Genomic DNA, 56,025 nt, shown 5'->3' with positions numbered 1-56,025 from the left:
AGGCGCGCGAGACGAGCGGTCCGGGCCGAGCGGGTGAAGATCAGGACGTCTCGCGAGCCCGACGGGACGCGGCCGTCAGCCCTGCGCGGGGGCCGGCTCCATGCGCCGGTCGATCCAGCCCAGGAGGGCCGCGAGCCCCAGGAAGACCACGGCCACGATGCCCGTGTTGACCAACGCCTGCGGGTACCCGATCTGGGTCACGTCCATGAACGGGTAGGGGTACCAGCGGGAGAACGCTCCCTGGACGAAGATGTAGACGATCCACGCGAGCGGAGCCACGACGGACCACCACACGGTCGCGGTGTCGATGCGCGGGCGCGGGCCCACGACGAGCCAGCCCACGACCGCGAGCAGCGGCCCTGCCTGGTGCATGAGGAGGTTCGTGAAGAAGCCGGCGACGCTCAGCTCGTTGAGCCCCGCGAGCACGGTGTTGTAGACGATCCCGGTCACGGCGATGCACAGCAGCGCGTCGAGCCGCGCGACGCGGAACACCTTCCCGTCGCGCAGCGGGTCCACGAGGAGCAGCGCGCACGTGACCCCGACGAGGATGTTCGACAGGATGGTGAAGTAGCTGAAGAAGTGGACGACGAGGTCCACGGTGGTGTCGCCCGGGAGCGGCCCGCGCCCGAGCGTGCCGAAGAGCTCCCAGACGACGCCGACGAGCGCCATGGCTGCGACGACGCCGTGCCACCAGCGGGCAGCCGTCAGGCCTCGCCATCCGGTGCTCGACGGCGAGGCGACCCGCGCCGTGCTCACGTGAGCCGGCCGACGTACGCCATGGCCTGGCGCAGGAGCGTGCCCTGCCCACCGTGCATCTCGAGCTGCACCTGGTCGCTGCACGCCTGCTCGGGCGTGAGCCACGCCAGCTCGAGCGCCTGCTGCTGGGGCTGGCAGTCTCCCGAGACCGGGACGACGTACGCGAGCGAGACCGCGTGCTGACGCGGGTCGTGGTAGCCCGTGATGCCGGGTGTCGGGAGGTACTCGGCGACCGTGAACGGCTGGGGGGAGGCCGGGACGTGGGGGAGGGCCACCGGGCCCAGGTCCTTCTCGATGTGCCGCAGCAGCGCGTCGCGGATCCGCTCGTGGTACATCACGCGCCCCGACACCAGGGCCCGTGTCATCTGGCCCTCGGGCGTCACGCGCAGGAGCAGGCCCACCGCGACGACGTCGCCCGAGTCGTCGACCCGGACCGGGATGGCGTCGACGTAGACGAGGGGAAGGTGCGACCGTGCGGCCGCGAGGTCCTCGGCGCTCAGCCACCCGGCCGGCTGGGGGAGCTCACGGGAGAAGTCGTCGGGCGGGAAGTCCGCGGTGTCCGTCACCCGACTGTTCTACCACCCGCGCCCGTCCCGTGCGCTGGACCGCGGGCGACGGGACCCCGACGGGAGGGGCGCCGCGGCGTCTCGTCGAGCGAGCACCGCGACGCCCCTCCGCCCGGGGCCTCAGTCCTCCGCGGAACCGGGAACGGGCTCGGCGAGCCGGGCGATGAGCTCGACGAGCAGGCGCTCGCTCACCGCGGGCGGCAGCGCCTCGACGAGCGCCAGGAGCGGGGCCATGGGCCCCGTGCCGGGCTCGGGTGCGTCGCCTCCGCGCGTGTCGGCGCCCCCCAGCACCGTGCGCTGCACGAGCTCCCAGGCCGTGGCCGAGTCGAGCGACCCGAGCGCGGCGACCGCGTCGGTGGGTTCGACGCCCGGGGCGAGGGTCGCGAGCAGCCCAGCGAGGACCTGCTGGGGGTCGGGCCGCGGCACACCGCGCACGGCTTCCGCGGCGTCGAGGAGCGCGGCTCCCAGCCCGCCGACGACGCCAGCCGTCACCGGGGTCACCGTGAAGTGCGTCGTGTGCGGCAGCCGCGAGCCGTCGGGCTGCGTGAAGCCCGGCTGGGGCTGGAGCACGAACCCGCTCGCGCGCACCGCGTCCGACCACACGTGCGGGTCGATCCGGCGGTCGGCAGGGACGGACTCGTCGGTCGCGACCGCCACGAGCGGCCCCACCGGGAGCCCGACGACCCGCAGGCCCTCGATCGACCCGAGCACCTCGTGCAGGGCGGACGTGGCTCCCGCGCAGCGGGCCGTCACGGCCTGGTAGCCGGGCACGCCGAGCGCCTGCGTCACGGCCCAGGCCGCAGCGAGCGGCCCCGCCGACTTGGAGCCCATGATCGTCGAGTTCACCACGGGGTAGCCGGGCCAGCGCGTCGTCGCGAACAGCTGGTGGCGCTGGCGGTCGCGGTCGCGTGTCAGGAGGACCGAGGTGCCCTTGGGGGCGTACCCGTACTTGTGGACGTCGGCCGAGATCGACGTGACGCCCGGGACGCGGAAGTCGAAGACCGGGACCTGGGCTGCGGCGTCGGGCCAGAAGGGCAGGACCCAGCCGCCCACGCACGCGTCCACGTGGACCGGCACGCCCAGGGCGCTCGCGGCCGCCGCGACCTCCTCGACAGGGTCCACGACCCCGTGCGGGTAGGAGGGCGCCGAGACCACGACGAGCGCGACGTCGCGTCCGTCGCCCACGGCCTCGGCCAGGGCGGCCGGGTCGGCGCGGCACGACGCGGGGTCGACGGGGACCAGCACGAGCTCGAGCCCCAGGTAGGCCGCGGCCTTGTGGAACGCGGCGTGCACGGTCGTGGGTGCGACGACGCGCAGCGCGAAGCCGAGCGTCGCGAGCGTGCGCGGCGACCCGTCGGCCTGTGCCGGCTGGGCGGCGAGGAACGCGTCGCGCGCGGTCTTGACCGCCAGCAGGCAGCTCTCGGTCCCGCCGGACGTCACGGTCCCGACGACGCCGCTCGCGTCCTGCGCGCCCGTCCCGTGCAGCATGTCGCGCGCGAAGGACACGAGCTCGCGCTCCATGACCGCGACCGACGAGAAGGTCGTGGGGTCCAGGGCGTTGAGCGGCTGGACCGCGCGGATCGCGTCGCCGGCGAGAGCGTCGAGCTCGGCCAGGTCCGGGTCGTAGACGTACGAGAGCACGCGGCCCCCGTGCGTGGGGGCGTCGGCCGCACGCAGTGCTGCGAGGCGGTCGAGGATGCCCTCGGCCCTCAGGACGGGCGGGGCGGGCAGGGGGGTGTCGTCAAGGGCGCTCATGCGCGGCGGACTCCTCGGTGGGCACGTCGATGTCGCCCCTGCGCAGTCGATAGCGTACGAGGGCGACGAGGCTCAGCGCGACAAGAACCGCCGGGACCAGCGAGAACGAGAGCGCGATGCCGTCGATCGCGGCGCTGGACTGCTCGGGCGTGACGCCCGCGCTCGAGGACTGGTAGCCCGTGACCCACTGCACGAGGCTCAGCAGGCCGGCGCCGAACGCCATGCCCGTCGTCTCGCCCGCGGTCCACACGCCGCTGAACGCCCCACCACGGTCGGCGACACCAGGTGTGGTGCGCGCGTCGTGCGCGATCACGTCGGGGAGCATCGCGAGCGGCAGGGCCTGCATGCCCGCGTAGCCGACGCCCGCGAGGGCCGTGGGCAGGTAGACCCAGGCGCCCGGGGCCCACGCGAGGGGCACCATGCACAGCGTCGCGAGCGCGAACAGCGCGCTCGCCAGGACGAAGCTGCGCTCCTTGCCGACGCGGCGCGCGAGCCGGTTCCAGAGCGGCATGACGAGCAGCGCGGGGGCGATGAGCGCCGCGAACAGCAGGCTCACCGCGAGGTCCGACTCCAGGACGTACGTCGCGACGTAGTTCGCGGCCGCGAGCATGAGGCCCGTCGCGAGCGCCTGGAGGAAGAACGCGGTCAGCAGCACGCGGAACGGCTGGCTCCGGCGCAGGGTCGAGACCGCCTCGGCGACCGCGATCCGGAAGGCCCCGAGCGCCGAGACCGCCGCTGCCGGGGCTGCGGCCTGCGCGCCCGGGGGGAGCGGCGCCGTCGGGCCTGCTGCGCGTGCGCCCCGCGGGGCCACGCGCGACGCGACGAACATGCCTGCCCCGATGACCAGGCCCGCGACCACGCCGAGCGTCAGGTACCCGGACAGCGAGCTCGTCTCGCCGCGCAGCACCGGGCCCCCGGCCCCGAAGAGCAGGATCGCGAACGCGAGCGTCGCCACGCGCCAGCTGATGAGGCGCGTGCGCTCGTCGTACGTCGGGGCGATCTCCGCGGGCAGCGCGATGTACGGGACCTGGAACATCGAGAACGCGGTGGCCGCGAGCAGGAACGCGACCAGCACCCAGATCGAGGCGGCCACGGTCGAGGCCCCCGCCGGCACGGCGAACGTCAGCGCGAAGAACACCGGGATCGCGACCGCGCCGATCGTCATGAAGCGCCGCCTGGACCCGGTGCGCACTAGGTCGCGGTCGCTGCCGTACCCGATGAACGGGTCGATCACGACGTCCCAGACCTTGGCGCCGGTGACGACCAGGCCCGCGACCGCGGCCGGGACGGCGAGCGCGTCGGTCAGGTAGTACAGGAGCATGAGGCCGGGCAGCGTGCCGAACCCACCCGTGCCGACCGAACCGATGGCGTATCCCGCGATCGTGCGCGGCCTGAGGCGTTCCACGCGCCACAGCCTAGACGTGACCTCGCTCACGGCCGTGCAGGCTGGGCTGACGGGGAGGGTCCGAGCCGGCAGCACGCGCGGACTCCCGCCCGCCGCGCCGGGAATACCCGGCCGCGGCAGGTTGCTGCACCTGGTGAACCCCTCAGGAAGGACCTTCATGGCAACCCAGGAACTCACCGGCGCCACGTTCGAGCAGACCATCAAGGACAACGACATCGTCCTGGTGGACTTCTGGGCGTCGTGGTGCGGCCCGTGCCGCCAGTTCGCCCCGGTGTTCGAGGCCTCCTCGGAGACCCACCCGGACGTCGTGCACGGCAAGATCGACACCGAGGCCGAGCAGGGCCTCGCGGCCGCGGCGAACATCACCTCGATCCCGACGCTCATGGCGTTCCGCGAGGGCGTGCTCGTCTTCTCGCAGCCCGGCGCGCTCCCCGCACCCGCTCTCGAGCAGGTCGTCGAGGCGGTCAAGGGCCTCGACATGGACGACGTCCGCGCCCAGATCGCCCAGGCGCAGGCCGCCGGGTCGAACGGTCAGGCGGACGCCTGACGCTCCGGCGCACGCAGCTCGACGAAGGACCCCGGCTCCGGCCGGGGTCCTTCGTCGTCCCGGGGTCAGGCGCTCAGGCCGCGGGCCCGACGGGCGTCGGGCTCGGCAGGGCGTGCCGCGCGGCCTCCTGCGCGTCCAGGTCGCGGCGGCGCCGGACTGCGCGGTCGCGGACGGCTCCCGACGGCTCGGGGAGCTCCGCGGCGAGGCGCTCGAGGCGCCGGAGCCAGCGCTCGCGTCGCGCCGGCGAGACCTGGGCGACGCGCGCGTGGTTGACCCACCGGACCCGCCGCACGCCGAGCTGGCCGAAGACCCCGCGGGCGACGACCCGCTGGACCGGCGCGCCGAACCACGTGCGGTAGAGCGGGCCGGGGGTCGTCATGGTCGTCACGAGCGTGACCCCCGAGAGCCCGAGCAGGCCCTGGAGAGCCCCGACCCTGTTCTCGGTGTAGGCGAACCCGGGCACGAGGACCTTGTCGAAGAAGCCCTTGAGACGCGCGGGCATGACCTCCCACCAGACCGGGTGGACGAGGACGAGGTGGTCGGCCGCGGCCAGCCGCTCCTGGTACTCCGCGGCCCGTGGATCCACGGTCCGTCCCTCGCGCCATGCGCCCAGGTCCGCGCGCCGGACCACGGGATCGAAGTCGTCGAGGTCGAGGTCGATCACGTCGACCTCGTGCCCGGCCGTCGTGGCGCCGCGGATCGCGGCTGCGGCGAGCGCCCGGCTGTAGCTGCCCTCGTAGGGGTGGTCGATCACGAGCAGGACGCGCATCAGAGTCTCCTTAACGTCGTTCAATCTAACAGCGTTAGAGTTGCTGAACATCGTTAAGGTGTCAAGGTGTGGTGGTCCGGACGTGCCGGGCGCGCGAGGAGGTGGAGCGGTGGCCGAGCGGCTCGACCGGCAACGGGTGGTGCGGGCGGCGCTCGCGCTGCTCGACGAGGTCGGCCTCGACGGGCTGACGCTGCGCCGGCTCGCCCAGGACCTCGACGTCAAGGCGCCCGCGCTCTACTGGCACTTCGCGGGCAAGCGCGACCTGCTCGACGAGATGGCGGCCACCATGCTGCGCGACCTCGTCGAGGGCGCGGCCTGGGACGAGGCGGTGGCTGCGGGGGCGCCCTGGCAGGAGTGCGTGCGCGAGTCCGCGACCGCCCTGCGCGAGATGCTGCTCTCGCACCGCGACGGGGCGCGGGTCTTCAGCGGGACCTTCGTCACCGACGAGTCGCTGCGCGGCGCGGTCGAGGTGCCCATGGGCATCCTCACGGCGGCGGGGTTCGGGCCCGACGGCGCCGCGCGCGCCTGGGGGACGCTGCTCGCCTTCGTCCTGGGCTTCGTCGTGGAGGAGCAGGCCGCCGACCGGCGCGAGCTCGACCGCTCGCAGGCGGCGGCGTTCGAGGAGCGGTTCGTGTTCGGGGTCGACGTGATCGTGGCGGGGCTCGCGACGCGGCTCGGGTGACGGCCGGTGCCGAGGCGCTCGTCGGCGGCCCCGTCCCGCCCGGCCTCGGGCGGCCGGATCGCACGCCGGCGGACGATCCGGTCGCTGCGCTGGCGACCCGCGGGGGCGCGGAGGATCGTGGAGGGGAGCGCGGGCGCGACGGGGCGCCCGCCCGACGATGACGGAGGACGTCATGAGCGGCTCGGTAGCGCGCATCACCCAGATCAGTGCACGGTCCGACGTGAGCTTCGACGACGCGGTCAAGACCGGGATCGAGCGGGCGAGCGAGACCCTGCGCAACCTCACGGGCGCGTGGGTCAAGGAGCAGAAGGTCGAGGTCAGGGACGGGAAGATCGTGGCCTGGCAGGTGGCGCTCGAGGTCACGTTCGTCCTCGACTGAACCCGGTCCTCGAACGGGGGGCCGATCGCCGCGCCCGGGCGTGCCGACTTGACCGGCGGGCCCGGGTGCGGCTATTTGACCCTGCGCCTGGGATTCCGTAATCTTGAACGTCGGTGCGCTCGGTGCGCACTGGTCCCGTGTGCCCATGGACAGGTCGCACTCGCACGCACAGGTGTGTTGAGTCCTGCCAAGACGGCCAGACATGGCGAGCACGCCAAGACTAGAAGAGATGAGCAACAACGTGGTGTACGCGATCGTCAAGGCCGGTGGCCGCCAGGAGAAGGTGTCCGTCGGCGATATCGTCGTCGTCGACCGTCTGTCGGCTGGTGCCGGACAGTCCGTCGAGCTTCCTGCGATCCTGCTGGTGGACGGGGAGAAGGTGACCCACGACGCTGCGGCGCTCGCGAAGGTCAAGGTCACTGCTGAGGTCGTCCGGGACGAAAAGGGCCCGAAGATCACGATCCTCAAGTACAAGAACAAGACCGGCTACCGCAAGCGCCAGGGTCACCGTCAGCAGCTGACCCGCCTCAAGGTCACCGGCATCAAGTGACTTCCCTCGGTGGCTCGTGAGAGCCGCCGCAGGTGATCCCACCCCCTCTTCTTCCAGCACGAAAGCAGGTTCGACATGGCACACAAGAAGGGCGCGAGCTCCTCGCGCAACGGTCGTGACTCCAACGCCCAGCGCCTCGGCGTGAAGCGCTTCGGTGGCCAGGTCGTCAGCGCCGGCGAGATCATCGTCCGCCAGCGCGGCACCCACTTCCACCCGGGCAACAACGTCGGTCGCGGTGGCGACGACACGCTGTTCGCCCTGACCGCCGGCGCCGTCCAGTTCGGTACGCGCCGTGGCCGCAAGGTCGTCGACATCGTCTCTGCCGAGGCCTGATCCACGACGCTGCACATGCTTGACAGGAGGGGCGCACCGACGCGGTGCGCCCCTCCTGGTGTTCTTCCCCCCGCTCGAGAGGACCCTTTCCATGGCCACGTTCGTCGACCGCGTCGTTCTGCACGCCTCCGGCGGTGACGGCGGAAACGGCTGCGCCTCCATCCGTCGGGAGAAGTTCAAGCCGCTCGCCGGCCCCGACGGCGGCAAGGGTGGGGACGGTGGGAGCGTGCGGATCGTCGTCGACACGCAGACCACGACGCTCCTCGAGTTCCACCACTCGCCGCACCGGCACGCCGCGTCCGGGACCCAGGGCAAGGGCGACTACCGGGAAGGTGCCAACGGTGAGGACCTGATCCTGCGCGTGCCCGACGGCACCGTGGTCAAGGACCGTCAGGGGAACGTGCTGGCCGACCTCATCGGCGAGGGCGCCGAGTACGTCGCCGCTGCGGGCGGTCGCGGCGGCCTGGGCAACCACGGCCTCGCCTCCCCGCGCCGCAAGGCCCCGGGCTTCGCTCTCCTGGGCGAGCCCGGCGAGGAGGTCGACTTCGTCCTCGAGCTCAAGTCGATCGCGGACGTCGCGCTCGTCGGCTTCCCGAGCGCGGGCAAGTCCTCGCTCGTCGCCGCGATCTCGGCCGCACGACCCAAGATCGCCGACTACCCGTTCACGACACTCGTCCCGAACCTCGGCGTGGTCCAGGCCGGCGACGTGCGCTTCACGGTCGCCGACGTCCCGGGCCTCATCCCCGGTGCGAGCGAGGGCAAGGGGCTCGGGCTCGAGTTCCTGCGCCACATCGAGCGCACGGCCGTGATCGTGCACGTGCTCGACTGCGCGACGCTCGAGCCGGGCCGCGACCCCATCTCCGACCTCGAGGCCCTCGAGGCCGAGCTGGCCGCCTACTCGGGCGACCTCGACGGTTCGGGCGTCGTGGGCGGACTGCCGCTCAACGAGCGCCCGCGCCTCGTCGTGCTCAACAAGATCGACGTGCCCGAGGCGCGCGAGCTCGCCGACCTGGTCCGCCCCGACCTCGAGGCCCGCGGCCTGCAGGTCTTCGAGATCTCGGCCGCGAGCCACGAGGGCCTGCGCCAGCTGACCTACGCGCTCGCCGGGCTCGTCGACACGGCGCGCCGCGAGACCCCCGCGCCCGCTCCGGTGCGCACGATCCTGCGCCCCAAGGCCGTCGACGACGCCGGGTTCACGGTCACCCGCAAGAACGCGGGCGACGGCACGTTCTACTTCGAGGTCCGCGGTGCCAAGCCCGAGCGGTGGGTCCGTCAGACCGACTTCGCGAACGAGGAGGCCGTCGGCTACCTCGCGGACCGTCTCGCCCGCCTGGGCGTCGAGGAGAAGCTCTTCAAGGCCGGGGCGGTCGCCGGCGACGAGGTGCGGATCGGGTCCGAGAAGAACGCCGTGGTCTTCGACTGGGAGCCCACGCTCATCACCGGCTCCGAGCACCTCGGCGGACCCCGCGGCACCGACCTGCGCTTCGACGACCACTCGCGCCCCACGCGCAACGACAAGCGTCGCGAGTACAACGAGCGCATGGACGCCAAGGCCGAGGCCCGCGCAGAGCTCTGGACCGAGCGCGAGTCCGGTCACTGGACGGACCCCGAGAAGGACTGACCTCCGGACACGGTGCCGCAGCGACGGGCCGAGCGGTCGGGTGCCCCGACGCCCGACTCCCGCGCCGATGCCGTCGCCCACGACGTCCGCCCGCAGGGCGGGTACGGCCCCTCGGGTCGTGCCCGCCCTGCGGCGTACCGGTCGAGCGACGACCACCGCCCGGGTGGGACGGGAGCGGGAGGTGGGCGACGTCGTCGGGCGGGCTCACGCCGGAGAAGCTGTCAGAAGTGCACCGGGCCATGCGCCGGTGCAGTTCTGACACCACGGCGCGACAGGGTCCATGTCGTCTCACCCCGGGGTGTCACACGGTGACATGACTCCGCGCCCGGGCGCCCGGCGCGCGATGATGTCCCGGTGAATGCGCTCTCCGCACGCTCCCAGGTCGCCACGGCCCACCGGGTCGTCGTCAAGATCGGCTCCTCCTCGCTCACCGGACCGGACGGGCACCTCAGCGTCCCGGCCCTGCACGCGCTCGTCGACGTCATCGCCGCGCGGCACGCCGCGGGCGGGCAGGTCGTGCTCGTGACGTCCGGGGCGATCGCGGCGGGGATCGGTCCGCTCGGCCTCAGCGCCCGACCACGCGACCTCGCCACGGCCCAGGCCGCGGCCTCGGTGGGCCAGGGCCTCCTGGTCGCCCGGTACGCCCAGGCGTTCGCCGAGTACGGCATCCGCGTGGGGCAGGTCCTCCTCACGGCCGAGGACACCATCCGCCGCGGGCACTACCGCAACGCGCAGCGCTCGCTCGAGCGGCTCCTCGACCTGGGCGTCGTGCCCGTCGTCAACGAGAACGACGCGGTCGCGACCGACGAGATCCGCTTCGGCGACAACGACCGCCTCGCGGCGCTCGTCTCGCACCTGGTCCGCGCCGACGTCATGGTGCTGCTGACCGACGTCGACGGGCTCTACGACGGCCCGCCCTCGCGCCCCGGCACCCAGCGCATCCGCGAGGTCCGCTCGCCGCTCGACCTCGAGGGCATCGAGGTCACGGGGCGCGGCAGCTCGGTCGGGACGGGCGGCATGCTCACCAAGCTCGAGTCCGTGCGCATCGCGACCGGCTCGGGCATCCCGGTCGTGCTGACCAAGGCCGCGAACGCCGAGGGCGCGCTCGCCGGGCGCGAGGTCGGGACCTGGTTCGCCGTGACGGGCAAGCGCACCACGCGCCGACGCCTGTGGCTCGCGCACGCCGCGCGCACGCGGGGGCGCCTCGAGCTCGACGAGGGGGCCGTGACCGCGGTCCTGGGCGGGCGGGCCTCGCTGCTGCCCGCGGGCGTGGTCGGGGTCACGGGCGACTTCGACGCGGGCGACCCCGTCGAGCTCGTCGCGCCCGACGGGCGCGTGATCGCGCGCGGCCTCGTGGCCTTCGACTCGACCGACATCCCCGACCTCCTCGGCCGCTCGACGCACGAGCTGCGCGACAAGCTCGGCGAGGGCTACGACCGCGAGGTCGTGCACCGCGACGACCTGGTGCTCGTGGGGCGCAGGCGCAAGGCGTCCTGAGGGCTGCTCGCGGCGCGCTGCAGCGCGGACGCGGCGCTCGGTCCCACGACGGGGCCCGGAGACCTGGAACGGTCTCCGGGCCCCGTCTCTCGTTTGCGTTGTCTCATGGAGTGGGACGCCGCTCTCACTCCTTGACTGCACGGCGCCGGGAGGCTTTCCTGTGCGGCAGGTGAAGAGCGCCAGCGCCAAGACCCGGCTCGCTGGCCAGCAACCCTTCGATGTGACGGGGTGCTCCGGGCAGGACCTGACCGCGCCGACAGGTCGCGGTAAGCACACGACGTGACGAACGACCCCCGTCCACGGGTTCCTGTGGCGTGCCCGGGGACGGGCGGGACCCGCACGTCGTCCGACCGAAGGACGCACCACCGTGAGCCAGAGCACCCCGGCGATCTCCTCGCTGGCCTTCCTCACCCCCGGGAACTTCCCGGACGACGACCCCGCCAGCGGTCTCGAGGCGACGCTGCGGCTGTTCGAGCGCGCCGAGGCCTGGGGGTTCGACGGAGCGTGGGTCCGCCAGCGGCACCTCGAGCACGGGATCTCGTCGGCGACCGTCTTCCTCGCTGCGGCGTCCCAGCGCACGAGCACGATCGAGCTGGGGACGGGCGTCATCCCGATCGGGTACGAGAGCCCGTTCCGCCTCGGGGAGGACCTCTCGACCGCCGACGTCCTCGCGCAGGGGCGCCTCCAGGTGGGCCTGAGCGCGGGCCGTCCGCCGCACGCCGACCTGATCGGTGACCTGGTCTTCGACGGGGACTGGGAGTCCCACGACTTCTCGCACGCACGTATCGAGCGGCTCGCGGCCAACCTGTCGGGCGGCTTCATCGGCGACGAGGACACCGTGGTGCACTCGCCCGGGAACGTCCAGCGTCCCCGGCTGCAGCCGCACAGCCCGGGGCTCGTCGACCGCCTCTGGTACGGCGCCGGCTCGCGCCGGTCGACCGAGTGGGCCGCGCGCAACGGGCTCAACCTCCTGACCGGGAACATCGTGGCAGGCGAGGAGTCGGACGACTTCGTCACCGCCCAGCTCGCGAACCTCGCCGCCTACCGCGCGGGGCGCGGCGGCGGGCGGACCACGCGGGTCGCGCTCGGGCGGGTCATCGTGCCGACCGACAGCGCCGACGCCTCGTCGCGCCGACGCTACCGAGCCTTCGAGGAGTCGCGCCGAGCCCGGACCCTCGCCCCGCAGGGCGAGCGCCGGACGCTCTTCGCGCCCGATCTCGTGGGGCCCAGCGAGGAGATCCTCGAGGGGCTCGTGGCGGACGCCGTCGTGGGCGAGGTCAGCGAGCTGCGCCTCGAGCTGCCCTACGAGCTCAGCGACGAGGAGTACGAGCAGATCCTGCACGACGTCGCGACACTCGTCGCCCCGGCCCTCGGCTGGACGCCGGCCACGGGCCGTGCGGGAACGGCCGGCTCGACCGTTCCGGGATCGCCGCTCGTCGAGCGGACCGCCGCCGCCGTCGCCGTCGGCGCCTGACGGAGGAGGAGAACCACCATGGGACGCTATCTCGCGACGCGACTGGCCCAGGCGGTCGGCGTGCTCTGGGCCGCCTACACGGTGTCCTTCATCGTGCTCTACGCCCTGCCCGGCGACCCGGCCCAGCTCATGGCCGGGGCCGACGCCAACGACATCACCCCCGAGCAGCTCGACGCGCTCCGGGCCGAGCACGGTCTGGACCGCCCGCTCGTGGTCCAGTACTTCTCCCAGCTCGCCGGGCTGTTCCGCGGGGACCTCGGTCAGTCGATCAGCACGGGGCGCCCCGCTGCGGACCTCATCGTCGAGGCGATCCCACCGACCGTGCAGATCGCCGCGGCCGGTCTGCTGCTCGCGGTGGTGCTCGGCGGAGGGCTGGCCGTCGCGGCCACCTACACACGGTTCCGCGGTCTCGGGCAGCTGCTCCTCGGGCTGCCGCCGCTCGGGGTCGCGATCCCCGCCTTCTGGTTCGGCCTCCTGCTCATCCAGTGGTTCTCCTTCACCCTGCCGATCTTCCCCGCGATGGGGAACAAGGGGTTCGCCTCGATCGTCCTGCCCGCGATCACGCTCGCCGTGCCCACGGGGGCGACGATCGCCCAGCTGTTGTCCAAGAGCCTGGCGACCACGTTGCGCGAGCCCTACATCGACGCGGTGTGGGCCAAGGGAGCCGGGCGCCCGAGGGTCTTCTTCTCGCACGCCCTGCGCAACGCCGCCCTGCCCGCGCTGACGATGACCGGTCTGATCGTCGGCCAGCTGCTCTCCGGGACGGTCGTCACCGAGACGGTGTTCTCCCGACCGGGACTCGGCCGCGTGACCGCGTCCGCGGTGCAGACCCAGGACATCCCGGTCGTGCAGGGCATCGTGATCTTCGCCGCGATCGTGTTCGTCGTGTCCAACCTGCTCGTCGACCTGGCCTATCCGTTGCTCGATCCCCGCGTGGTGACGGGACGTCGCCGAGGCGCGACCACGCCTGGGGCGACGCCCGGGGGAGGGACCGCCATCCCCGAGGACCAGACCGTACCCACCAGATCGTCGACCCCCGAGGTCGCCGTCCTTCACGGAGGTGCAGCATGACCGACACAGTCCTCGCCCCGCACGAGCAGAGCGTCCTGCCGGCGGCCGATGCCGTCGACGGCACCACGCCCGGTCTCCGGCGGCCCTCGACCGCGGACCTGCCGCCCGGCCGCGTCCGTGGTCTCGCGAGCCTCGTGGCGGGCCTGGGCTTCGTGGTCCGGCGGCCCGGGCTGCTCGCCGCAGTGGTCTGGATCGTCGTCGTCCTGGTGGCCGCGTTCGCCCCGACGCTGCTCGCGCACTCCGACCCGCTGACCGGGGTGCCGGCCGACAAGCTCCAGCCGCCGTCGGCCGAGCACTGGTTCGGGACCGACCAGCTCGGCCGCGACCTCTACTCCCGGGTGGTCCACGGCACGGCGCTCACGCTCCAGGCCTCGCTCATCGCGGTCGGCCTCGGGCTCGTCGTCGGCTCGACGCTGGGCCTGCTCGCGGGGTTCTTCGGCTCCTGGGTCGACGACGCCGTCATGCGGGTCGCCGACGTCCTGCTCGCGATCCCGAGCCTGCTGCTCTCGCTCGCGCTCGTCACGGTCCTCGGGTTCGGCACCGTGAACGTCGCGATCGCGGTGGGGCTCGCGAGCGTCGCGAGCGTCGCCCGCATCATGCGGTCCGAGGTCGTGCGCGTCCGCAGCTCGGTGTACGTCGAGGCCGCGCAGGCGTCGGGGAACCGCTGGCACCGCGTGCTGCTGCGGCACGTCCTGCCGAACTCGGCCGGGCCCGTCGTGGTCCTCGCGACCCTCGAGCTCGGCACCGCGATCCTGGCGGTCTCGTCCCTCAGCTTCCTGGGCTACGGGGCGCCGCCGCCTGCCCCCGAGTGGGGTCAGCTCGTCTCGACCGGACGTGACTTCCTGCGCAACGCGTGGTGGCTCACGACCCTCCCCGGGCTCGCGATCGTGCTGACGGTCCTCTCGGCCAACCGCATCTCGCGAGCCCTCGACACCGAAGGACGGCGGAACCGATGAGCACGGACCGGAGCGCACCGCTGCTGCGCATCGACAGCCTGGCGGTCGAGTACCGCACGCGCCGCGGGACGGTCGCGGCCGTCCAGGACGTCTCGTTCGACGTGCTCCCCGGCGAGACCGTGGCGGTCGTCGGCGAGTCCGGGTCGGGGAAGTCCACGACCGCGCACGCGATCGTCCAGCTCCTCGCGTCGTCCGCGGCGGTCACGCACGGCCGGATCGTCTTCCAGGGAACCGACCTGGCGACCGCCTCGCCCGCGGCGCTGAGGTCGTTCCGCGGCCGGCAGATCGGGCTCGTCCCGCAGGACCCCACGGTCTCGCTCGACCCGGTCAAGCGCATCGGCCACCAGGTGGCAGAGGTCCTGCTCGTCCACGGTCTGGCCGACCGCAGGTCTGCCAGGGCGCAGGCCGTCGAGGCGCTCGGGGCCGCGGGCCTCGAGGACCCCGAGGTCCGCGCGCAGCAGTACCCGCACGAGCTCTCGGGCGGCATGCGCCAGCGCGTCCTCATCGCGATCGCGATCATCGCGGAACCCGCGCTGCTGATCGCCGACGAACCCACGAGCGCGCTCGACGTGACGGTCCAGCGACAGATCCTCGACCACCTCGCGGCACTGACCCGACGGACCGCGACGAGCGTCCTCCTGGTGACCCACGACCTCGGCGTGGCAGCGGACCGGGCAGACCGGATCGTCGTCATGTCGGAGGGGCGGGTCGTCGAGGTCGGCACCCCGCGCGAGGTGCTCGAGCACCCTGAGCACCCCTACACGCGAGCACTCCTCGCCTCGGCTCCGAGCCTCAACGCGCACGGCGAGCTGCGTCGGACAGCGACACCCTTGCCCCGTGCCGTGAGCGAACGGACGTTCGCCGGGCGCGCGGGGGACCCGTTCGTCGCACGGGCGGCCGACGACGGACCGGCGGACCCGACCGGGCAGGACGTCCTGGTGGCCCGACACCTGGTCAAGGACTTCCCCCTCCCGCGCGCCGCCGGGGGCGGCACCCATCGTGCCGTCGACGACGTGAGCTTCCGGATCCCGCGCGGCCACACGTTCGCCCTCGTGGGGGAGTCCGGCTCCGGGAAGTCGACGACCGCGCGGCTCGCGCTGCGGCTGACCGACGTCACGAGCGGGTCCGTGACGTTCGACGGGGCCGATGTGACCGCGGTGCGTGGGGCACGCCTGCGCGACCTCCGGCGCCGGGTCCAGCTCGTGCACCAGAACCCGTTCGCCTCGCTCAACCCCCGGCTGTCGGTGGGCGAGGTCGTGACCGACCCGCTCGCCGCGTACGGCCTGGGTTCGAGGCACGAGCGGCGCTCGCGCGCGCTCGAGCTGCTCGACGTCGTCGCTCTGCCGGCCTCGGCGCTCGACCGCAAGCCGTCCGAGCTCTCGGGCGGGCAGCGCCAGCGGGTCGCGATCGCACGGGCTCTCGCGATCAACCCCGAGCTCCTCGTGCTCGACGAGCCCGTCTCGGCCCTCGACGTCCAGGTGCAGTCCCAGATCCTCGGGCTGCTCTCCGGGCTTCAGGAGTCGCTCGGGCTCAGCTACCTGTTCATCTCGCACGACCTCGCGGTTGTCCGGGAGATCGCCCACACCGTCGCGGTCATGCACCGGGGCAAGGTCGTCGAGACCGGGCAGGTCGACGAGGTCTTCCGCTCGCCCCGGCACGAGTACACCCGCAACCTGCTCGACGCGATCCCGGGCGCCCGCGCGCTCCATCAGGACTGACCCGCGCTTTCCGCACCACCCACCACCGGACCTCGGTCCACGACGAAGGAGAATCATGAACGCACGTATCCGACGGGGAGGAACCGCCCTCGCGACGTCCGTCGCCGCCACCCTTGCCCTGACCGCGTGCGGTGGGGGGACCGGGACCGGCTCGGCCGCGGACGACGTCTCGGCCTCGACCTCGGGCCCGGTCGACGGAGGTGAGCTCACCTTCGCGATCGGGAACGACCCGATCTCGCTCAACCCCTCCGGCACGGGGTCGGGCAACGACACCCTCTACGTCACCCGGCAGATCGTGGACTCGCTGCTCTACCAGAACCCGGACACGAACGAGCTCGAACCGTGGCTCGCGACGAGCTGGAGCGCCAACGCGGACGCCACGACCTTCACGTTCGAGCTGCGTGACGACGTCACGTTCTCCGACGGCACGCCCCTGACGGCGGCCGAGGTCAAGGGGACCTTCGACGACATCGTGGCGGCAGGGGCGAAGAGCGGCGCGCTCAGCTCTTTCGTGGGCTACGAAGGGACGAACGTGATCGACGACGACACCGTCGAGGTCGACTTCGCGACGCCCAACGCGGCCTTCCCCAGCTCGACGGCGTCGCCCGCCCTGGGGATCGTCGCCGCGTCGACGGTCGCGATCCCGTTCGACGACCGGGCGACGGGAGAAGGGGTCGTCGGCACCGGTCCGTTCGTCCTCGAGTCGTACACCAAGGACGTCGAGACGGTCCTGGCGCAGCGCGCCGAGTACGCCTGGGCACCTTCCGCGCTGGGCAACGACGGTGCCCCGCACCTCGAGAAGGTCACGTTCCAGGTGGTCCCCGAGGCGGGTGTGCGCACCGGCAGCCTGACGTCCGACCAGGTCGACGTCGCCGGAGGGATCCAGCCGACCGACATCGAGACGCTCGAGACCAGCGGCTTCCCGGTGATCAGCCGTGCCAACCCGGGCAACGTGTTCGGCGTCTACTTCAACAACTCGCGCCCCATCGTGTCGGACGTCGAGGTGCGCGAGGCGATCTCCTTCGCGATCGATGCCGAGGAGATCAGGGACACGTCGCTCAACGGGAGCTTCGCGGTCGCGACGAGCGTCCTCGCGAGCACCACACCCGGCTGGGCCGACCAGAGCTCGTACTTCGCGTTCGACCGTGCCAAGGCCGAGAAGCTCCTGGACCAGGCCGGGTGGACGGTCGGCTCCGACGGCGTCCGCGAGAAGGACGGGCAGAAGCTGTCCCTCAAGGTCGCGTGGATCACGAACTTCGGCCCGAACCAGACGTCGCTCGAGCTCCTCCAGCAGCAGCTCAAGGCGGTCGGCATCGAGATCACCCTCGAAGGCGGGACCGTGCCGGAGTTCCTCGAGCGCCAGCAGGGCGGGGACTACGACTTCGCCTGGCACAACCAGTCCCGTGCCGACGGGGACATCCTGCGGACGGCCTTCTCGACCGGCGCGACGAACTACCCGCGCATCACCGACCCTGAGCTCGAGGCTCTGCTCCAGGCCCAGCTGGCCGCCGGCGACCCGGCCGAGCGCGCGGAGATCCTGGCGCAGGCCCAGGAGCGCCTCGCGAGCCAGTACTACCAGATCCCGGTGCACGAGCTCACGAGCGTGATCGGCACCCAGCCGACCGTGCACGGGCTCACGTTCGGTGCCGACTCCCGGCTCGACTCGCTCGTCAGCACCTGGAAGGACGCCGACTAGCATCCCGGGTCCCGGTGGGACCGCTCCGTCCGGGGCGGTCCCACCGGGCGCGTCCCGACCGTCGTCCGAACCACGGTCCCGCGGTCGGCGGGCCGACGACCACCACGGAGCAGAGCACACCATGTCGAGACGGCTCGTTCCCGTCGTCCCCACCCGCACCCCGCTCCAGACCCGCGTCCTGGTCGTGTGCCTCGTCACGGGATTCGCGACGCTCCTCGACTCCGCGGTGCTCACGGTCGCCGCGCCCGCTCTGCGCGACGGGCTCGGGGCGAGCACGGTCCAGCTCCAGTGGATCCTCGCGGGGTACTCGTTGACGTTCGGACTCGCGCTCGTCCCGGCGGGGAGACTGGGCGACCGTTACGGACGCCCGTGGTTCCTCGTGGCCGGTCTCGTGCTGTTCGCCCTGACGAGCCTCGTCGGGGCGAGCGCGCAGGACGCCGACGTGCTCGTCGTCGCGCGACTGGTCCAGGGAGTGGGGGCAGGCATGGCCAACCCGCAGGTCATCGGGCTGCTCCAGGACCACTTCGACGGCCCCGCGCGAGCGCGCAGCCTGGGTTCCTACGCCTCGACGGGCGCGTTCGCCGCCGTGATCGCCCCGCTCGTCGGTGGGTCGTGCTCGCCGCGGCAGGTCCAGCGGGCTGGCGGATCTCCCTGGTCCTGACCCTCCCGTTCGCGCTCGCGGCCGCGGCGCTGTGCGCACGCTTCGTGCCGCGCGCCGGCCGTCCGCTCAGGTCGGCGCCCGGGATCGACCCGGTGGGCCTCGCGCTCCTCTCGGTGACGGCGCTCGGGCTCCTCGTGCCGTTCGTCCTGCCCGGTTCGGTCGCGGGACGGGCGTCGTGGGGTGCGGCCGCCGTGGTGGGCGCGACGACCCTCGTGTGGTGGGAGCGCCGCTACTCCCGCTCGGGGCGGACTCCGGTCCTGTCGCCCGAGCTGCTCCGGGCGCCGGGCTTCGCGCTCGGCTGTCTCGTGGCGACGTTCACGTTCGGCTCGGCGCTCGGGTTCTCGGCGGTCCTCATGATCTATCTCCAGGAGGGGGCTGGGCTCACCCCGCTCCAGGCCGGGCTCGCCACGACCCCTGGCGCCCTGGCGTCGGTCGTCGCGGCCCACCTCTCGTGGCGGCTCGTGCGACGCTTCGGCCGCGCGGGGGTCACCGCCGCGGTCGGGGCCAAGATCCCGGTCGCGGTCGCACTCCTCCTCGCCGTGCTGCTCCTGCCGGACCGGTTCGTGGTGGCGAGCCTCGTCGTCGGGCAGGTGCTCACCGGGGTGACGGGCGGCCTGAGCATCTCGACCAACCAGGCCCTCACGCTCGACCAGGCGCCGACCGGGCAGCACGGCGTCGCGGCCGGGATGCTCCAGGTCTCCCAGCGGCTCTCCGCGACCGTGTGCATCGCCGCGATGACCGGCGCGTTCGTCGGCGCCGCCGCGAGCCCGGCAGGGCACGATGCGGCGCTCGCGGGCGCGGTCGTCGTGACCGCGCTCCTTGCTGTGGCGGCCACGGTGTGCTCGGTGCTCGACGACGTGCTGGCGCGCCGCCGTCGGGCCCGAGCCGGGAGCCCCGCAGCCGAGGCCGCGCTGCAGCCTGCGTGAGCCTCTCGGTCGACACCAGTTCTCGAACGGTGGGAAGAACGGGCGCAGGCCTTGTCCTCCGGCCCTCGGGGTGATCGCATGCGCGCATGAGTCTTCCCACCCGCACCCTCGGCGGCGCCGCGCCCGCCGGTCCGCTCACGGTCTCCGCGATCGGCTTCGGCGGCATGTCCGTCACGGACGCCTACGGGCCGGCCGACGAGCGCGAAGCCACCGACACCCTGCGTGCAGCCCTGGACGCCGGTGTCACGTTGTTCGACACGGCCGACGTGTACGGGCACGGTCGCAACGAGGAGCTGCTCGGGCGGGTCCTCGGGCCGCACCGGGACCATGTCGTGATCGCGTCCAAGCTGGGCCTGCCTCCGGCCGGGGGCCACCCGGACGGGCGCCCCGTCGACGGACGTCCTGCCTACGTTCGCCGCGCGATCGACGCGAGCCTGGGCCGTCTCGGCACGGACCGGCTCGACCTCTACTACCTGCACCGCGTCGACCCCCAGGTCCCGGTCGAGGACACGGTCGGGGCGCTCGCCGAGCTGGTCGCGGCGGGCAAGGTGCTCCACGTCGGGCTCTCGGAGGCCTCGGCCGAGACGGTCCGGCGCGCGCACGCCGTGCACCCGGTGACGGCCGTCCAGAGCGAGTACTCGCTCTGGACGCGCGACCCCGAGGACGAGGTGCTGCCCGCCCTGACCGAGCTCGGGATCGGGTTCGTGCCGTTCTCGCCCCTGGGGCGCGGCATCCTCACGGGGACGGTCGACCTGACCGAGGGCTTCGCCGCCGACGACGTCCGTCGCTCCCACGCGCGCTACCGCGGCGAGGACTTCGCGCACAACCGGGCGCTCGTCGCCCGGCTCGAGGAGGTCGCCGCAGGGCGTGGGGTCACGACGGCGCAGCTCGCCCTCGCGTGGGTCCTCGCCCAGGGGGAGCACGTCGTCCCGATCCCGGGCACCAAGCGCACCGCCTACCTCGAGCAGAACGTGGCTGCGGCGCTCGTGGACCTGAGCGCGGACGAGGTCGAGTCCGTCGGTGCGCTGTGGCCGCGCAGCGAGGTCCGTGGCCAGAGGCACCCCCAGATGGAGCTGCTCGGGGGATGACCACCTCAGTCCCCGGACGCCGCAGACAGGCTCGGCTCGTGCGACGTAGGCTCGTCGCATGACCGCGCTGATCCCCGACTCGGACCTCGACCAGACCGCGACCACCGCCACAGGTGCCCCGCAGGCGCCCGGCACCCCGGCCCCCACGGTCGCGGAGGCCGTCGAGGCGACGGCGCGCCGCGCCAAGACGGCCTCGCGCACGCTCGCGACCGCCACGCGCGCGACCAAGGACGCTGCGCTGCTCGCGCTGGCCGACGCGCTGGTCGAGGCGACCGAGGAGATCGTCACGGCCAATGCGCAGGACCTCGAGCGTGGCCGCGAGAACGGCACGTCCGCCGGTCTCCTCGACCGCCTCGCGCTGACCCCTGAGCGGATCGCCGCGATCGCCGACGCGCTGCGCGACCTCGCGTCGTTGCCGGACCCGGTCGGCGAGGTCGTGCGGGGCTCGACCCTGCCCAACGGCCTGCGCCTGCGACAGGTCCGCGTGCCCATGGGCGTCGTCGGGATGATCTACGAGGCGCGCCCCAACGTGACCGTGGACGCGGCGGGCCTCGCGCTCAAGAGCGGCAACGCCGTGATCCTGCGCGGCGGCTCGGCCGCGGCGGCCTCGAACGAGGTCATCGTCGACGTGCTCGGGCGTGCGCTCGAGGCCCAGGGGCTGCCCGCAGACCTCGTCCAGTCCATCGACCGGCACGGGCGTCCGGGCGCCGTCGCGCTCATGCACGCGCGCGGCCTGGTCGACGTGCTGGTGCCGCGCGGCGGAGCAGACCTCATCCAGACGGTCGTGCGCGAGTCGACCGTTCCCGTGATCGAGACGGGCGTCGGCAACTGCCACGTCTACGTGGACGCCTCGGCGGACCAGGCGAGCGCGCTCGCGATCCTGCTCAACTCCAAGACGCAGCGCGTCGGGGTCTGCAACGCCGCCGAGACGCTGCTGGTCCACGCCGACGCGGCCCCCGAGTTCCTGCCCTCGGCGCTCGCCGCGCTCGACGGGGCCGGGGTCGTGCTGCACGGCGACGCGCGCACCGCGGAGCTCGCTCCCGCGGGTGTCGAGGTGCTCGCTGCGACCGACGACGACTGGGCGCGCGAGTACCTCGCGCCGGAGATCGCGGTGCGTGTCGTCCCGGACCTCGACGCCGCGCTCGAGCACATCCGCACCTGGACGTCGGGGCACACCGAGGCCATCGTCACGCGCGACCTGGCCTCGTCCGAGCGCTTCGTCGCCGAGCTCGACTCGGCCGCGATCATGGTCAACGCCTCGACCCGTTTCACCGACGGGGCCCAGTTCGGGCTCGGCGCGGAGATCGGGATCTCGACCCAGAAGCTGCACGCGCGCGGGCCCATGGGCCTGGCCGAGCTCACGACGACCAAGTGGGTCGTCCACGGCGACGGCCACGTGCGTCCCTGATCACAGGCTGCCCTGCGTCCAGCACGACCGTGAGAGACTGGACGACGATCGGCGCCCGGCGCCGGTCATCCACTGATCCACGCACCACGTACCAGAACTAGTAGGAGGACATCGTGCTCGCTGCTGCCGCACAGGTTGCCCAGGAGAACGCCGAGGCCGTCACCCACCTTCCGATCCCGCCGATCGGGTTCGGCATCGTCGGGTTCGGTGTGCTCATCGGTCTCCTCCTCGTGACCTACGCCTTCCGTAGCGTCGGTACCCGCCACTGACCCGGTCGCTGGTGGACTCGTCGGACATGACCTCGAGCAGGCCCCGGCTCGGGGTGATGGGCGGCACGTTCGACCCCATCCACCACGGCCACCTCGTCGCGGCGAGCGAGGCAGCAGCCCGTTTCGGTCTCGACGAGGTCGTCTTCGTCCCCACGGGCAAGCCCAGCTTCAAGCAGCACCAGAAGGTCACGGCTCCCGAGCACCGCTACCTGATGACGGTCATCGCGACGGCCTCGAACCCACGGTTCACGGTCAGCCGGGTGGACGTCGACCGACCGGGGCTCACCTACACGGTCGACACGCTGCGCGACCTGCGCGCGCAGCGCCCGGACGCGGACCTCTTCTTCATCTCGGGAGCGGACGCGATCGAGCAGATGCTGACCTGGAAGGATGCCGACGACCTGTGGAAGATGGCACACTTCGTGGCGGTCTCCCGTCCGGGTCATCAGCTCAGCGTCGAGGGACTGCCGCCGGGGGTCGTCTCCACGCTGGAGATCCCCGCGCTCGCCATCTCGTCGACGGACTGTCGGCAGCGGGCGGAGGCCGGCCAGCCGGTCTGGTATCTGGTACCGGACGGTGTCGTCCAGTACATCGCGAAGCACGGTCTGTATAGAGGTCAGCACCATGAGTGATCAGCACGGGGGCAGCATGCAGCCCGTCCGTCCCTTGACGCGCCGAGAGATCCGCGAGCGCGAGGCCGCCGCAGCCGAGCAGGCCGCCGCCTCCGCCCCGCCCGCCTCGGGCGGGTTCCCGCCGCCGGCACCCGCTCCCGCGCCGGAGGCCCCGGTTGCGCCGGCAGGACCGCCACCCTCGCGCCGCTCGATGCGTGAGCCGGTCGGCCCGACGGCGGGCGACGGCTTCCCGAGTCAGGCGCCGGTCGTGCGTCCGCCCTCCATGACGGGCGGCATGCGAGGAGTCGACCAGACGGGCCGGCTCACGCCGATCCAGGAGACCGTCGAGCACGTCGCGATCCGACCGAACCAGGCACCGCCGGCAGGGATGACACCCCCGGTCCGTCAGAGCATGCGGGCGCCGTCGACGGCGCCGTCTCCGTTCGAGGCCCCGGCCTCGCGGCCCACGCCGGCTCCCCAGGCCGCACCGCCCGCAGCGCCTGCTCCCTCGCCGTTCCCGTCGTCTCAGGCCGCGGCCCCGGCCCGCGAGTCCGTGTCCTCGCGCATCCAGCCCTCCGAGACGCCGCGGGCTGCGGCGACGCCGGCGCCCGCGCAGCCCACGCTGCCCTGGCAGCAGGCGACCGCACCTGCCGCGCCCGCCCCTGCGCCGACCCAGCCTCCGGGGGGCGAGGCGCCTCCGGCACTTCCCTGGGAGACCGTGACCACGGGGGCCGCGGCGGGGTCGGCTGCAGCGCCTCCCCCTCCGTTCGGTGCGCCGGCGGCCGCGCGCGAGGAGCAGGACGACTCGCCCTTCCCTCCGGCCGGCGGTGCGCGCCCGGTCGCTGCAGGCCGTCGTGCCACGGACGACGAGCTCGACGAGGACGAACGTCCCCCGGGCCACGCCTACACCTGGCTCCACTACCTGATCCTGATCGCCGTCGCGTTCGTGCTCGGCCTGCTGATCTGGCAGATGCTCCTCAAGGGCAGCTCTGCAGAGGCCGCAGCCGCCACCCCCGGCGAGATCGTGGCCAGTGCCACCCACCCACACGTCGGCCTGTCCTCCTGACAGGCCTCGGAACACACAACGGAGAGTCGTGACTGCAACGGAACGCGCTGTCGAGCTTGCGGTGATTGCGGCTCGCGCCGCATCGGACCGCAAGGCCGAAGAGATCATCGCCCTGGACGTCAGTGAGCAGCTCGTGCTCACGGACGTCTTCCTCATCGCCTCGGGGACGAGCGAGCGGCAGGTGTCCGCGATCGTGGACGCGGTCGAGGAAGAGCTGCACAAGGTCGGCGTCAAGCCGATCCGTCGCGAGGGCAAGGCGGAGGCCCGCTGGGTCCTGCTGGACTTCGGCGACATCGTCGTGCACGTCCAGCACGCCGAGGACCGGGTCTACTACGCGCTCGAGCGCCTGTGGAAGGACTGCCCGGTCATCGAGCTGCCCGAGGACGCGCGTGGCGGAGACGGGTCGTCGAGCGCCGAGGGTGCCGACGCCTCGGACGACGGCGCCATCTACCTCGCGGAGGACACGCAGGCGTGAGCGCGCGCACCGTCGTCTTCCTGCGCCACGGGCGCACCGAGTACAACGCGGCCATGCGCCTCCAGGGGCAGGTCGACATCCCGCTGGACGCCGTCGGGCACTGGCAGGCCGAGCAGGGGGCGCGATCGCTCGCGGCCGCGCACTCCCCGACGCTCGTCGTCGCGTCGGACCTGACGCGTGCGGCCGAGACGGCTGGGTACTTCGGGAAGGCGACGGGCATGCCCGTCTCCCTCGACGAGCGTCTGCGCGAGCGCGGGTTCGGCGAGTGGGAGGGCATGACGGGCGAGGAGCTCTCCGAGCGCTGGCCCGACGAGTACGCGGCGTGGCGCCGTGGCGAGGAGCCCGCTCGTGCGGGCGCCGAGTCGCGGGCCGACGTCGCGGCGCGCATGGTCGCGGCCGTCACCGAGCACGCCGACGCGCTGGGCGAGAAGGACACGCTCGTCGTCGTCTCGCACGGTGCGGCCATCACGTTGGCGATCACGGCCATGCTCGGTCTGGACCCGACGGGCTGGCGGGGGATCTCGGGACTGAACAACGTCCACTGGTCCCAGCTGCAGCGCTCGGGAGCGAACGCGTACCCCTCGTGGAGGCTCGTCGCGCACAACGTCGGAGCCGACTTCTCGCTCGACGAGTGGAGCTCTGGACCCGATTGGATTTTCCAGCCGACTTCGGCATAAACTAGCGATGCTTCCGAGGGGGAAAACCTCAAGGAAGTGCGGGACCAGCAATGGTTCTCGGGGCTGTGGCGCAGCTGGTAGCGCACCTGCATGGCATGCAGGGGGTCAGGGGTTCGAGTCCCCTCAGCTCCACCCGACACGAAGGCCGTCTCCCTCACGGGAGGCGGCCTTCGTCGTTTCCTGGGCCTCTTCTGCAGGGCGGACCGTCCATTGTGTCGCGCATCACAGGGGTTTGGTCGGCCGTCTTTCGGGGAGGTCGTAGGGGTCGATCCTCTGTCCGGGCGCTGACGCCGGCGGGTCGCACCGAGGTCGCGGGGTGACCCCGATCACTGTCTGCGGCTGTGCCGCGGGGTCGTCCCTGGTTGACTGGTCGCGACGGGGTCCACGACGCGGCGCGTCGCAGCCTCGTCCCGTGCCTGCACCGTCGAAGGAGACAGACCATGGACGCCTTGCACGTCGACCTTCTGGTCATCGGGTTCGGGAAGGGTGGCAAGACCATCGCGGCGGCGATGGGGCGCCGTGGCCAGCGGGTCGTGATGGTCGAGCAGTCCGACCAGATGTACGGCGGGACGTGCATCAACATCGGGTGCGTGCCGACCAAGGCGCTCGTCCACGACGCCGAGTCGCGTCGGCCGGGGGACGCTCCGAAGCACTGGTACGCGCGAGCGGTCACCCGCAGGGCCGACCTCACGGCGCTGCTGCGGGGCAAGAACTTCGACATGCTCGACGTGATCGACTCCGTGACCGTCGTGACGGGGCGGGCGACGTTCGCGGGGCCGCGCGAGGTCGAGGTCCGGGCGGGAACCGACCTCCTGCGGATCCGCGCGGAGACCGTGGTGATCGACACGGGCTCGGAGCCCGTGATCCCCAAGATCCCGGGGGTGCTCGACAACCCACGCGTGACAACGAGCACGACGCTCATCGCGACCGAGGACCTCCCGGCGCGGCTCGTCGTCATCGGCGGAGGCTACGTGGGGATCGAGCTGGCGGGCATGTATGCGCAGTTCGGGTCGCAGGTCACGGTCCTCGAGTCGGCGGAGCGGGTCTTCGTCCGGGAGGACGAGGACGTCGCGGACGCCGCGCGCGAGATCCTCGAGCGGCAGGGGGTCACGTTCCTGACCGGGGTGCGCGCGACCTCGATCCGGGACACCGACGACGGCGCGACCGTGTCGTACGAGGGCGGGGGGCCGGGGGAGGCCGGCGAGGGCGCGGTGACCGGTGACCTGATCTTGCTGGCCGTGGGGCGGCGGCCCGTCACGGCCGGGCTGGGGCTCGAGGTAGCGGGGATCCGCACTACGGATCGGGGCGCGGTCGAGGTCGACGAGCACCTGCGGACGAGCGTCCCCGGGGTGTACGCCGTCGGGGACGTCAACGGCGGCCCGCAGTTCACGTACATCTCGCTCGACGACTCGCGGATCGTGCTCGACCAGCTCGTGGGGTCGGGGGAGCGGTCCACCGCGGACCGGGGCGCGGTGCCGTACACGGTGTTCCTCTCACCCCCGCTCGCACGCGTGGGGCTCACCGAGCGGGAGGCGCGGAAGGCAGGGCACGACGTGCTCGTGGCGAGCAAGGCGGTCGCCTCCCTCGCCGCGATGCCGAGGGCGCGGATCGTCGAGCAGACCGACGGCCTCATGAAGTTCGTCGTGGACGCGACGAGCGGCCTCGTGCTGGGCGCCGCGCTCCTGTGCGTGGACTCCCAGGAGCTGATCAACACGGTCGCGCTCGCGATGCGGCACGGCGTCAGCGCTGCCGAGCTGCGCGACGCGATCTACACCCACCCGTCCTCGACCGAGGGGTTCAACGAGGTGCTCGCGGCGTTGGCCTGACCCTCATCGACCGGACGCCTACCGTGTGGTGCCGGGGCGGTCGGGCCATCGCCGCCTCAAGGGCTCACCGCCGCTCGTTGCCTCGACGGTAGTTCCCGGTCGCCCGCGCCAGGAGGTGCTGCGTCCGGTCCTCGTCGGCGGTCTCGAGAGCCGCGATCAGCCGCTCGGCCCGGGCACCGGAGATCGTCGCGACCAGCCGGCCCCCGCGGTAGGCGTGGACGGAGCCAGACGCCGTGACACGGTGGTCGAACGGGTCGTCGACGAGTCGCCCGCGTGCGTCGGGCGGGCCGGATCTGCTCATGCGGCGACCGTAGCCAAGGGCGCACAGACCACGCCAGGTGATTGACGCCGTCGGGCAGGGGCAGGGGGCGCGGGGCCACCCGTCTCGCCTCCAGGACCGTGATCCGCATGGACGACATCCGTCCACGATGCGTGCTTTGCGGCGGATCCTTTGCCGTACCGATACCGTGCAGCCATCCGAGCAAGGAGGTCAGCATGCGCATCGGCGTGCCCAGAGAGACCCGTCCCGGCGAGCGGCTCGTCGCCGCGACGCCCCGGACCGTGGCCCAGCTCGTGGGCCTGGGGTACGACGTCGTGGTCGAGCGCGGCGCCGGTAAGCGCGCCAGCTATCCCGACGAGGCGTACGTGGAGGCGGGCGCGAGCCTGGGCGACGCGGCGCAGGTGTGGGGAGCCGACGTCGTCACGGCCGTCAACAGCCCGTCGGCCGAGCAGGTAGCGTCGCTGACGGCAGGCCAGACGCTCATCGCGATGCTGGCCCCGGGCTCGAACGAGGCGCTCGTCCAGCAGCTCGCGGACCACGGTGTCACGGCGCTGGCCCTCGACGCCGTGCCGCGCATCTCGCGCGCCCAGTCGCTCGACGTGCTCAGCGCGATGTCGAACGTCGCGGGCTACCGCGCCGTGGTCGAGTCGGCCGAGGAGTACGGCGGCATGTTCGCCGGCCAGGTGACGGCCGCCGGCAAGACGGCCCCGGCGTCCGTGTTCGTGATCGGTGCGGGCGTCGCGGGTCTCGCCGCGATCGGCACGGCCGCTAGCCTCGGCGCGCAGGTGCGGGCGTTCGACGTGCGTCCCGAGGTCGGCGAGCAGATCGAGTCGATGGGCGCGGAGTTCGTCCAGGCCGAGGGCGCGCGCCAGGAGGTCAGCACCGACGGCTACGCGAGCGCGCTGACCGCCGAGCAGGAGCGCCTCACGGCCCAGATGTACGCGGCGGAGAGCGCGCGCGCCGACATCGTCATCACCACGGCGCTCGTGCGGGGCCGCGCGCCGCGCACCCTCAGCGCCGAGATGGTCGCCGCGATGCGGCCCGGCAGCGTGATCGTGGACCTCGCAGCCTCGGGCGGCGGGAACTGCGAGCTCACGGTGCCGGGGGAGCGCGTCGTCACGGACAACGGCGTCGTGATCCTGGGCTACACGGACCTCACGAGCCGCATGCCCAAGCACACGTCGCAGCTCGTGGGCACGAACATCGTCAACCTGCTCAAGCTCCTGACCCCAGGCAGCGACGGACAGGTCGTGCTCGACCTGGACGACGAGGTGCTGCGCGGCATGACGGTCGCGCGCGCGGGCGAGGTCCTGTGGCCGCCGCCCTCGGTCGCCGTCTCGGCCGCGGCCCCCGCGGCCCCGCCAGCGCCCGTGGTCGACGAGGCCCAGGCCGCGCTCGACGCGGCGACCGCGTTGGACGACGCCCGACGGCGCGGCACCCGCCGGGCGGTCGGGTACGCCCTGGCCGCTGTCCTGGCCGCGCTGGCCATCACGTTCTCGCCCCCGGCGTTCGTGGGGCACTTCACGGTGTTCGCCCTCGCGGTGGTCGTGGGCTACTACGTGATCTCCAACGTGAGCCACTCGCTGCACACCCCTCTCATGGCCCAGACGAACGCGATCTCCGGGATCATCCTGGTCGGCGCGCTCCTGCAGATCGGCGACTCGAGCTGGGTGGTCACCACGATCGCCTTCGTCGCGGCCGCCCTGGCCTCCGTCAACATCTTCGGTGGGTTCCTCGTGGCCTACCGCATGATCGGCATGTTCCGGAAGGAGGCCTGACCCGTGCTGACCTCCCTGGTCCAGGCTGCTTACGTCATCGCAGCCGTCCTGTTCATCCTCAGCCTCGCGGGCCTGTCCAAGCAGGAGACGGCTCGTCGCGGCAGCCTGCTCGGCATGACGGGCATGGGGCTCGCCCTCGTGGCCACGGTCGCGCTCGCGCTGCAGGACAGCGAGCGTCCCGTGATGGTGACGCTGCTGCTCATCTGCATGGTGTTCGTGATCGGCGCGGTCGTCGGGACGTGGCGTGCGCGCAGCGTCGAGATGACGCAGATGCCGGAGATGATCGCGCTCCTGCACAGCTTCGTAGGCCTCTCCGCGGTCCTCGTCGGCTTCAACTCGTACCTGACCGAGCAGGGCGACGTGGTGCACCTGGTCGAGGTCTTCCTCGGGGTGCTCATCGGCGCCGTGACGTTCACGGGCTCGATCGTGGCCTACCTCAAGCTGTCGGCGCGCATCCGGTCGAACCCGCTCATGCTGCCGGGGCGCAACTGGTGGAACCTCGGGGCGCTCGTCGCCTCGGGCGGCCTCATGGCCTGGTTCATCGCGGGCCACGGTCTGCTGCCGTTGATCCTCATGACCGTGGTCGCGCTCGCGCTCGGCTGGCACCTGGTGGCCTCGATCGGCGGCGGCGACATGCCGGTCGTCGTGTCGATGCTCAACTCGTACTCCGGGTGGGCCGCGGCCGCGGCGGGCTTCATGCTCAGCAACGACCTGCTCATCATCACGGGAGCCCTGGTGGGCTCCTCGGGTGCGATCCTCAGCTACATCATGTGCAAGGCCATGAACCGGTCGTTCATCAGCGTGATCCTGGGCGGGTTCGGGGCCGAGGGCGGCACGGTCGTGGCGTCCGACCAGGACTACGGCGAGCACCACGAGATCCAGGCGGCCGAGGTCGCGGACATGCTCAAGCACGCCCGCTCGGTCGTGGTCACGCCCGGCTACGGCATGGCCGTCGCCAAGGCGCAGTACCCGGTCGCCGACCTGGTGCGGCGGCTGCGCGAGCGAGGGGTCGACGTCCGGTTCGGCGTGCACCCCGTCGCGGGGCGTCTGCCGGGGCACATGAACGTGCTGCTCGCCGAGGCCAAGGTGCCCTACGACATCGTCCTCGAGATGGACGAGATCAACGACGACCTGCCGGACACCGACGTGGTGCTGGTCATCGGCGCCAACGACACGGTCAACCCGGCGGCGCTCGACGACCCGGGCTCGCCCATCGCGGGCATGCCCGTGCTCGAGGTCTGGAACGCGAAGCAGGTGATCGTGTTCAAGCGGTCGATGGCCACGGGGTACGCGGGGGTCCAGAACCCGCTGTTCTTCAAGGACAACACCGCGATGCTCTTCGGAGACGCCAAGGACCAGGTGGAGAACATCATCCAGGCGCTCTGAGGCCCGGCGCGGGTGGAGCGACCCGCGCGAGGCGAGGGAAGCGAGGAGGTGGGTCGGTCGTCAGGCAGGGCGACGGGCCCGCCTCCTCGTCGTCCGCCCGCCCGCCCGACGGCGGAGAGAGGCTCTCGCCGTCGGGTGGCCCGGAGCGAGGGCCGGGTGGAGCATGGTGCCGACCCGGGGCGTGCGCACCGTCGGCCCGGGTTCCCGATGCCGACACACCCACCGACGAGCCACCACGACGTCCGCTGGAGGACCCCATGGACAAGGTCGACCTGCGCAAGGAGTACCGCGAGCTCTACGCGCCGCCCCGTAAGCTCGTCCGGGTCGTCGTGCCGCCCTTGAACTACCTGCAGATCGACGGCGAGGGCGACCCCAACTCGGCCCCGGCCTACGCCGAGGCGGTCGAGGCGCTGTTCTCGCTCGCGTACGCCGTGAAGTTCGCGAGCAAGAAGGACCTGGGCAGGGACTACGTCGTCGGGCCGCTCGAAGGTCTATGGACTGCCGAGGACCCCGCGGCGTTCGTGCGCCGCGACAAGGACGCGTGGAGCTGGACGCTCATGGTCCTGCAGCCCGGCTGGCTCGACGACGCGTTCGTCGCGGACGTGGCCGAGGCGACGCGTCGCAAGAAGGGGTTGCCGGCGCTCGATCGCGTGCGGTTCGCCGCGTACGACGAGGGCGACTCGGTGCAGGTACTGCACGTGGGGTCGTACGACGACGAGGCGCCCACGCTCGCGCGGCTGCACGACGACTACCTGCCCGAGCACGGGCTGACGTTCAACGGGCCGCACCACGAGGTCTATCTCAGCGACGTGCGCCGGACGGCGCCCGAGAAGCTGCGGACGGTGCTGCGTCAGCCCGTCCGTCCCCTCTGACCGGTGCGTGGCCGACCCCCGCGAGCGCTCAGACCTTGCGGAGCTGGTTGAACAGGGGGCAGTCGAACGGGTCGCGCGCCGCGAGGCCCACCTGGTTGAGGTAGCGGACCACGATCGCGTAGGACGCGAGCAGGTTGGTCTCGGTGTACGGCATGCCGAGGCGTGCGCAGTGCTCGCGGACCATGAGGCGGGCCTTGGCGAGGTGCGGGCGGGGCATGCTCGGGAACAGGTGGTGCTCGATCTGGTAGTTGAGCCCGCCCATGAGGACGTTCATGACGCGTCCGCCCGTGATGTTGCGCGAGGTCAGGACCTGCTTGGACAGGAAGTCGAGCTTGCTGTCCGCGGGGATGATCGCCATGCCCTTGTGGTTGGGGGCGAACGACGCACCCATGTACACACCGAACACCGCGAGCTGTACACCGAGGAACGCGAACGCCATGCCGAGCGGCAGGAACCAGAAGACGACGCCCACGTAGAGCGTGAGGCGCAGCGCGATCGTCACGAGCTCCATGGTCCGTGCGCGGCTCTTGGCCGAGGAGAGCAGCGACCGGATCGAGATCATGTGCAGGTTGATGCCCTCGAGCGTGAGCAGCGGGAAGAACAGCCAGCCCTGGTGGCGCGTGATGAGGGCGAGGAAGCCCTTCTGCTCGGCCGCGCTCTCCTCGAGGAACGAGATGGTGTCCGTCTCGATGTCCGGGTCCTTGCCCACGCGGTTCGGGTTCGCGTGGTGGCGGGTGTGCTTGTTCATCCACCACGAGTAGCTGATGCCGACCACGCCGTTGGCCAGGAACCGCCCCACACGGTCGTTCGCGGGTCCCGAGGTGAGGATCGTGCGGTGCGCGGCCTCGTGCGAGAGGAACGCGAACTGCGTGAGGATCAGGCCCAGGGCGCCCGCGATCAGGAGCTGGAACCACGAGTCGCCCAGGAGGACGAAGCCGGCCACGGCCCCGCCCAGTGCGACCGTGAGGATCGCCGCGACCCAGCCGTAGTACCCGTGCGTCCGCTCGAGGAGCCCGGCCTCGCGGACGCGCTTGGACAGGTCCGTGTAGGTGCTGGTGATGCTGGTCCCGTCGCCCGTGCGGGGCTTGGTGGGGCGGAATCCGGGGAGAACGGCTGCGTCTGTCATGCGTCCCTCACAGGGCTGGGGTCGACTTCCCAGCCGCGGGGTGAGCGAGATGCCCGTTGTACAGATGGCCCGAGTCTACGTGTGGCGTCGGCATCGGCGTGGAGAAAGGACGAAGGTCCGGTGCGGACCCGGCCGAGTCGGTACGGGAACGGCGACGTCGCGCAGCCCAGTCGGGACGCCTGCTCGGGCGTGTCGCGGGCCGGGAAGCGAGGGCCGTGCCGGCCTGTGCCGCGCTCGTGGACGACGGTGACGACCGGTCGGCAGTTAGGTTAGCCTGGCCTTCTTTCCGAGCAGAGGAGTGTCGTGGCCGGGTTCCAGATGGTCAAGCCGTCCGTCGTGCAGGTCGTCGCCGCGGAGGTGGTCGCCTCGCAGCGGGTGAGCCCGTCGATCGTGCGGGTCACGGTCGGCGGCGAGGGGGTCGAGCACTTCTCGCCCATGGGGTTCGACCAGTGGTTCCGCCTCTTCCTGCCCCGGGACGAGCAGGAGTCGCTGCGACTGCCGACCGCCACCTCGGGGCTCTGGTACGTGCAGTACCTCGCGACGCCCAAGGCGCGGCGGCCGTGGGTCCGCAACTACACGGTCCGGGACGCGCGCCCGGCGGATCGTGAGATCGACATCGACTTCGTCGCGCACGAGGACGGCGGGCCGGCGTCGGCGTTCGCGCTCGGAGCGAGCGCCGGTCATCCCGTGGGCATCCTCGACCAGGGGGTCGGCTACAACCCGCGCGTCCCGCACGACTGGACGCTCCTGGTCGCGGACGAGACGGGCCTGCCCGCGGTCGCGGGCATCTGCGCCTCGCTGCCCGACGACGCGCGCGGGGTCGCGATCGTCGAGCTCCCGCACGCGGCCGACGCCCAGGAGTTCCGCGTCCCGGCCGGGGTGGAGCTCCGGTGGGTCGCGCGCGACGAGCACGGGTCCGACCCGCACGCGGTCCCCGGGCGGCTCGCGCTGGACGTGCTCAAGCGGGCGGACCTGCCGTCCGGCGACGTCTACGCCTACGTGGTCGGTGAGTCGAGCCTCGTCACGGGGGCGCGCCGTCACCTCGTGAACGACCGTGGGGTCCCCAAGGCGCACGTCGACTTCATCGGGTACTGGCGTCACGGACGCGCCGCAGCCTGACCTGCGACGTCTTGGCGCGGGCGCAGGCGCGGCTCCGCGCCGCGCCGCGCCGTCGACGCAGACGGCCCGGCCGGCTGACATCTCGTCGAGGTCCCGGCCTGCGTGCCCGGAGGTGCCGCCGGCGTGCAGGTCAGTCGCGACCCGGCGACGGCGCGCGGGCCGTGCCGAACGCCGTGTACACGGCCGCGATGTCGTCGCGGCCGTGCCCGCGCGCGGCCGCGCTGCCGTAGAGGTCGGTCAGCGCGTCGAGCAGCGCGGGGTCCAGGTGCGCCTGGGCCGCGGCCTCCGAGATGAGGCCGATGTCCTTGCGGAGCCCGTCGAGCGCGAACTGCGGGGCGAACTCGCCCGCGATCATCTCGGCTCCCTTGAGGTGGGCGTAGGGGGAGTCGGACGTGCCGCCCGCGATGGCGTCCAGGAACAGGTGCGGGTCGATCCCCTCGGCGCGGGCGAGGGCGATCGACTGTGCCGTGCCGGCCGTGATCGTCGCGAGCCAGGCGTTGCACGCGAGCTTGAGGGCGGTGCCCTGCCCCACCTCGGTGCCCGCGATCACGACCTTGGCCGAGATCGCGTCGAGCACGGGGGCGACGCCGGCCAGGACGTCGGGGTCGCCCGCTGCGAGCACCGTGAGCTTCCCTTCCTCGGCGGGCTGCCTGGTGCCGAGCAGGTTGGCCTCGACCAGGGTCACGCCGAGCTGTCGCGCACGCTCGACGACGATGGCCGTCCCGTCGCGCCCGATCGTCGACGCCTGGACCCATACCGCGCCGGTGCCGACCGAGGGGCCCGCGGCGTCGAGGACGTCGAGGACCGCAGCCGTGTCGAACAGGATGCTGAGCACGACGTCGGCACCGTGGGCCGCCTGCGCCGCGGTCGGTGCCACGCGTGCTCCGGCGTCGGCGAGCGGCGCGGCGCGCGACCCGGTGCGGTTCCACACCGTGACGTCGAAGCCCTCGCGCAGCAGCGAGTGCGCCACGCCCGTGCCCATGGTCCCGGTGCCCAGGACCGTGACGGTCGGCAGGTCGCTCATCAGAACTCCTCGTGCTCGTCGGAGTCGCGCGCGGCGTCCTCGCCGCGGTCGAGGCCCGCGATCCGGGCCATGTCGTCCTCGGTGAGGGCGAAGTCGAAGATCTCGGCGTTGGAACGCTGGCGCTCGGGGCTCGCGGACTTGGGGATCGTGACGATGCCCTGCTGGACGTGCCAGCGCAGCACGACCTGGCCGGGCGAGCGTCCGTGGGCGGCGGCGATCTCCTGGATCACGGGTTCGGTCAGCACGCCTTCCTCCTGCCCGAGCGGGCTCCAGCCCTCGACCGTGATGCCGCGGTCGGTGAGGTACCGGCGCAGGTCGGTGCGTGCGAGCGCGGGCGAGAGCTGGATCTGGTTCACGGCCGGGACGTGGCTCGTCTCCGCGATCAGCCGGTCCAGGTGGTGCTCGCGGAAGTTCGAGACGCCGATGCTGCGGACCAGGCCCTCGGCGGCGAGGTCGATCATCGCGCGGTAGGACTCGACGTACCGGTCGAGGCGGGGGAGGGGCCAGTGGATCAGGTAGAGGTCGACGTAGTCGAGACCCAGCCGGTCGAGGCTCGCGTGCAGCGCGTCGCGGGTCGCGTCGTACCCCTGGTCCGCCCCGCGGAGCTTGGTCGTGATGAACAGCTCGGCGCGGTCCACGCCCGACGCGGCGAGGCCCTGCCCCACCCCGACCTCGTTCTCGTAGCGGGACGCGGTGTCCACGAGCCGGTAGCCGAGGCCCATCGCGCTCTCGACCGCCCGCGCCGAGGCGTGGTCGTCGAGCGGCCAGGTGCCCAGGCCCAGGAGCGGCATGGGGTGGCCCGAGGACAGCAGGGTGGTGGGGATGGTCATGGAGCGCGCCTCGCGTCGTACGGGACCGGACCCTTCGACCCTAGGCGCGTGCCGTCGTCGTGCAACGTGTAGAACCGCGCCCGACGGCGCCGCGCGCCCGGCCGGTCGCCTCACCCGGGCGCGACTCAGGACGCGTGGCGGAACGTCTGGCGGTAGTCGGTCGGCGGGACGCCGACCGCGCGCCGGAAGTGGTGGCGCAGCAGCGCGGCCGACCCGAACCCGCTCAGGCGCGCGATCTCCTCGAGGTCGAGGCCCGACTCCTCGAGCAGCGTCCGCGCGTGGTGCACGCGCTGGGTCGCGAGCCACTGCATGGGGGTGGTCCCGGTCTCGGCGACGAACGTCCGCGCGAACGTGCGCGTCGACAGGTGGGCGCGGCGCGCGAGGTCCTCGACGGTCTGGGGCTCGTCGAGGTGCTCGTCCATCCAGGCGAGCACCTCGCGGATGCTCTGCTCCTCGCACTGCGGCACGGGGCGGTCGATGTACTGGCGCTGGCCGCCGTCGCGCTGGGGAGGGACGACCATGCGGCGCGCGATCGCGTTGGCCGCCGCGCTGCCGAACTCCTTGCGCACGATGTGCAGGCACGCGTCGATCCCCGCGGCCGTGCCCGCGCTCGTGATGATGTCGCCGTCGTCGACGAACAGGACGTCCGGGTCCACCTCGACCTGCGGGAACCGTGCTGTGAGCTCGTCGGCGTGGCGCCAGTGCGTCGTGATGCGGCGCCCGTCGACGAGCCCCGCCTCGGCGAGGAGGAACGAGCCCGAGCAGACGCTCAGGAGGACCGCGCCGCGGGCGTGGGCCGCGCGCAGGGCGTCGATGATCTCCCGCGGGTACTCGTCGCGGATGAGGAGCGCGGGGATCGCGATGAGGTCCGCGTCCTCGAGCGCGTCGAGGCCGTGGTCGGGGATCAGCGAGGCGCCCATGCTCGTGCGGACAGGGACTCCCGCGACCGGGCCGCAGACGCGGAAGTCGACCAGGGGCACGCCGTCGTCCGTGCGGTCGAGGCCGAAGACCTCGCACACGACGCCGAACTCGAACGGGGCCAGTCCGTCGGCCACGACGGCCGCCACGGTGCGCAACATCCTTCGACGCTACGCCGCTGGCAGGATCTTGTCGATACCTGTCCCTCCTGCCACTCGTGCGCGCCGCGCGGCCGGACCAGGGTGGAGGCATGGACATCCTGGAGCTCGTGATGAGACTGGTCGTGATCGCGGCGCTCGTGGCGCCGCTCGTGGTGATGGCGCTGCGGCGCCCGCCGGCAGGAGGCCGGTTCCCCGCCGGGACGGACGACGGATGGACCCTGCCGCCGGCCGGGCGGGGGGACCCGCGTCGGCAGGTCGACCTGGTCGGTGCGCGGCGGTAGCGACGCCCGGGCTACGAGCGATCGGACGGTACGGCGCCGCACAGCACGACGCCCCGGTCTCCGTGTGGAGACCGGGGCGTCGGTGCGTTCAGCGGTGCGGGGTCAGCGGGCGCCGACCGCCTCCTCCGAGGGGCCGGCGGCAGCGGAGAGCGAGTCGAGCTCGGTCGCCTCCCACTGGGCCTGGCCGAGGCTCGGGATCATGGTCGCGAGCTCGGGACGCCAGGCGGCGAACTGCTGCGGGAAGCAGCGCTCGAGCAGGTCGATCATCGCGGGGACCGCGGTCGAGGCGCCCGGCGACGCGCCCAGGAGGCCGGCGATCGAGCCGTCTGCGGCCGCGATGACCTCGGTGCCGAACTCGAGCACGCCGCCCTTCTTCGGGTCCTTCTTGATGACCTGGACGCGCTGGCCCGCGGTGATCTTCTCCCAGTCCTTGGGGTGCGCGGTGGGCATGAAGCCCTGGAGCGCCGTGAACTTGGACTCGGGGCTCGCGAGGAGCTGGCCCACCAGGTACTGGGTGAGGTCGATGTTCTTGAGGCCCGCACCGAGCATCGACCCGATGTTGTGGGTCCGCAGCGAGGTGAACAGGTCCAGCAGCGAGCCCTTCTTGAGGTACTTGGGGCTGAACCCGGCGTACGGGCCGAACATCAGGTACGTCTTGCCGTCGACCACGCGGGTGTCGAGGTGCGGGACGGACATGGGCGGCGAGCCGACGTCGGCCTTGCCGTAGACCTTGGCCTGGTGCTGCGCGACGAGCTCCGGGTCGTCCGTCCGCAGGAACTCACCGCTGATGGGGAAGCCGCCGTAGCCCTTGGCCTCCTTGATGCCCGCCTTCTGCAGGAGCGGCAGCGCGCCACCGCCCGCGCCGACGAACACGAAGCGCGCGTTGACGGTGCGCGGGGCGGCCTTGGCGTTCCAGGACACGTCCTTGACGGTGACGTCCCAGGTGCCGTCCTTGCGCTTCTTGAGCCGGTTGACCTCGTGCTGGAGGTTCAGCTCGACGCCGTTGGCCGTGAGGTAGGCGAAGAGCTGGGAGGTCAGGGCGCCGAAGTCGACGTCGGTGCCGCTCGTCGCGCGGGTCGCCGCGACGGCCTCGTCGCTGTCCCGGTCGAGGACCAGGAGAGGTGCCCACTGCGCGATGACCGCGGGGTCGTCGGTGAACTCCATCTCGCTGAACAGCGGGTGGGCGCTCAGCGCGGTGAAGCGGCGCTTGAGGTAGTCCACGTTGGCCGCGCCGCGCACGAACGTCATGTGCGGGGTGTGGCTGATGAAGCTCGCGGGCTCGGGCAGGTGGCCGCCGGTGAGCAGGTGGTGCCAGAACTCGCGCGACACCTCGAACTGCTCGTTGATCGCGACCGCCTTGGAGATCTCGACGGTGCCGTCGGCCTTCTCGGGGGTGTAGTTCAGCTCGCAGAGCGCGGCGTGGCCGGTGCCAGCGTTGTTCCACGGGTTGGAGGACTCCTGGGCTACCGCGTCGAGGCGCTCGAAGACCTTGATGGTCCACGAGGGCTCGAGGAGCTTCAGGAGGGCGCCGAGGGTCGCACTCATGATGCCGCCGCCGATGAGGGCTACGTCGATGGTGTTCTGACCCGTTGTCTTCTTAGTCGCCACGCGCTCGATTTTACGCTTGTGAAGGAGTGCACATGGTGTGCGGTCCGTCACGGTCGTGGGTCACACTTTCTCGGGACCAAGGTCCCTCGACAGCCCCTCGAAGGTCCTCACGACGCGCTGATCAGCAGTTTTGACCAGGATCCCTCGTATCTATGGACGAGGATGGTGCGCGAGGCAGATCTCGCCCCGGTCGGCCTCGACTCGTCACGTCGCTCCACGTCACACCCCAACGTCCTGTGAGGCCCCCCCAGATGAGCACTCCCACCCCCGGTCGCGTCGTGGTGGTCGGCGCCGGCATGGTCGCCCACCGATTCGTGAGCCAGATGATCGCACGCTCGCCCGAGGGGGAGTGGCGGGTGTCCGTCGTCGGCGACGAGGACCGTGCCCCCTACGACCGCGTCCACCTGTCCGAGTTCTTCGGCGGCCGCTCGGCCGACGACCTCACGATGGACCCTGCCGTCTGGGAGGACCCGCGCACCGAGCTGGTCACGGGCGACGCGGTCGCGGCCGTGGACCGCGAGGCGCAGACCGTCACCACGCGGTCGGGCCGGGTCCTCGCGTACGACCACCTGGTCCTGGCGACCGGCTCGTGGGCGTGGACGCCGCGGACCGAGGGCACCGACCTGCCGGGGGTCTTCAGCTACCGGACCATGGCCGACGTCCAGGCGCTTCGCGAGTACGTCAAGCTGCGCACCGAGCGGCTGGGGCGCACGCTGCACGGCGTCGTGGTCGGGGGAGGCGTGCTGGGGCTCGAGGCCGCAGCCGCGCTCCAAGGGCTCGGCACGTCCGCGACGGTCGTGGAGTTCGCCGACCGGCTCATGAGCGTCCAGCTCGACGACGCGGGCGGCGAGGCGCTGCGCGTGCTCGTGACGGACCGCGGTATCGACGTGCGGACGTCGACGGGCGCGACGGGGCTCACGGCCGCGGGCGACGGTGCCGTGGGGACCATGGACCTCTCCGACGGGTCGCGCATCCCGGCCGACGTCGTGATCTTCTCGACGGGCATCCGCCCGCGTGACCGCGTGGCGCGCGAGGCGGGCCTGGCGATCGGCGAGCGCGGCGGCGTCGTCGTGGGTGCGGCGTGCCACACCTCGGACCCGACCGTGTGGGCCGCGGGCGAGTGCGCGTCGTTCGAGGACCAGTGCGTGGGCCTGGTCGCGCCCGGCAACGCCATGGCCGACGTCGTGGTGGACCGACTGCTGGGCGGCAGCGCCACGTACTCCCCGGCCCCCGAGGGGACCAAGCTCAAGGGCGTGGACATCGAGGCCGCGAGCTTCGGTGACGTGTTCGGGCTGACTCCCGGAGCGCTCGAGGTCACGTTCGCGGACCCCGTCGCCCGCACGTATCGCAAGCTCGTCGTCTCGGACGACGCGCGCACGCTGCTCGGCGGGGTCTTCGTGGGGGACGCGGCGCTGTACGCGTCGCTGCGCCCCATGCTGGGGCGCTCGCTGGGCGCGGACCCGTCGGCGTTCCTCGCCCCGGAGGGCGGGGCACCGGCGATCGGGGGCGACCTGCCCGACGACGTCGTGGTCTGCTCGTGCGCGAACGTCACGGCCGGGACGGTCCGGGGGGCCGTGACCGAGCACGGCTGCACGAGCGTGGGCGAGGTCAAGGCCTGCACCAAGGCCGGGACGGTGTGCGGGTCGTGCGTGCCGGTGCTCACCAAGATCGTCAACACCGCGCTCGAGGCGAGCGGCGTGACGGTGTCGAAGGCCATGTGCGAGCACTTCTCGATGTCGCGCGCCGAGCTGTTCGCCCTCGTGCGTCAGGACGGGCTGCGGACCTTCACCCAGATCGTCGCGGCGCACGGCACGGGTCGCGGCTGCGTGGTCTGCAAGCCCGTCGTGGCCTCGATCCTCGCGTCGCTGTGGGGCGGGTACATCCTCGACGGCGAGCAGGCCGCGCTCCAGGACACCAACGACCGGGCGCTCGCCAACCTGCAGAAGGACGGCACCTACTCGGTGGTGCCGCGCGTCCCGGCCGGGGAGATCACGCCCGAGAACCTCATCGTGATCGGGCAGGTCGCGAAGGACTTCGGGCTCTACACACGCGTCACGGGAGCCCAGCGCATCGGGCTGTTCGGGGCGCGGATCGACCAGCTCCCCGAGATCTGGCGCCGCCTGGTCGACGCCGGCATGGAGTCGGGCCAGGCCTACGGCAAGTCGCTGCGAGCAGTGAAGTCGTGCGTCGGTTCCTCGTGGTGCCGGTTCGGGGTCCAGGACTCGGTGGGCATGGCCGTCCGCCTCGAGCTGCGGTACCGCGGGCTGCGCTCGCCGCACAAGTTCAAGGTCGGCGTCTCGGGGTGTGCACGCGAGTGCGCCGAGGCCCGCGGCAAGGACGTGGGGGTGATCGCGACCGAGAAGGGCTGGAACGTGTACGTGGGCGGCAACGGCGGCTTCACCCCGCGGCACGCCGAGCTCCTCGCGGAGGACCTCGACGACGAACGGCTCGTGGCCGTGATCGACCGGTTCCTCGCGTACTACGTGCGGACCGCGGACCGGTTGCAGCGCACGGCTCCCTGGGTCGCGGACTTCCCGGGCGGGATCGTCGAGCTGCGCAAGGTCCTGGTCGAGGACTCGCTCGGCATCGCTGCCGACCTCGAGGCCGAGATCGCGCAGCACGTCGAGTCGTACGTCGACGAGTGGGCCCAGACCCTCGACGACCCGGACCGCCTGTCGCGGTTCGTGTCGTTCGTCAACGCCCCCGACCAGCACGACCCCGACCTCGCCTACGTGGGCGTGCGCGGGCAGGTGCGCCCGGCCCGCCCGGGCGAGCCCTCGGACAACAACCCGGTGATCGCCCGCACGGTGGAGGTTCGCAAGTGAGCGCGACGGCATGGACCACGGTCTGCCCCTTCGAGCGGCTCGTCCCCGAGCGCGGTGTCGCTGCGCTCGTCGAGGGGACCCAGGTCGCGGTCTACCGCCTGGCCGACGACCGCGTGCTCGCGGTCCAGCAGCGTGACCCGTACTCGGGGGCGAACGTGCTCTCGCGCGGGATCGTGGGCTCGGTGGGCGAGACACCGACCATCACGTCCCCCATGTACAAGCAGGTGTGGGACCTGACGACGGGCGAGTGCCTCGACCCGAGCGGCAAGGAGCCCGAGGCGCTGCGGACCTTCGAGGTCGCGGTCGAGGACGGGACGGTCCTGGTCCGGGTGTGAGCCGCGCCTAGCGCCGGACGGGGACGCCCGACGGCCACGGACCGAGTGTCGGAAGGTCGACGGTCTCGCCGTGGCGGTGCGCCGTCGGGTCGGTGGCCGTCGCGCGCCCCGCGAGCCACGCGGCGACGTCCGCCGCGCTGCCGGCCACGGTCGTGAGGCCGTCGTCGGTGCTCGTGTTCTCGACGGCGGGCCATACCCCTTCTGGCCCGACGACGGAGCGCGCCCCGTCCTCGTGGCGCACCGTGACCACCGGGCCGGGTAGGCGCGGGCTCAGGAAGTCGAGCAGGTGGTCCGTGAACGCGAGCCCCCATGTCTGTGACGGCGTGAGGCGCTGGGCGGCGCTGACCTCGCCGAGGTCGGTCGCGTGGATGCGGACCTCGCGCCACCAGCAGTCGAGGACGTCGGCGACGGTCCCCTCGCGGTAGGTCACCGGGGCGTCCCACCCCGTGCTGTCCGTGAGGGACCACGCGGCCTCGAGCCTCGTGCCCGCCGCGGTGAGCGCGGCGACGTGCTCGTCCCGGGTGCGGTGCGCGCCGGCCTCGATGCCCGCCGCGCGCCCCTCGGCCCCGCCCTCGTAGACCTCGGCGGTCTCGCCCTGGGCGGCGAGCTCGGCCTGCCGGGCGAGCGCCTCGCCGACCATCGCCACGTGCGACAGCACGTGCCCGACCGTCCACCCGTCGAGGGAGCTCGGGGACCCGAGCGAGTCGTCGTCGAGGTCCTGGGCGGCCTCGATGAGCGCGCGCAGCGCGGTCGCCGCGTCACGCCGGACGGCCGGGAGGTCCTCGCGACCCGTTGCCGGTGGGGCGTCGAGCGGGCCCGTGCGGGCCGGGTCGACGGCGTGCGGTGCAGTCGTGTCCTGCGTGGTCCCTGTCATGGCCAGAGCAGCCCCTTCTCCCAGTGGTGTCCGGCAGCGCGGTAGCGCAGCCGGGTCTGTCCGCGGTCGTCCGATGCCTGCCAGAACTCGACCGCCGTGGGTGCCAGCGCGTACGCGGTCCAGGCGGGTGCGAGGACCGTAGGGTCCTCCTGCACCGCCGCGAGCGTGCCCGCGAAGGCGTCCCAGTACTCCTGCCGCGACGTGAGGTCCTCGCTCTGGTGGCCCACGAGGGCTGCGGCACGCGAACCGTCCGAGCGGGCGAGGAAGTCCGCCGCGCTCGTCGAGGCGTCGGCCGGGAGCGCGGGCCCGACGATCCTGACCTGACGCCCGAGCGCGGGCCACAGGAACGTGAGGGCGGCGTTCGGGTTCTCCGCGAGGTCGTGGCCCTTGGGGCTCGACGAGCTGGTCGCGAACCACCATCCCGACGTGTCGACGTCCTTGAGGATCACGGTGCGCGCCGTCACCTGACCCGAGGCCCCCGCGGTGGACAACGTCATGGCGTGGGGGAGCGGCACCCCGGCGTCGACCGCCTGCCCGATCCACTCCAGGAACAGCGTCGTGGGGTCCGGCGGCGCCGTGGCCGGGTCGAGCGTCGGCAGCCCGGGGCCGAACGTCGGCAGGGCGCGCAGTCGCTCGCGGAAGGTCGCAGGCGCGGGTTCGGTGCTGCCGCCCGCGCCCCCGGGGACCTCGGTCCGACCGGCCGTCCGGGCCTGGCTGGGTCCCGCTCCTGCGAGGTCCTGCGACCGGTCGCTCATCGGGTCACCGCGGTGCCGGTCTCGAACGCCGGTTCGAGCATCGTCACGAATCCCTCGACCGCTGCGGTCAGGGCCGCCGGGTCGTCGAGGGCGCGCGCGAGCACGTACCCGCCCTGGACGATCGCGACCGCCGCGTACGCGCGGTCGTGAGCGACGTCGTCGGGCAGGCCGGTCTCCTCGAAGACCTCCTGGACCCGCGCGACCAGCCCCGCGAAGTAGGCGTGGACGGGCGAGCGCAGCTCCTCGTCCGCCATGACCGACCGGTCGCTCGTCAGACGCCCCACCTTGCACCCGGCGAGCGCCGGTCGCGGCCGTTCGAGATAGGCCACGAGCCGTTCCACGGGCGGGCGGTCGGTGTCGGTGAGGTCCCCCTCGACCGAGGCCAGCGCCTCCTGCGTCGTCGCGCTGATCGCGGCGAGCGAGAGGTCGTGCTTGGTGGGGAAGTGGTGGTAGAGGCTGCCCTGCCCCACGCCGCTCACCTCCAGGACCTGGCGGGGGCTCGTGCCCTCGACCCCCTGGGCCCAGTAGAGGTCGCGTGCTGCGCGGACCAGGCGTTCGCGGCGGGGAAGGTCGGGATCGCTCATGCCGACACCATACCTACCTCTAGGTATGGTGTCGAGAGCTGTGTCGGCGCCAACCCATGGGCCGGGTTCTTGGAGGAAGCCCACCACCCGCTGCGGTCCCGCCCAACGTGCGGTCGGTCGCCTTGTGGAGGTCGGCCGGGGAGAAGGAGAGCCCAGGCGAGAAGGATCGTGGGTCGTGAACCCGCTCCCCGCTCTCCACACCGACCGCCTCGCGCCGGACCACGACGATCCTCACGATGCCCGCGCACTGTTCGACGTGCTCGTCGCGCAGGGCCTGCGCGACGAGTCACCGACCCGCGCCCAGGCGCTCGCGGTCCTGCGGACGACCGACGACGACCTGCTCGACCTCGTGGCCGCCGCCGGTCGGGTCCGTCGTCACCGGTTCGGCCGACGCGTGCGCCTCAACTACCTGGTCAACCTGAAGTCGGGGCTGTGCCCCGAGGACTGCACGTACTGCTCGCAGCGCCTCGGCTCGACGGCCCAGGTCCTGAAGTACTCGTGGCTGAGCACCGAGGACGCGGTCGCGGCGGCCCGGGCAGGGATCGCGGGCGGAGCGCGTCGCGTCTGCCTCGTCGCGAGCGGACGCGGGCCGAGCGAACGCGACGTGACACGCGTGACCGCGATGGTCGACGGCATCAAGAGCGAGCACCCCGACGTCGAGGTCTGCGCGTGCCTCGGGCTGCTGCGCGACGGGCAGGCCGAGCGGTTGGCCGCGGCGGGAGCCGACGCCTACAACCACAACCTCAACACGTCCGAGGCGACGTACGCCGACATCTGCACGACGCACGAGTACGCGGACCGCGTCGAGACCGTCGAGCGGGCGCGGGGAGCGGGGCTCTCGCCCTGCTCGGGGCTCATCGCGGGCATGGGCGAGAGCGACGAGGACCTGGTCGACGTGGCCCTCGCGCTGCGCGCCCTCGGCGCGGACTCCGTCCCGGTCAACTTCCTCGTGCCGTTCGAGGGCACCCCGCTCGCGGGAACCTGGGACCTCACGCCCCAGCGGTGCCTGCGCATCCTCGCGATGCTGCGGTTCGTGTGCCCCGCTGCCGAGCTCCGGCTCGCGGCCGGCCGCGAGGTGCACCTGCGCTCGCTCCAGCCGCTCGCGCTGGAGATCGTGAGCTCGATCTTCCTGGGCGACTACCTCACGAGCGAGGGGCAGGCGGCGCAGGCGGACCTCGACCTGCTCGCCGACGGACGGTTCGTGGTGGAGGGGGCCGACGGTGATGGACGAGCCACGGCAGTCCCGGACGAGCACGACACGGCGATCGTGGTGAGCGGCGCCGGTGCCCCGTCGAGCGAGACTGGCGTGACGGTTCGTCGCCGCGGCCCCGGGACGTCCGTCGCCGCCAACGCGTGAGACCCCGCGCCGCCGATGAGTTCGGGGCCCCGCGCCGGTCGAAGGAGGACGGTGTGGCGACGGAGCCACCCGAGAGACGGAGGACCTCCCATGGCCGGAGAACCTGCCCAGCCCGCCCCCGCTACGACATCCGACGACGGTCCCGTCGGAGAGCTGATGACCGACTTCTCGTCCCCCGGCGCAGCCCCCATCTCCTGGGCGGACGCCCTGACCGTGCTCCAGACCGCCGAGATCTTCTGGCTGTCCACGGTCCGCCCCGACGGGCGCCCCCACGTCACGCCGCTCATCACCGTCTGGGCCGACGGTGCGCTCCACTTCTGCACGGGCCGCACCGAGCGCAAGGCGCGCAACCTCGAGGAGAACCCCTGGTGCGTGCTGACCACCGGGACCAACCTCATGGGCCAGGGACTCGACGTCGTGCTCGCCGGAGCCGCTCAGCGCCTCACGGAGGACCATGTGCTCCGACGCCTGGCCGACCGCTGGGCGTGCAAGTATGACTGGCGTTTCGAGGTGCGTGACGGGGCGTTCTGGGACAGCGAGGCGCCCTCGGAGGGCACGCCCTCCGACGAGCGTGCTGCCGGGGAGGCCTTCGTCTTCCAGGTGCGCCCCGTCACCGTCCACGCGTACGGGCGCGGCGAGGACTACACCGCGACCCGGTGGAGGTTCGACGGCGGGGCTAGCGTGGAGGCGTGACGCCCGCTCAACGCCGCGTGCTGCTCGTCGCGATCCTCGCCTCGTTCGTGTCCTTCCTCGACGGGACGGTGGTCAACGTCGCGCTGCCCGCGATCGCGGACGAGCTGGCCGGGGGAGCGCTCGGAGGGCTCGCCCTCCAGCAGTGGGTCGTCGACGCGTACCTCATCACGCTCGGCTCCCTCATCCTCGTGGCCGGCTCCCTGTCCGACGTCCACGGGCGCCGCCGCGTCATGTGGTGGGGGCTCGTCGGGTTCGCGGTGACCTCGGTGCTGTGCGCGCTCGCGCCCACCGGAGTCGTCCTCGTGATCGCGCGCGGGCTCCAGGGCGTCGCGGGCGCGCTGCTCGTGCCGAGCTCGCTCGCGATGATCATCTCGACGTTCAGCGGCGCGGCGCAGGCCAAGGCGATCGGGACCTGGACGGCCTGGACGGGCACGGCGATGATCGCGGGCCCGCTGCTCGGAGGTGTGCTCGTCGACACGCTCTCGTGGCGCTGGGTGTTCGGCATCAACCTGCTGCCCGTGGCCGTGACCCTGTGGATCCTGCGCGGACTGGAGGAGGGAGACACCGCGACCGGGCGGCGGATCGACGTGCGCGGCGCGGTGCTCGCGGCCGTCGGGCTCGCCGGGCCCGTCTTCGCGCTCATCGAGCACGGGCGGTTCGGGTGGGCCAGCCCCGTCGTGTGGGTGCCGCTCGTCGTCGGGATCGCGGCGCTCGTGGCATTCCTCGGCTGGGAGCGACGCGCCCCCGACCCCATGCTCCCGTTGTCCTTGTTCTCGGTGCGCAACTTCGCGGCGGGCAACGTCGCGACGGCCGCGATCTACGGGGCGCTCGCGTTCGGCGGGTTCGCCGTGACCCTGTTCGTCCAGCAGGTAGCCGGGTACAGCGCGACCCTCGCGGGCCTGGCCCTGCTGCCCGTGACGCTCCTCATGCTGTTCCTGTCCTCGCGCTTCGGGGCGCTCGCGGGCCGGTACGGGCCGCGTCTGTTCATGACCGTGGGCCCGCTGATCGCGGGCTGCGGTTACCTGCTCATGCTCACGACGACCGCCGAGGCGCGCTACTTCACGCAGCTCCTCCCCGGGATCCTGCTGTTCGGCCTGGGGCTCGCGATCACGGTGGCGCCCCTGACAGCCGCGATCCTCGGCTCCATCCCTGCGGCGGACGCGGGCATCGGCTCAGCCGTCAACAACGCGGTGTCGCGCATCGCGGGCCTCGTGGTCATCGCGTGCGCGGGGATAGTGATCGGTCCCGTGCTCGACGTCGCCGGGTTCCACCGGGCACTGATCGTCACGGCCGCGCTGCTCGTCGCGGGCGGTCTCGTGAGCTGGGTAGGCATCCGCAACGAGCAGGTCGTGGCCGCGGGCGTCGCCGACGCTCCGGCCACCTGAGACGCAGTCCGGCCTACTCGACCACGTGCAGCTCGTGCGGTGCGTTGTTGAGGCGGCGGGCGCCGTCGGGCACGTCGTCCGGGAACGCGACCACGATGTCCTCGATGCGCACCCCGAAGTTCCCCGGGAGGTAGATCCCGGGCTCGACCGAGAAGCACATGCCGGAGACGATCGGCTGCTCCTCGCCCTCGATCATGTACGGCGGCTCGTGCGTCGTCAGACCGATCCCGTGGCCCGTGCGGTGGATGAACTGCTCGCCGTACCCGGCCTCGGTGATGACGGCTCGGGCGGCCCGGTCGACGTCCTGGCACGTCGCCCCCGGGCGGACGGCCTCGACGCCGGCCTGCTGCGCGGCCCGGACGACCTCGAAGACCTCGCGCTGCTGGTCGGTGACGTCGCCCCCGACGTGCACCATGCGCGTCATGTCCGAGCCGTAGCCGTCCTTGAGGCCGCCGAAGTCGAGCACGACCATGTCGCCCTCCTGGATGACCCGGTCGCCCGCCTCGTGGTGCGGGTTGGCGCCGTTGGGCCCCGAGCCGACGACCGTGAAGTCGACCTGCGAGTGCCCGTGGTCGCGCAGGAAGCCCGCGAGGTCCGCGGCGACGTCGAGCTCTCGGCGTCCGCTGAACCGGATCTCGACGATGTCCGCGAACGTCGCGTCGTTGGCCGCGCCCGCGGCCGCGAGGCGCTCGATCTCGTCGGGCCCCTTGACCGCGCGCAGCATGGGCAGGGCTTGCGTCATCGCGGAGTACGACGAGCCCGGCAGCGTGCGCTGGAGACCCAGCAGGTGCATGGCCCACGCCGAGTCGGAGATCGCGTACCGCCCCGCGGTGTCGAGCAGGCCGGCCGTGACCGCGTACTCGTCGACGCCGTCCGTCCAGGCTGTGACGTGCAAGGCTGCGGCGCCGGCCGCGCGGTCCAGGTCCGGCCGTTCCAGGACGGGCACCACGATCGACGCCTCGCCCTCGGCCGGCACCACGAGCAGCGTGATGCGCTCGGTCATGGCCGTGGGCGTGTACCCCGTGAAGTACGTCATGTCCGGGCCGGGGGTGACGAGCACCCCGGCGAGGCCGGCGTCGCGGGCCTGGGCAGCCGCGCGGTCGATGCGCGCGGCGAAGTCCTGTGCGGTGAACTCCCTCATGGGGTCAGCCTGCCACCGGCGGCGCGGACGCGCCGGACGAGCGGGTCGCGCCGGCGCAGAAGGGGCCCGACGGCGGAGCGCGGCCCGGTCCCCGTCGCCCACCATGGGCGGGGTTCAGGCCTTGCGGTGCTCCGCGACCCCGCGCAACGCCTCGCGCCGGGTCCGCAGCTCCTCGCGGCCCTCGCGCGTGATCTGCGCCCAGTTCCGGTTCTTGGTGATCCGGGCGTGGACCAGGCCGGCCTCGGTGAGGTCGTGCAGGCGTGCCGCGAGGTTGCGCTCCTCGACGCCCGTGAGGCGGGCGAGCGCGGGCTGGTCGGCCTCGTCGGCGTCCCCGAGCACCGCGAGCACGCGCAGGTTGTCGGTCGCGGGGTCGCCGATGCTCAGCGCGTCGCCGCCGCTCGCGAAGGTCTGCCGCTCACCGCGGAGCGCTAGGCCCGCGACCACGAGGAGGGCCAGGCCGAGGGCGAGACCTCCGACCGCTGTGGGGGCGGACGGGTCGAACAGGGCGTCACCGGTGGTGGTGAGCACGAACGACACCGCCATCGTCGCGATGCCTGCGAGCCACAGGAAGCGGTCCGAGGCCCGCAGCCCCAGGACGGCGAGCCCCATCCCCAGGATCGACGGCACGCCGATCCAGAAGCTGATCGAGGGGAGCAGGAAGGCGATCACGGCACTCAGGACGATCGCGATCCCGTACCCGTCGCTCCCGACCCCTACCCCGGTAGGAAGTCGCAGGACGAACGCCGCCAGGAAGGTCAGCAGGAACGCCGCGACCGGTACGAGCACCATGAGCCACAGCCAGTCGCCCGCGAGCAGGCTCAGCCCCGTGATCACCAGGGTCGCGACCCCTGCTGCGGCGAGCGGGAGCGAGCGTGCGTGCCGTGCGGCGCGGGTCCGCAGGCGTGCGGAGTCGGCTGCGACGAGGGCGGGGACGGTGGCGGGCATGGGCTTCACGGTGCAGCACGGCCGCGCTACGGTCAAACCGTGCGGCCCCCGCGTCGGCCGGTGCGGCCCTGCCGGAGGGACGGCCTGCGGCCGTTCCGACGCCGTCGGTCGCCGGTGCCCAGCACTTCCGGGGGAGGGGCGGGGAAGAGATCGGGCAGCGGTGACGGCAGCCGGGACGCGAGCTTGTCGTCGATCCTGGCCCCGCGAACGGCCTCGGACCACGACGGTTCGGCACGGCACCGGTCGGCGATCTGCTGGTGCAGGTCGGCGCGGTGGTTCAGGACGTCCTCGACGGCGCCCGTGCTGACCCGGTCGAGGAAGGCCCCGTCGTCGTCGGTCTCGACACCCAGTGCGACCAGGGCGTCGAGCAGCGGCAGGGGATCGAGGTCGTAAAGGACCCGCTGGCTGACCTCCTCCGAGTCCTCGATGCGGCGGTCTGCCTCGAGCCGTCCAGCGCGTCCGCCTCCGTCGAGGAGGGACCACTCGCGATAGCGGAGCGCGATCCGGTGCGCGGAATGCGCGTCGAGGGGCGCTCTGGGGGGATCGACGTCGTCGGGACCGTCCGCAGTTTCGTCGTCGGGCGCGCCGGTCTCGTGGTGCTTCACCCGGACACCTTCGCGGTCGAGTGCGGAGTTCTTGTGCGACACGCCCGGCGAGTCGCACAAGAACTCCGCACTCAGCGGCCGGGCGGCTCAGACCGTGATGACGACCTTGCCGCGCACGTGCCCGGTCCGGCTCGCCTCGTGGGCCTTCGCGGCGTCGGCCAGGTCGTAGACCTCGGCGACGTCGACCGTGAGCTGTCCGGCGTCCGCGAGGCGGGCCAGCTCGGTGAGCCCCTCGACGTCGGGGCGGACCCAGACGTAGTGTCCGCCGAGCTCGTCGCGGGCCGCGGCGTCGACGACCGAGGCGACCGTGCCGCCCTCGCGCAGGACGTCGGGCGTGGTGGCCAGCGCCTCGCCGCCGATGTAGTCGAGGACGACGTCCACGCCGTCGGGCGCGAGGGAACGTACGCGCTCGGCGAGGCCGTCGCCGTACGTCACGGGCTCGGCGCCCAGCGAGCGCAGGTACTCGTGGTTGCGCTCGGACGCGGTGCCGATCACGCGCGCCCCGCGCGCGACCGCGATCTGGACGGCCATCGACCCGACGCCGCCCGCGGCCGCGTGCACGAGCACCGTCTGGCCGCTGGTCACCCCGGCGCGGTCGATCGTCTGCAGGGCCGTGAGCCCGGCGAGCGGCGCGCCCGCCGCCTGCTCCCACGTCCAGGACGCGGGCTTGCGGGCCAGCGTGCGGACCGGGGCCGCGACGAGCTCGGCCGTGGTGCCTCCGGAGACCACGTCCTTGCGGACGTAGCCGAACACCTCGTCGCCCACCGAGAGCTCGGGCGTGTCCAGGCCGACGCGCTCGACGACGCCCGCGACGTCCCAGCCCGGCACCACGGGGAACGTGATGTCCATGATCGCGTCGAGGTAGCCCTCGCGGACCTTCCAGTCCACGGGGTTCACGCTCGTGGCCTTGACCCGGACCAGGACGGTGTCCGGTCCGACCTTGGGCGTGGGGAGCTCGCTGAGCTCGAGGACGTCGGCTCCGCCGAAGCGGGAGTAGGTGATCGCTCGCATGCAGGCGGCAACGGGCGACGGCGCCGAGGCATTCCCCGACTCCGCCGCCCGTCGCGTCCCGGCAGGTCAGCCCTGAATCGTGCTGGGGTCCATGTACATGACCTCCCACAGGTGGCCGTCGAGGTCCGAGAAGCTGCGCGAGTACATGAAACCCTCGTCCTGCGGCGGGTTGGTCTGCGCCCCGCCCGCGGCGAGCGCGCGGTCGGCGAGGTCGTCGACACCCGTGCGGGACTCGGCGCTGATCGCGTTGATCGCCTCGGTCGCGCCCTGCGCGTCGACGATCGCCTTGGGCGTGAACCGGCGGAAGAACTCGTGGGTCAGGAGCATCACGTAGATCGTGTCGCTGATGACCACGCACGACGCGTTCTCGTCGGTGAACTGCTCGTTGATCGAGAAGCCGAGCTGCGTGTAGAACGCCTTGGACTTCTCGAGGTCTGCCACGGGCAGGTTGACGAAGATCTGGGTTCCGGCCATGACGTTCTCCTTCGGACGTGCCGCCGGGTGCTGCTCCGGTCGGCGAGGACAGGGTGTCGTCGGTGTAGACCGGGCACCCCCGGAGAACTCATCGGTGCTCCTCGGAGCCCGTGGCGCCGAGGTAGAGGGGATGTGTCGAGGTAGAGGGTCGCGGCCCTCTACCTCGACGCGAGCCCTCTATCTCGGCGGACGCGTCAGACCAGCACCTCACCGTCACGGGCCACGACCTGGCCGGCCGCGACGACGAGCGCACGGGCCGGCGCGCGGACCACGGCGTCCTGGGTGTTCTCGGCGTCGACCAGCACGACGTCGGCCCGCGACCCGACGACCAGGTCGTGGACGTCGTGGCCCACGAAGAAGCCCGCGTCGCTCGTCGCGAGCCGGGCCGCGCGGACCAGGTCCTCGTCGTAGCGGAAGCGTGCGAGCTGGGCCAGGCGCGTGGTGAGCGCGAGCAGGTCGCCCGTCCCGTAGGGGGCCCACAGGTCGCGGATGCCGTCGGTGCCCAGGCCCACGCGCACGCCGTGCTCGCGCAGCAGGTCCAGCGGGAGCGGGGTGGCACCGATCGGGGCGACGGTCGTCATGCTGATGCCCGCGTCGCCCATGGCCTCGACGAGGTCGGCCATGCGGGTCGCGGGCAGCTGCCCGACCGCGAAGCCGTGCGCCACGTTGACCTTGCCCTGGAGCCCGGCGCGGATCGTGCGGTCGATCATGAGCTCGATCTGGAACGCGCCCAGCTCGCCGCCGTCGTGCAGGTGGACGTCGACCCCCACGCCGCGCCGCTCGGCGATCTCGAACAGCCCGTCGAGCTGGGTCACGGGGTCGCGGTCGATCGAGGCGGGATCGAGGCCGCCGATGTGCTCGGCCCCCGCGGCAGCCGCGGCGTCGAGCAGCTCGAGCACGCCGGGCCGGCGCAGGACGCCGTCCTGGGGGAACGCGACGATCTCGGCGTCGACCGCGCCGCCCAGCACGAACAGCGACTCGCGGACCACGTCGATGCCGCGCAGCCCGAGGCCCAGGTCGACGTCGACGTGGGTGCGGATCGCCGTGGTGCCGTGGCGCAGGAACTCGCGCAGGACCGCGACCGTGACGTCGACGCCGGGGATGCCGAGCTCGTCGCGGTGCTCGCGCTCGTGCGCGATGCGCCCCTGCGTGGTGGCCTCGCCGCCGTAGCTGACCCAGGGCTTGCCCCACCAGCTCTTGTCGACGTGCGCGTGCGCGTTGACGAACCCGGGCAGGGCGAGGAGGCCGCGCCCGTCGACCTCGCCCGGGGCGGGGGTCGTGCTGCCCGACGGCGCCTCGGCGGCCGGGACGTGGGGCGTCACCTGGGTGATGCGTCCGTCCGCGACGTGGAGGTCGACGGCGTCGCCGCCCCAGGGGCGGATGTTGCGCAGCACGGACACGGCGACCTGCGGCGTGGTGGAGAACGGGGGCATGAGAGGTCCTTCCTCGGGCGGTGCTCGGCGATCGCAGGCCGGCCCACCCCCCGGAGCAGCCTGCGCTCAAACGGTATACCATTTTTGGAGAGGCTGACCGGGAAGAATGGTGGGATGAGCCCAGCGGAGCAGTTCGAGCCCGAGGCCGAGCGCGTCGCCCGGATCGTGCGCGAGCAGATCATCGACGGCGAGCGGGCCCCGGGGGACAAGCTCGTCGAGCGCGACCTCGCGACCGAGCTCGGCGTGAGCCGCGTCCCGGTGCGCGACGCGCTCAAGACGCTCATCGCCGAGGGGCTCGTGACCCCGCGCCCCCGCACCTGGGCGGTCGTGCGCACCTTCACCGAAGCCGACGTCGAGGACCTCATCGAGGTGCGCTCCGCGATCGAGACCCTGACGTTCCGCCTCGCGGCCGAGCGCAGGAACACCGAGCGTCTCGCCGAGCTCGAGGCCGCGCTCGACCGCGAGGAGCGCGCCGCGCGCGAGGGCGACGCGACGGCCGCCCACCGGGCAGGCGCCGACTTCCACGAGCTCGTCGCGACCACGGCCGCGAGCCCCCTGCTCGACGAGATCGGCGCGATCACCGCGAGCCGGCTGCGCTGGTTGCTCGGGCAGCACGTCGACCTCCAGGAGATGGTCGACGAGCACCGTGCGCTCCTGGCCGCGATCCGCGCGGGCGACGGGCAGGAGGCGGCGCGGCTCGCCGTCGGGCACCTGCGGACCAGCCGCGACGCGGCGCGTGCGCGGCTCGCCCAGCGCGGCGGGGTCGCGCGACGGGACGCACCGCAGGACTGAGGGCTCAGCCCTCCCGGCGCACGTCCTCGGGCGACTTGTCCGGGCGCCAGCCCCGCCAGACCGCGTGCCGGAGCTTGCCGTCGCCCTCGGGGGCGCTCGTCCAGTCCGCGTAGTCGACCTCGCCGACCAGGTGCGGCGTGACCCAGCGGGCGTCCGAGGCGTCCGCGGCCGGCACGTCGAGAGCAGGGTTCGTGACCCGTTCGATCCGGCCGAGCCGGGTCACGAGGTCGCGCCGGTCCTTCTCGGTGAAGCCCGACCCGACGCGGCCCACGTACCGCAGCCCCTCGTCGTCGGGCACCGCGAGCAGCAACGAGCCCACGAGGTGCGACCTGTCCCCGTGCCCCGGACGCCAGCCGATCACCACGACCTCCTGGGTGTGCGAGTGCTTGACCTTGATCCAGCTCCGCGAGCGCCGCCCTGCCGTGTAGGTGCTCGTGCGCCGCTTGGCGACCACACCCTCGAGCCCGAGCTGCCTGCTCGTCGCGACGGCCCCCGCGAGGTCGCCGTCGAACGCGGGCGGCACGTGCACGGTCCCCGACCCGTCGACCAGGTCCTCGAGGATCTCGCGCCGCTCGTCGTACGTGCGCCGGACGAGCGAGCGCCCTCGGACGGACAGGGCGTCGAACAGCATGAGCTCGACCCCGACCTTGGCGCGGGCCGCCGCGACGTCGCCTGCCTTGGTGAGGTTCGCGCGCTGCTGCAGGCGGCGGAAGCTCGGCCGCCCGCGCGCGTCGAGGGCCACGATCTCGCCGTCCAGGACCACGGGCAGGTCCGCGGCAGGGACGCGGGCCGCGAGGTCCTGGAGCTCGGGGTAGGTGAGCGTCATGTCCTTGCCGCTGCGGCTCACGAGGCGGACCGAGGCGTCGTCGGCCGCGCCCGTGACCTGTGCGATCACGCGGAACCCGTCCCACTTCATCTCGTAGGCCCAGTCGTCGGGGTCGCCCTCGGCGGTCAGCGTCTCGACCGTCCCGGCGGTCGCGAGCATGGGGCGGGGCAGTGCTACCCCGACGGGCTCGTCGTCGGTCTCGGACGGGCGCTGCCCGGACGCCCTGCTGCGAGGCCTCGCGTGGCCGGTGGGACGGGCCTCGTCGCGCGGGGCCATGAGATGGATGAGCCAGTTGTTCTCCTCGGCTCTGCCCGCACTGCCCGACGAGCTGCGCTCCTGGTGACCTCCCGTGTGGATGAGCGCGAGCCTCCGCGTGCCGTGCTGCTCGCCGTGCAGCGTGACGATGACCTCCTCGTCGTCGCGCCACTTCTCGAGCTCGTACGTGCCCGCGTCCCAGATGGTCACCTCCCCGCCCCCGTACTCGCCCGCGGGGATCGTCCCTTCGAACGAGCCGTACGCGAGCGGGTGGTCCTCGGTCTGGACCGCCAGGTGGTTCTGCTTCGTGTCGGTCGGCTCGCCGCGCGGGAGGGCCCAGCTCACGAGCACGCCGTCGTGCTCCAGGCGGAAGTCCCAGTGCAGGCGGCGTGCGTGATGCTCCTGGATGACGAAGCTGTTGCCCCCTGGTGACCCGTCGGCCGGCTCTGCGGTGCCCGGGACGGGCTCGGGGGTCCGGGAGGCGTCGCGCTTGGCGCGGTAGGTCTCGAGGCGGTCGCGCCGGGGAGCGGCGTCGGCCTCGCCGCCTTGCTCGGCCTCGCCGCTGCTCCCGCCCGTGCTGCCCGACGGCGTCGCGCCCTTGCGCGCGAACGTCGCCATGCGCTCGGGCGTGGGTTCGAGCGAGGCCAGGTGGCCCGCGGTGAGGGCCGCGAGCAGGTCGCCGATCGTCCGCACCCGCTCGACGACCTCGTCCTTGTCGAGGTGCGCGAGGTCGGGGTCGTCGAGCTCGTCCCACGTGCGCGGTGCCGCGACCGTGGGGTGGGTGCGGCCCCGCAGCGAGTAGGGCGCGATGGTGGTCTTGTTGCCGTTGTTCTGGCTCCAGTCGACGAGCACCTTGCCGCCGCGCAGCGCCTTCTTCATGTCGCTCACGACGAGGTCCGGGTGCTCGGCCTCGAGGTAGCGGGCGAGCTCGTGCGCGACCGCGCTGACCTCGTCGGTGGTCTGGTGCCCGTCGAGCGCCGCGTACAGGTGGATGCCCTTGGAGCCGCTCGTCACGGGTAGGGGGTTCAGGCCCATGCCGCGCAGCACGTCGCGGGCCAGGCGGGCGACCTCGGCGCACTCGGGCAGCCCCGCGCCCTCGCCGGGGTCGAGGTCGAGGACCAGGCGGTCGGGGTTCTTCTGGACCCCGGTCCGGCCGAACTGCCACTGCGGCACGTGGATCTCCAGGGCGGCGATCTGCCCGAGCCACGTGAGGGTCGCGAGGTCGTTGACGAGCGGGTACGCGTTGGTGCTGTGCTTGTGCTGGATCGTGCGGCGCCGGACCCACGTGGGGGTTCCCGCGTCGAGGTTCTTCTGGAAGAACACGGGCCCCTCGACACCGTTGGGCCAGCGCTTGCGCGTCGCCGGTCTGTTCGAGGCGTGGGGGAGCAGGACGTCGGCGACCGCCGCGAGGTAGGCCAGGACCTCGCCCTTGGTCGTGCCCGTGGCGGGGTACAGGACCTTGTCCAGGTTGGTGAGCTTGAGGCGATGACCGCCGACGCTCACGGTCTGCGCCGCCGTCGAGGAGGCCATGGGTCCATGGTTGCCCGGGGCGGGTGGTCGCGCTCGGTGG

General features: G+C 72.7%; 53 protein-coding genes, 1 tRNA gene, 1 pseudogene and 1 riboswitch. Of the genes and pseudogenes, 34 read left to right on the top strand and 21 right to left on the bottom strand.

Annotated features, from left to right (window positions below; genetic code table 11):
* Positions 1–75: 75 nt before the first annotated feature.
* From OERS_RS06015 to OERS_RS06000, 4 genes are all read right to left on the bottom strand, one after another.
* Entirely contained in the window at positions 76–756 is a 681-nt protein-coding gene (locus OERS_RS06015) for a Pr6Pr family membrane protein (protein WP_231907803.1), read from the bottom strand.
* Positions 753–1,322, bottom strand: a complete 570-nt coding sequence (locus OERS_RS06010; protein ID WP_056650504.1) for an NUDIX hydrolase family protein — start codon at positions 1,320–1,322, stop codon at positions 753–755. The genes OERS_RS06015 and OERS_RS06010 overlap by 4 nt, the downstream gene beginning before the upstream one ends.
* Before the next feature lie 120 nt (positions 1,323–1,442).
* A complete protein-coding gene (locus OERS_RS06005; protein WP_068625114.1) occupies positions 1,443–3,077 on the bottom strand; it encodes a pyridoxal phosphate-dependent decarboxylase family protein in 1,635 nt (544 codons plus the stop codon).
* Positions 3,064–4,482, bottom strand: coding sequence for an MFS transporter (locus tag OERS_RS06000; protein ID WP_231907802.1), 1,419 nt, complete (start codon positions 4,480–4,482; stop codon positions 3,064–3,066). The genes OERS_RS06005 and OERS_RS06000 overlap by 14 nt, the downstream gene beginning before the upstream one ends.
* A 157-nt stretch (positions 4,483–4,639) precedes the next feature.
* Here OERS_RS06000 and trxA point away from each other — a divergent pair, with 157 nt between their 5' ends.
* Positions 4,640–5,029 carry a thioredoxin gene (gene trxA / locus OERS_RS05995; protein ID WP_056650509.1) on the top strand — a complete coding sequence of 130 codons (390 nt, stop codon included), beginning with the start codon at positions 4,640–4,642 and terminating at the stop codon, positions 5,027–5,029.
* A gap of 73 nt (positions 5,030–5,102) precedes the next feature.
* On the opposite strand, the gene OERS_RS05990 is transcribed toward trxA, so the two are convergent.
* A complete protein-coding gene (locus OERS_RS05990; RefSeq protein WP_082618387.1) occupies positions 5,103–5,849 on the bottom strand; it encodes an NAD(P)H-dependent oxidoreductase in 747 nt (248 codons plus the stop codon).
* A 58-nt stretch (positions 5,850–5,907) separates the two neighbouring features.
* Here OERS_RS05990 and OERS_RS05985 point away from each other — a divergent pair, with 58 nt between their 5' ends.
* From OERS_RS05985 to OERS_RS05890, 22 genes are all read left to right on the top strand, one after another.
* A complete protein-coding gene (locus OERS_RS05985; protein WP_068625113.1) occupies positions 5,908–6,480 on the top strand; it encodes a TetR/AcrR family transcriptional regulator C-terminal domain-containing protein in 573 nt (190 codons plus the stop codon).
* 172 nt (positions 6,481–6,652) lie between these two features.
* Positions 6,653–6,859 carry a dodecin family protein gene (locus tag OERS_RS05980; RefSeq protein WP_056651409.1) on the top strand — a complete coding sequence of 69 codons (207 nt, stop codon included), beginning with the start codon at positions 6,653–6,655 and terminating at the stop codon, positions 6,857–6,859.
* Between the two features lie 241 nt (positions 6,860–7,100).
* Positions 7,101–7,409: a 50S ribosomal protein L21 gene (gene rplU, locus OERS_RS05975; protein ID WP_191789147.1), complete on the top strand. Its 309-nt coding sequence runs from the start codon at positions 7,101–7,103 to the stop codon at positions 7,407–7,409.
* Positions 7,410–7,484: 75 nt separating this feature from the next.
* On the top strand, positions 7,485–7,742 hold the full coding sequence (rpmA, locus tag OERS_RS05970) for a 50S ribosomal protein L27 (protein WP_030151568.1): 258 nt from the start codon (positions 7,485–7,487) through the stop codon (positions 7,740–7,742).
* A gap of 91 nt (positions 7,743–7,833) precedes the next feature.
* Positions 7,834–9,363, top strand: coding sequence for a GTPase ObgE (gene obgE / locus OERS_RS05965; RefSeq protein WP_056650519.1), 1,530 nt, complete (start codon positions 7,834–7,836; stop codon positions 9,361–9,363).
* A 354-nt stretch (positions 9,364–9,717) separates the two neighbouring features.
* A complete protein-coding gene (gene proB / locus OERS_RS05960) occupies positions 9,718–10,860 on the top strand; it encodes a glutamate 5-kinase (RefSeq protein ID WP_068625112.1) in 1,143 nt (380 codons plus the stop codon).
* A 168-nt stretch (positions 10,861–11,028) separates the two neighbouring features.
* Positions 11,029–11,139, top strand: a riboswitch (SAM riboswitch).
* 88 nt (positions 11,140–11,227) lie between these two features.
* Positions 11,228–12,334, top strand: coding sequence for an LLM class flavin-dependent oxidoreductase (locus tag OERS_RS05955; RefSeq protein WP_068625111.1), 1,107 nt, complete (start codon positions 11,228–11,230; stop codon positions 12,332–12,334).
* 18 nt (positions 12,335–12,352) lie between these two features.
* Positions 12,353–13,405 (top strand): ABC transporter permease, encoded by a 1,053-nt coding sequence (locus OERS_RS05950; protein WP_083201264.1) that lies wholly within the window; start codon positions 12,353–12,355, stop codon positions 13,403–13,405.
* Positions 13,402–14,361, top strand: a complete 960-nt coding sequence (locus OERS_RS05945; protein WP_083201263.1) for an ABC transporter permease — start codon at positions 13,402–13,404, stop codon at positions 14,359–14,361. Before OERS_RS05950 ends, OERS_RS05945 begins: the two co-directional genes overlap by 4 nt.
* The gene (locus OERS_RS05940) at positions 14,358–16,079 is read left to right on the top strand and encodes a dipeptide ABC transporter ATP-binding protein (RefSeq protein WP_068625110.1); all 1,722 of its coding nucleotides are present in this window, start codon (positions 14,358–14,360) and stop codon (positions 16,077–16,079) included. The genes OERS_RS05945 and OERS_RS05940 overlap by 4 nt, the downstream gene beginning before the upstream one ends.
* Positions 16,080–16,134: 55 nt before the next feature.
* On the top strand, positions 16,135–17,775 hold the full coding sequence (locus OERS_RS05935) for an ABC transporter substrate-binding protein (RefSeq protein ID WP_068625109.1): 1,641 nt from the start codon (positions 16,135–16,137) through the stop codon (positions 17,773–17,775).
* Between the two features lie 121 nt (positions 17,776–17,896).
* Positions 17,897–18,436 (top strand): MFS transporter, encoded by a 540-nt coding sequence (locus OERS_RS20620; protein ID WP_083201262.1) that lies wholly within the window; start codon positions 17,897–17,899, stop codon positions 18,434–18,436.
* Entirely contained in the window at positions 18,388–19,362 is a 975-nt protein-coding gene (locus tag OERS_RS05930; RefSeq protein ID WP_083201261.1) for an MFS transporter, read from the top strand. Before OERS_RS20620 ends, OERS_RS05930 begins: the two co-directional genes overlap by 49 nt.
* An 86-nt stretch (positions 19,363–19,448) precedes the next feature.
* On the top strand, positions 19,449–20,450 hold the full coding sequence (locus OERS_RS05925) for an aldo/keto reductase (RefSeq protein ID WP_068625108.1): 1,002 nt from the start codon (positions 19,449–19,451) through the stop codon (positions 20,448–20,450).
* Positions 20,451–20,508: 58 nt separating this feature from the next.
* The gene (locus OERS_RS05920) at positions 20,509–21,858 is read left to right on the top strand and encodes a glutamate-5-semialdehyde dehydrogenase (RefSeq protein WP_083201260.1); all 1,350 of its coding nucleotides are present in this window, start codon (positions 20,509–20,511) and stop codon (positions 21,856–21,858) included.
* Positions 21,859–21,971: 113 nt separating this feature from the next.
* Complete coding sequence (locus tag OERS_RS21475) at positions 21,972–22,127, top strand: hypothetical protein (protein ID WP_169834194.1); 156 nt, start codon at positions 21,972–21,974, stop codon at positions 22,125–22,127.
* A 26-nt stretch (positions 22,128–22,153) separates the two neighbouring features.
* The gene (gene nadD, locus OERS_RS05915) at positions 22,154–22,759 is read left to right on the top strand and encodes a nicotinate-nucleotide adenylyltransferase (protein ID WP_056650547.1); all 606 of its coding nucleotides are present in this window, start codon (positions 22,154–22,156) and stop codon (positions 22,757–22,759) included.
* Entirely contained in the window at positions 22,752–23,804 is a 1,053-nt protein-coding gene (locus OERS_RS21470; protein WP_157516415.1) for a hypothetical protein, read from the top strand. The genes nadD and OERS_RS21470 overlap by 8 nt, the downstream gene beginning before the upstream one ends.
* A 28-nt stretch (positions 23,805–23,832) precedes the next feature.
* Positions 23,833–24,279 carry a ribosome silencing factor gene (gene rsfS, locus OERS_RS05905; RefSeq protein WP_068625106.1) on the top strand — a complete coding sequence of 149 codons (447 nt, stop codon included), beginning with the start codon at positions 23,833–23,835 and terminating at the stop codon, positions 24,277–24,279.
* Positions 24,276–24,956, top strand: coding sequence for a histidine phosphatase family protein (locus tag OERS_RS05900; RefSeq protein WP_068625105.1), 681 nt, complete (start codon positions 24,276–24,278; stop codon positions 24,954–24,956). Before rsfS ends, OERS_RS05900 begins: the two co-directional genes overlap by 4 nt.
* A gap of 59 nt (positions 24,957–25,015) precedes the next feature.
* A tRNA-Ala gene (locus OERS_RS05895) sits at positions 25,016–25,088 on the top strand.
* Positions 25,089–25,396: 308 nt separating this feature from the next.
* A complete protein-coding gene (locus tag OERS_RS05890) occupies positions 25,397–26,782 on the top strand; it encodes an FAD-dependent oxidoreductase (RefSeq protein WP_068625104.1) in 1,386 nt (461 codons plus the stop codon).
* Positions 26,783–26,846: 64 nt separating this feature from the next.
* On the opposite strand, the gene OERS_RS05885 is transcribed toward OERS_RS05890, so the two are convergent.
* On the bottom strand, positions 26,847–27,083 hold the full coding sequence (locus tag OERS_RS05885) for a hypothetical protein (protein WP_068625103.1): 237 nt from the start codon (positions 27,081–27,083) through the stop codon (positions 26,847–26,849).
* A 194-nt stretch (positions 27,084–27,277) separates the two neighbouring features.
* On the opposite strand from OERS_RS05885, the gene OERS_RS05880 reads away from it, so the two are divergent.
* The 3 genes from OERS_RS05880 to OERS_RS05870 all read left to right on the top strand — a co-directional run bounded on the left by OERS_RS05880 (position 27,278) and on the right by OERS_RS05870 (position 31,098).
* Positions 27,278–28,840 carry a Re/Si-specific NAD(P)(+) transhydrogenase subunit alpha gene (locus OERS_RS05880; RefSeq protein ID WP_068625102.1) on the top strand — a complete coding sequence of 521 codons (1,563 nt, stop codon included), beginning with the start codon at positions 27,278–27,280 and terminating at the stop codon, positions 28,838–28,840.
* A gap of 3 nt (positions 28,841–28,843) precedes the next feature.
* Positions 28,844–30,226 (top strand): Re/Si-specific NAD(P)(+) transhydrogenase subunit beta, encoded by a 1,383-nt coding sequence (gene pntB, locus OERS_RS05875; protein WP_068625101.1) that lies wholly within the window; start codon positions 28,844–28,846, stop codon positions 30,224–30,226.
* A 257-nt stretch (positions 30,227–30,483) separates the two neighbouring features.
* Positions 30,484–31,098, top strand: a complete 615-nt coding sequence (locus OERS_RS05870; RefSeq protein ID WP_068625100.1) for a GyrI-like domain-containing protein — start codon at positions 30,484–30,486, stop codon at positions 31,096–31,098.
* 28 nt (positions 31,099–31,126) lie between these two features.
* On the opposite strand, the gene OERS_RS05865 is transcribed toward OERS_RS05870, so the two are convergent.
* Complete coding sequence (locus tag OERS_RS05865) at positions 31,127–32,224, bottom strand: fatty acid desaturase family protein (protein ID WP_082608880.1); 1,098 nt, start codon at positions 32,222–32,224, stop codon at positions 31,127–31,129.
* Between the two features lie 303 nt (positions 32,225–32,527).
* On the opposite strand from OERS_RS05865, the gene OERS_RS05860 reads away from it, so the two are divergent.
* A complete protein-coding gene (locus OERS_RS05860) occupies positions 32,528–33,343 on the top strand; it encodes a siderophore-interacting protein (protein ID WP_248948396.1) in 816 nt (271 codons plus the stop codon).
* Positions 33,344–33,473: 130 nt separating this feature from the next.
* Here the strand turns inward: OERS_RS05860 and OERS_RS05855 are convergent, their stop codons facing one another.
* From OERS_RS05855 to OERS_RS05845, 3 genes are all read right to left on the bottom strand, one after another.
* Entirely contained in the window at positions 33,474–34,367 is an 894-nt protein-coding gene (locus OERS_RS05855) for an NAD(P)-dependent oxidoreductase (RefSeq protein WP_068625099.1), read from the bottom strand.
* A complete protein-coding gene (locus OERS_RS05850) occupies positions 34,367–35,197 on the bottom strand; it encodes an aldo/keto reductase (protein ID WP_068625098.1) in 831 nt (276 codons plus the stop codon). The genes OERS_RS05855 and OERS_RS05850 overlap by 1 nt, the downstream gene beginning before the upstream one ends.
* Before the next feature lie 125 nt (positions 35,198–35,322).
* Complete coding sequence (locus tag OERS_RS05845; protein WP_068625097.1) at positions 35,323–36,276, bottom strand: helix-turn-helix domain-containing protein; 954 nt, start codon at positions 36,274–36,276, stop codon at positions 35,323–35,325.
* 89 nt (positions 36,277–36,365) lie between these two features.
* Between OERS_RS05845 and OERS_RS05840 the strand changes: the two genes are divergently transcribed.
* Positions 36,366–36,557: a hypothetical protein gene (locus OERS_RS05840; protein WP_068625096.1), complete on the top strand. Its 192-nt coding sequence runs from the start codon at positions 36,366–36,368 to the stop codon at positions 36,555–36,557.
* A gap of 102 nt (positions 36,558–36,659) precedes the next feature.
* On the opposite strand, the gene mqo is transcribed toward OERS_RS05840, so the two are convergent.
* Positions 36,660–38,174 carry a malate dehydrogenase (quinone) gene (gene mqo / locus OERS_RS05835; RefSeq protein WP_255354314.1) on the bottom strand — a complete coding sequence of 505 codons (1,515 nt, stop codon included), beginning with the start codon at positions 38,172–38,174 and terminating at the stop codon, positions 36,660–36,662.
* Positions 38,175–38,416: 242 nt separating this feature from the next.
* On the opposite strand from mqo, the gene nirB reads away from it, so the two are divergent.
* Complete coding sequence (gene nirB / locus OERS_RS05830; protein ID WP_068625095.1) at positions 38,417–40,990, top strand: nitrite reductase large subunit NirB; 2,574 nt, start codon at positions 38,417–38,419, stop codon at positions 40,988–40,990.
* Entirely contained in the window at positions 40,987–41,325 is a 339-nt protein-coding gene (gene nirD / locus OERS_RS05825) for a nitrite reductase small subunit NirD (RefSeq protein WP_068625094.1), read from the top strand. The genes nirB and nirD overlap by 4 nt, the downstream gene beginning before the upstream one ends.
* Positions 41,326–41,332: 7 nt before the next feature.
* Here nirD and OERS_RS05820 read toward each other — a convergent pair whose 3' ends face one another.
* From OERS_RS05820 to OERS_RS05810, 3 genes are read right to left on the bottom strand one after another with little or no spacing between them, the layout of a single operon-like run.
* A complete protein-coding gene (locus OERS_RS05820) occupies positions 41,333–42,199 on the bottom strand; it encodes a maleylpyruvate isomerase family mycothiol-dependent enzyme (RefSeq protein WP_068625093.1) in 867 nt (288 codons plus the stop codon).
* A complete protein-coding gene (locus tag OERS_RS05815) occupies positions 42,196–42,954 on the bottom strand; it encodes a pyridoxine/pyridoxamine 5'-phosphate oxidase (protein ID WP_068625092.1) in 759 nt (252 codons plus the stop codon). Before OERS_RS05815 ends, OERS_RS05820 begins: the two co-directional genes overlap by 4 nt.
* Positions 42,951–43,538: a TetR/AcrR family transcriptional regulator gene (locus OERS_RS05810; protein ID WP_068625091.1), complete on the bottom strand. Its 588-nt coding sequence runs from the start codon at positions 43,536–43,538 to the stop codon at positions 42,951–42,953. Before OERS_RS05810 ends, OERS_RS05815 begins: the two co-directional genes overlap by 4 nt.
* A gap of 247 nt (positions 43,539–43,785) precedes the next feature.
* Between OERS_RS05810 and bioB the strand changes: the two are divergent.
* The 3 genes and pseudogenes from bioB to OERS_RS05795 form a co-directional block, all read left to right on the top strand.
* Positions 43,786–44,892, top strand: a pseudogene (gene bioB, locus OERS_RS05805) (biotin synthase BioB); the annotation flags it as partial.
* A gap of 159 nt (positions 44,893–45,051) precedes the next feature.
* Positions 45,052–45,588 (top strand): pyridoxamine 5'-phosphate oxidase family protein, encoded by a 537-nt coding sequence (locus OERS_RS05800; protein WP_068625090.1) that lies wholly within the window; start codon positions 45,052–45,054, stop codon positions 45,586–45,588.
* Positions 45,585–46,973, top strand: coding sequence for an MFS transporter (locus OERS_RS05795; RefSeq protein ID WP_068625089.1), 1,389 nt, complete (start codon positions 45,585–45,587; stop codon positions 46,971–46,973). Before OERS_RS05800 ends, OERS_RS05795 begins: the two co-directional genes overlap by 4 nt.
* 13 nt (positions 46,974–46,986) lie before the next feature.
* On the opposite strand, the gene OERS_RS05790 is transcribed toward OERS_RS05795, so the two are convergent.
* The 6 genes from OERS_RS05790 to OERS_RS05765 form a co-directional block, all read right to left on the bottom strand.
* Positions 46,987–48,114 carry an aminopeptidase P family protein gene (locus OERS_RS05790; RefSeq protein WP_068625088.1) on the bottom strand — a complete coding sequence of 376 codons (1,128 nt, stop codon included), beginning with the start codon at positions 48,112–48,114 and terminating at the stop codon, positions 46,987–46,989.
* Between the two features lie 114 nt (positions 48,115–48,228).
* Positions 48,229–49,059, bottom strand: a complete 831-nt coding sequence (locus OERS_RS05785; RefSeq protein WP_068625087.1) for a helix-turn-helix domain-containing protein — start codon at positions 49,057–49,059, stop codon at positions 48,229–48,231.
* Between the two features lie 32 nt (positions 49,060–49,091).
* Positions 49,092–49,664, bottom strand: coding sequence for a hypothetical protein (locus tag OERS_RS05780; protein ID WP_068625086.1), 573 nt, complete (start codon positions 49,662–49,664; stop codon positions 49,092–49,094).
* A gap of 87 nt (positions 49,665–49,751) precedes the next feature.
* On the bottom strand, positions 49,752–50,675 hold the full coding sequence (locus OERS_RS05775; protein WP_068625085.1) for an NADP-dependent oxidoreductase: 924 nt from the start codon (positions 50,673–50,675) through the stop codon (positions 49,752–49,754).
* Positions 50,676–50,741: 66 nt separating this feature from the next.
* Positions 50,742–51,149, bottom strand: coding sequence for a VOC family protein (locus OERS_RS05770; protein ID WP_056650656.1), 408 nt, complete (start codon positions 51,147–51,149; stop codon positions 50,742–50,744).
* A gap of 194 nt (positions 51,150–51,343) precedes the next feature.
* Complete coding sequence (locus tag OERS_RS05765) at positions 51,344–52,582, bottom strand: amidohydrolase family protein (RefSeq protein WP_068625084.1); 1,239 nt, start codon at positions 52,580–52,582, stop codon at positions 51,344–51,346.
* Between the two features lie 114 nt (positions 52,583–52,696).
* Between OERS_RS05765 and OERS_RS05760 the strand changes: the two genes are divergently transcribed.
* A complete protein-coding gene (locus OERS_RS05760) occupies positions 52,697–53,374 on the top strand; it encodes a GntR family transcriptional regulator (RefSeq protein WP_068625083.1) in 678 nt (225 codons plus the stop codon).
* 4 nt (positions 53,375–53,378) lie between these two features.
* On the opposite strand, the gene OERS_RS05755 is transcribed toward OERS_RS05760, so the two are convergent.
* Positions 53,379–55,985: an ATP-dependent DNA ligase gene (locus OERS_RS05755; protein ID WP_068625082.1), complete on the bottom strand. Its 2,607-nt coding sequence runs from the start codon at positions 55,983–55,985 to the stop codon at positions 53,379–53,381.
* Positions 55,986–56,025: the final 40 nt, after the last annotated feature.

The sequence above is a fragment of the Oerskovia enterophila genome, from assembly GCF_001692445.1.
In the GTDB taxonomy this organism is placed as follows: domain Bacteria; phylum Actinomycetota; class Actinomycetes; order Actinomycetales; family Cellulomonadaceae; genus Oerskovia; species Oerskovia enterophila.
Note: the sequence above shows the minus strand (reverse complement) of the source record. Positions and strands in the feature narration are given on the sequence as shown.

Excerpts from the sequence above, each read along its gene's own strand:
- OERS_RS06005 (WP_068625114.1), bottom strand. The coding sequence starts at position 3,077 with ATGAGCGCCCTTGACGACACCCCCCTGCCCGCCCCGCCCGTCCTGAGG.
- trxA (WP_056650509.1), top strand. The coding sequence starts at position 4,640 with ATGGCAACCCAGGAACTCACCGGCGCCACGTTCGAGCAGACCATCAAG.
- OERS_RS05990 (WP_082618387.1), bottom strand. The coding sequence starts at position 5,849 with ATGTTCAGCAACTCTAACGCTGTTAGATTGAACGACGTTAAGGAGACT.
- OERS_RS05980 (WP_056651409.1), top strand. The coding sequence starts at position 6,653 with ATGAGCGGCTCGGTAGCGCGCATCACCCAGATCAGTGCACGGTCCGAC.
- rpmA (WP_030151568.1), top strand. The coding sequence starts at position 7,485 with ATGGCACACAAGAAGGGCGCGAGCTCCTCGCGCAACGGTCGTGACTCC.
- obgE (WP_056650519.1), top strand. The coding sequence starts at position 7,834 with ATGGCCACGTTCGTCGACCGCGTCGTTCTGCACGCCTCCGGCGGTGAC.
- OERS_RS05950 (WP_083201264.1), top strand. The coding sequence starts at position 12,353 with ATGGGACGCTATCTCGCGACGCGACTGGCCCAGGCGGTCGGCGTGCTC.
- OERS_RS05945 (WP_083201263.1), top strand. The coding sequence starts at position 13,402 with ATGACCGACACAGTCCTCGCCCCGCACGAGCAGAGCGTCCTGCCGGCG.
- OERS_RS05940 (WP_068625110.1), top strand. The coding sequence starts at position 14,358 with ATGAGCACGGACCGGAGCGCACCGCTGCTGCGCATCGACAGCCTGGCG.
- OERS_RS05935 (WP_068625109.1), top strand. The coding sequence starts at position 16,135 with ATGAACGCACGTATCCGACGGGGAGGAACCGCCCTCGCGACGTCCGTC.
- OERS_RS20620 (WP_083201262.1), top strand. The coding sequence starts at position 17,897 with ATGTCGAGACGGCTCGTTCCCGTCGTCCCCACCCGCACCCCGCTCCAG.
- OERS_RS05925 (WP_068625108.1), top strand. The coding sequence starts at position 19,449 with ATGAGTCTTCCCACCCGCACCCTCGGCGGCGCCGCGCCCGCCGGTCCG.
- OERS_RS05920 (WP_083201260.1), top strand. The coding sequence starts at position 20,509 with ATGACCGCGCTGATCCCCGACTCGGACCTCGACCAGACCGCGACCACC.
- nadD (WP_056650547.1), top strand. The coding sequence starts at position 22,154 with ATGACCTCGAGCAGGCCCCGGCTCGGGGTGATGGGCGGCACGTTCGAC.
- OERS_RS21470 (WP_157516415.1), top strand. The coding sequence starts at position 22,752 with ATGAGTGATCAGCACGGGGGCAGCATGCAGCCCGTCCGTCCCTTGACG.
- OERS_RS05890 (WP_068625104.1), top strand. The coding sequence starts at position 25,397 with ATGGACGCCTTGCACGTCGACCTTCTGGTCATCGGGTTCGGGAAGGGT.
- OERS_RS05885 (WP_068625103.1), bottom strand. The coding sequence starts at position 27,083 with ATGAGCAGATCCGGCCCGCCCGACGCACGCGGGCGACTCGTCGACGAC.
- OERS_RS05880 (WP_068625102.1), top strand. The coding sequence starts at position 27,278 with ATGCGCATCGGCGTGCCCAGAGAGACCCGTCCCGGCGAGCGGCTCGTC.
- OERS_RS05870 (WP_068625100.1), top strand. The coding sequence starts at position 30,484 with ATGGACAAGGTCGACCTGCGCAAGGAGTACCGCGAGCTCTACGCGCCG.
- OERS_RS05865 (WP_082608880.1), bottom strand. The coding sequence starts at position 32,224 with ATGACAGACGCAGCCGTTCTCCCCGGATTCCGCCCCACCAAGCCCCGC.
- OERS_RS05855 (WP_068625099.1), bottom strand. The coding sequence starts at position 34,367 with ATGAGCGACCTGCCGACCGTCACGGTCCTGGGCACCGGGACCATGGGC.
- OERS_RS05850 (WP_068625098.1), bottom strand. The coding sequence starts at position 35,197 with ATGACCATCCCCACCACCCTGCTGTCCTCGGGCCACCCCATGCCGCTC.
- OERS_RS05845 (WP_068625097.1), bottom strand. The coding sequence starts at position 36,276 with ATGTTGCGCACCGTGGCGGCCGTCGTGGCCGACGGACTGGCCCCGTTC.
- OERS_RS05840 (WP_068625096.1), top strand. The coding sequence starts at position 36,366 with ATGGACATCCTGGAGCTCGTGATGAGACTGGTCGTGATCGCGGCGCTC.
- nirB (WP_068625095.1), top strand. The coding sequence starts at position 38,417 with ATGAGCACTCCCACCCCCGGTCGCGTCGTGGTGGTCGGCGCCGGCATG.
- OERS_RS05820 (WP_068625093.1), bottom strand. The coding sequence starts at position 42,199 with ATGACAGGGACCACGCAGGACACGACTGCACCGCACGCCGTCGACCCG.
- OERS_RS05815 (WP_068625092.1), bottom strand. The coding sequence starts at position 42,954 with ATGAGCGACCGGTCGCAGGACCTCGCAGGAGCGGGACCCAGCCAGGCC.
- OERS_RS05810 (WP_068625091.1), bottom strand. The coding sequence starts at position 43,538 with ATGAGCGATCCCGACCTTCCCCGCCGCGAACGCCTGGTCCGCGCAGCA.
- OERS_RS05800 (WP_068625090.1), top strand. The coding sequence starts at position 45,052 with ATGACCGACTTCTCGTCCCCCGGCGCAGCCCCCATCTCCTGGGCGGAC.
- OERS_RS05790 (WP_068625088.1), bottom strand. The coding sequence starts at position 48,114 with ATGAGGGAGTTCACCGCACAGGACTTCGCCGCGCGCATCGACCGCGCG.
- OERS_RS05785 (WP_068625087.1), bottom strand. The coding sequence starts at position 49,059 with ATGCCCGCCACCGTCCCCGCCCTCGTCGCAGCCGACTCCGCACGCCTG.
- OERS_RS05775 (WP_068625085.1), bottom strand. The coding sequence starts at position 50,675 with ATGCGAGCGATCACCTACTCCCGCTTCGGCGGAGCCGACGTCCTCGAG.
- OERS_RS05770 (WP_056650656.1), bottom strand. The coding sequence starts at position 51,149 with ATGGCCGGAACCCAGATCTTCGTCAACCTGCCCGTGGCAGACCTCGAG.
- OERS_RS05765 (WP_068625084.1), bottom strand. The coding sequence starts at position 52,582 with ATGCCCCCGTTCTCCACCACGCCGCAGGTCGCCGTGTCCGTGCTGCGC.
- OERS_RS05760 (WP_068625083.1), top strand. The coding sequence starts at position 52,697 with ATGAGCCCAGCGGAGCAGTTCGAGCCCGAGGCCGAGCGCGTCGCCCGG.
- OERS_RS05755 (WP_068625082.1), bottom strand. The coding sequence starts at position 55,985 with ATGGCCTCCTCGACGGCGGCGCAGACCGTGAGCGTCGGCGGTCATCGC.